Origin of the sequence: Nocardioides sp. PD653-B2 (assembly GCF_002117935.1) — a bacterium.
GTDB lineage: Bacteria > Actinomycetota > Actinomycetes > Propionibacteriales > Nocardioidaceae > Nocardioides.
Map to the genome: position 1 here is coordinate 1 of NZ_BDJE01000046.1, position 42957 is coordinate 42957.

At 71.5% G+C, this 42957-nt stretch carries 43 protein-coding genes, 1 tRNA gene, 1 rRNA gene and 1 other RNA gene; 29 read left to right on the plus strand and 17 right to left on the minus strand.

The features are described 5' to 3' along the window. The first annotated feature begins 130 nt into the window (after positions 1-130). The 5 genes from rrf (at position 131) to PD653B2_RS19150 (ending at position 3841) form a co-directional block, all read left to right on the plus strand. Positions 131-247 (plus strand): 5S ribosomal RNA (gene rrf, locus PD653B2_RS19130). A gap of 93 nt (positions 248-340) precedes the next feature. Next, positions 341-1333 (plus strand): tetratricopeptide repeat protein, encoded by a 993-nt coding sequence (locus PD653B2_RS19135; RefSeq protein WP_085874013.1) that lies wholly within the window; start codon positions 341-343, stop codon positions 1331-1333. A gap of 115 nt (positions 1334-1448) precedes the next feature. After that, entirely contained in the window at positions 1449-2270 is an 822-nt protein-coding gene (locus PD653B2_RS19140; protein WP_085874014.1) for a PP2C family protein-serine/threonine phosphatase, read from the plus strand. Next, on the plus strand, positions 2267-3193 hold the full coding sequence (locus PD653B2_RS19145; protein WP_085874015.1) for an alpha/beta fold hydrolase: 927 nt from the start codon (positions 2267-2269) through the stop codon (positions 3191-3193). Before PD653B2_RS19140 ends, PD653B2_RS19145 begins: the two co-directional genes overlap by 4 nt. Positions 3194-3307: 114 nt before the next feature. Continuing rightward, on the plus strand, positions 3308-3841 hold the full coding sequence (locus tag PD653B2_RS19150; protein ID WP_085874049.1) for a DUF3145 domain-containing protein: 534 nt from the start codon (positions 3308-3310) through the stop codon (positions 3839-3841). A gap of 40 nt (positions 3842-3881) precedes the next feature. Here PD653B2_RS19150 and PD653B2_RS19155 read toward each other — a convergent pair whose 3' ends face one another. The 7 genes from PD653B2_RS19155 to PD653B2_RS19185 all read right to left on the minus strand — a co-directional run bounded on the left by PD653B2_RS19155 (position 3882) and on the right by PD653B2_RS19185 (position 10800). Further along, positions 3882-4292: a hypothetical protein gene (locus tag PD653B2_RS19155; RefSeq protein WP_085874016.1), complete on the minus strand. Its 411-nt coding sequence runs from the start codon at positions 4290-4292 to the stop codon at positions 3882-3884. 41 nt (positions 4293-4333) lie between these two features. Next, positions 4334-5770, minus strand: a complete 1437-nt coding sequence (locus PD653B2_RS19160) for an acyl-CoA carboxylase subunit beta (RefSeq protein WP_085874017.1) — start codon at positions 5768-5770, stop codon at positions 4334-4336. Further along, positions 5770-7035 carry a beta-ketoacyl-[acyl-carrier-protein] synthase family protein gene (locus tag PD653B2_RS19165; protein ID WP_085874018.1) on the minus strand — a complete coding sequence of 422 codons (1266 nt, stop codon included), beginning with the start codon at positions 7033-7035 and terminating at the stop codon, positions 5770-5772. Before PD653B2_RS19165 ends, PD653B2_RS19160 begins: the two co-directional genes overlap by 1 nt. Positions 7036-7058: 23 nt before the next feature. Then, positions 7059-7304, minus strand: a complete 246-nt coding sequence (locus PD653B2_RS19170) for an acyl carrier protein (protein WP_085874019.1) — start codon at positions 7302-7304, stop codon at positions 7059-7061. A gap of 36 nt (positions 7305-7340) precedes the next feature. Further along, a complete protein-coding gene (locus tag PD653B2_RS19175) occupies positions 7341-8342 on the minus strand; it encodes a beta-ketoacyl-ACP synthase III (RefSeq protein ID WP_085874020.1) in 1002 nt (333 codons plus the stop codon). Beyond that, positions 8342-9526, minus strand: coding sequence for an acyltransferase domain-containing protein (locus tag PD653B2_RS19180; protein WP_085874050.1), 1185 nt, complete (start codon positions 9524-9526; stop codon positions 8342-8344). The genes PD653B2_RS19175 and PD653B2_RS19180 overlap by 1 nt, the downstream gene beginning before the upstream one ends. 80 nt (positions 9527-9606) lie before the next feature. Further along, on the minus strand, positions 9607-10800 hold the full coding sequence (locus PD653B2_RS19185) for a PucR family transcriptional regulator (RefSeq protein ID WP_085874021.1): 1194 nt from the start codon (positions 10798-10800) through the stop codon (positions 9607-9609). A 120-nt stretch (positions 10801-10920) separates the two neighbouring features. On the opposite strand from PD653B2_RS19185, the gene PD653B2_RS19190 reads away from it, so the two are divergent. Further along, the gene (locus PD653B2_RS19190) at positions 10921-11868 is read left to right on the plus strand and encodes an alpha/beta fold hydrolase (RefSeq protein WP_085874022.1); all 948 of its coding nucleotides are present in this window, start codon (positions 10921-10923) and stop codon (positions 11866-11868) included. 183 nt (positions 11869-12051) lie between these two features. On the opposite strand, the gene aceE is transcribed toward PD653B2_RS19190, so the two are convergent. Next, positions 12052-14853, minus strand: coding sequence for a pyruvate dehydrogenase (acetyl-transferring), homodimeric type (gene aceE / locus PD653B2_RS19195; RefSeq protein ID WP_085874023.1), 2802 nt, complete (start codon positions 14851-14853; stop codon positions 12052-12054). Between the two features lie 206 nt (positions 14854-15059). Here aceE and PD653B2_RS19200 point away from each other — a divergent pair, with 206 nt between their 5' ends. The 13 genes from PD653B2_RS19200 (at position 15060) to PD653B2_RS19260 (ending at position 27078) form a co-directional block, all read left to right on the plus strand. Next, positions 15060-15503 (plus strand): DUF3052 domain-containing protein, encoded by a 444-nt coding sequence (locus PD653B2_RS19200; protein WP_085874024.1) that lies wholly within the window; start codon positions 15060-15062, stop codon positions 15501-15503. Positions 15504-15513: 10 nt separating this feature from the next. Further along, on the plus strand, positions 15514-17127 hold the full coding sequence (locus tag PD653B2_RS19205) for an AMP-binding protein (protein ID WP_085874025.1): 1614 nt from the start codon (positions 15514-15516) through the stop codon (positions 17125-17127). 34 nt (positions 17128-17161) lie between these two features. Continuing rightward, complete coding sequence (locus PD653B2_RS19210) at positions 17162-17638, plus strand: peroxiredoxin (RefSeq protein WP_085874051.1); 477 nt, start codon at positions 17162-17164, stop codon at positions 17636-17638. 178 nt (positions 17639-17816) lie between these two features. Then, positions 17817-17888: transfer RNA gene (locus PD653B2_RS19215), tRNA-Val, on the plus strand. A 95-nt stretch (positions 17889-17983) separates the two neighbouring features. Beyond that, complete coding sequence (locus PD653B2_RS24630) at positions 17984-18214, plus strand: hypothetical protein (protein WP_133059080.1); 231 nt, start codon at positions 17984-17986, stop codon at positions 18212-18214. A 401-nt stretch (positions 18215-18615) separates the two neighbouring features. Further along, positions 18616-18873, plus strand: coding sequence for a twin-arginine translocation signal domain-containing protein (locus PD653B2_RS19225; RefSeq protein ID WP_123061256.1), 258 nt, complete (start codon positions 18616-18618; stop codon positions 18871-18873). Next, positions 18873-20249: a DUF4331 domain-containing protein gene (locus PD653B2_RS19230; protein ID WP_085874028.1), complete on the plus strand. Its 1377-nt coding sequence runs from the start codon at positions 18873-18875 to the stop codon at positions 20247-20249. The genes PD653B2_RS19225 and PD653B2_RS19230 overlap by 1 nt, the downstream gene beginning before the upstream one ends. Continuing rightward, entirely contained in the window at positions 20246-20671 is a 426-nt protein-coding gene (locus tag PD653B2_RS19235) for a hypothetical protein (RefSeq protein WP_085874029.1), read from the plus strand. Before PD653B2_RS19230 ends, PD653B2_RS19235 begins: the two co-directional genes overlap by 4 nt. A gap of 43 nt (positions 20672-20714) precedes the next feature. After that, complete coding sequence (locus PD653B2_RS19240; RefSeq protein ID WP_085874030.1) at positions 20715-22991, plus strand: HAD-IB family hydrolase; 2277 nt, start codon at positions 20715-20717, stop codon at positions 22989-22991. Further along, the gene (locus PD653B2_RS19245; RefSeq protein ID WP_085874031.1) at positions 22988-24178 is read left to right on the plus strand and encodes a zinc-dependent alcohol dehydrogenase; all 1191 of its coding nucleotides are present in this window, start codon (positions 22988-22990) and stop codon (positions 24176-24178) included. Before PD653B2_RS19240 ends, PD653B2_RS19245 begins: the two co-directional genes overlap by 4 nt. Then, a complete protein-coding gene (locus PD653B2_RS19250) occupies positions 24175-25755 on the plus strand; it encodes a lactate racemase domain-containing protein (protein WP_085874032.1) in 1581 nt (526 codons plus the stop codon). The genes PD653B2_RS19245 and PD653B2_RS19250 overlap by 4 nt, the downstream gene beginning before the upstream one ends. After that, complete coding sequence (locus PD653B2_RS19255; protein ID WP_085874033.1) at positions 25752-26684, plus strand: lysophospholipid acyltransferase family protein; 933 nt, start codon at positions 25752-25754, stop codon at positions 26682-26684. The genes PD653B2_RS19250 and PD653B2_RS19255 overlap by 4 nt, the downstream gene beginning before the upstream one ends. Positions 26685-26787: 103 nt before the next feature. After that, positions 26788-27078, plus strand: a complete 291-nt coding sequence (locus PD653B2_RS19260; protein WP_085874034.1) for a hypothetical protein — start codon at positions 26788-26790, stop codon at positions 27076-27078. A 21-nt stretch (positions 27079-27099) separates the two neighbouring features. Here the strand turns inward: PD653B2_RS19260 and PD653B2_RS19265 are convergent, their stop codons facing one another. The 3 genes from PD653B2_RS19265 to PD653B2_RS19275 are packed head-to-tail and all read right to left on the minus strand — an operon-like array spanning position 27100 to position 29520. Next, positions 27100-27768, minus strand: coding sequence for a response regulator transcription factor (locus tag PD653B2_RS19265; RefSeq protein WP_085874035.1), 669 nt, complete (start codon positions 27766-27768; stop codon positions 27100-27102). Next, entirely contained in the window at positions 27753-29120 is a 1368-nt protein-coding gene (locus PD653B2_RS19270) for a sensor histidine kinase (protein WP_242665350.1), read from the minus strand. The genes PD653B2_RS19265 and PD653B2_RS19270 overlap by 16 nt, the downstream gene beginning before the upstream one ends. Before the next feature lie 55 nt (positions 29121-29175). Next, positions 29176-29520: a hypothetical protein gene (locus PD653B2_RS19275; protein ID WP_085874037.1), complete on the minus strand. Its 345-nt coding sequence runs from the start codon at positions 29518-29520 to the stop codon at positions 29176-29178. A 90-nt stretch (positions 29521-29610) separates the two neighbouring features. On the opposite strand from PD653B2_RS19275, the gene PD653B2_RS19280 reads away from it, so the two are divergent. Continuing rightward, positions 29611-31164 carry an AMP-binding protein gene (locus PD653B2_RS19280; protein ID WP_085874038.1) on the plus strand — a complete coding sequence of 518 codons (1554 nt, stop codon included), beginning with the start codon at positions 29611-29613 and terminating at the stop codon, positions 31162-31164. A 3-nt stretch (positions 31165-31167) separates the two neighbouring features. Here PD653B2_RS19280 and PD653B2_RS19285 read toward each other — a convergent pair whose 3' ends face one another. After that, on the minus strand, positions 31168-31473 hold the full coding sequence (locus tag PD653B2_RS19285) for an antibiotic biosynthesis monooxygenase family protein (RefSeq protein WP_085874039.1): 306 nt from the start codon (positions 31471-31473) through the stop codon (positions 31168-31170). Between the two features lie 9 nt (positions 31474-31482). Further along, entirely contained in the window at positions 31483-31920 is a 438-nt protein-coding gene (locus PD653B2_RS19290) for an MOSC domain-containing protein (RefSeq protein WP_207559491.1), read from the minus strand. A gap of 44 nt (positions 31921-31964) precedes the next feature. Here PD653B2_RS19290 and PD653B2_RS19295 point away from each other — a divergent pair, with 44 nt between their 5' ends. Genes PD653B2_RS19295 through PD653B2_RS19305 form a run of 3 tightly spaced genes read left to right on the plus strand, consistent with a single transcriptional unit; the run spans position 31965 to position 34989 of the window. After that, positions 31965-33083: a Nif3-like dinuclear metal center hexameric protein gene (locus PD653B2_RS19295; RefSeq protein ID WP_085874040.1), complete on the plus strand. Its 1119-nt coding sequence runs from the start codon at positions 31965-31967 to the stop codon at positions 33081-33083. Next, positions 32975-33841 carry a zinc ribbon domain-containing protein gene (locus PD653B2_RS19300; RefSeq protein WP_242665351.1) on the plus strand — a complete coding sequence of 289 codons (867 nt, stop codon included), beginning with the start codon at positions 32975-32977 and terminating at the stop codon, positions 33839-33841. Before PD653B2_RS19295 ends, PD653B2_RS19300 begins: the two co-directional genes overlap by 109 nt. Then, the gene (locus PD653B2_RS19305; RefSeq protein WP_085874041.1) at positions 33838-34989 is read left to right on the plus strand and encodes a bifunctional RNase H/acid phosphatase; all 1152 of its coding nucleotides are present in this window, start codon (positions 33838-33840) and stop codon (positions 34987-34989) included. Before PD653B2_RS19300 ends, PD653B2_RS19305 begins: the two co-directional genes overlap by 4 nt. Here PD653B2_RS19305 and yaaA read toward each other — a convergent pair whose 3' ends face one another. After that, complete coding sequence (yaaA, locus tag PD653B2_RS19310) at positions 34990-35745, minus strand: peroxide stress protein YaaA (protein WP_085874042.1); 756 nt, start codon at positions 35743-35745, stop codon at positions 34990-34992. A 19-nt stretch (positions 35746-35764) separates the two neighbouring features. Between yaaA and PD653B2_RS19315 the strand changes: the two genes are divergently transcribed. Then, the gene (locus PD653B2_RS19315) at positions 35765-37210 is read left to right on the plus strand and encodes an RNB domain-containing ribonuclease (RefSeq protein ID WP_085874043.1); all 1446 of its coding nucleotides are present in this window, start codon (positions 35765-35767) and stop codon (positions 37208-37210) included. On the opposite strand, the gene PD653B2_RS25160 is transcribed toward PD653B2_RS19315, so the two are convergent. Continuing rightward, positions 37207-37353, minus strand: a complete 147-nt coding sequence (locus tag PD653B2_RS25160) for a hypothetical protein (protein ID WP_165763546.1) — start codon at positions 37351-37353, stop codon at positions 37207-37209. The genes PD653B2_RS19315 and PD653B2_RS25160 overlap by 4 nt on opposite strands. 181 nt (positions 37354-37534) lie before the next feature. Between PD653B2_RS25160 and PD653B2_RS19320 the strand changes: the two genes are divergently transcribed. From PD653B2_RS19320 to PD653B2_RS19340, 5 genes are all read left to right on the plus strand, one after another. Beyond that, positions 37535-38263 carry a GAF and ANTAR domain-containing protein gene (locus PD653B2_RS19320; protein WP_085874044.1) on the plus strand — a complete coding sequence of 243 codons (729 nt, stop codon included), beginning with the start codon at positions 37535-37537 and terminating at the stop codon, positions 38261-38263. Between the two features lie 51 nt (positions 38264-38314). Continuing rightward, entirely contained in the window at positions 38315-39013 is a 699-nt protein-coding gene (locus PD653B2_RS19325; RefSeq protein ID WP_242665352.1) for an ANTAR domain-containing response regulator, read from the plus strand. A 95-nt stretch (positions 39014-39108) separates the two neighbouring features. Next, the gene (gene trhA, locus PD653B2_RS19330; RefSeq protein WP_085874045.1) at positions 39109-39804 is read left to right on the plus strand and encodes a PAQR family membrane homeostasis protein TrhA; all 696 of its coding nucleotides are present in this window, start codon (positions 39109-39111) and stop codon (positions 39802-39804) included. A gap of 211 nt (positions 39805-40015) precedes the next feature. Then, entirely contained in the window at positions 40016-40348 is a 333-nt protein-coding gene (locus PD653B2_RS19335; protein WP_165763547.1) for a sigma factor, read from the plus strand. After that, entirely contained in the window at positions 40345-41043 is a 699-nt protein-coding gene (locus PD653B2_RS19340; protein WP_085874047.1) for a helix-turn-helix transcriptional regulator, read from the plus strand. Before PD653B2_RS19335 ends, PD653B2_RS19340 begins: the two co-directional genes overlap by 4 nt. Positions 41044-41065: 22 nt before the next feature. On the opposite strand, the gene rnpB is transcribed toward PD653B2_RS19340, so the two are convergent. After that, positions 41066-41462: RNase P RNA component class A (gene rnpB / locus PD653B2_RS19345), an RNA gene on the minus strand. A gap of 112 nt (positions 41463-41574) precedes the next feature. Then, positions 41575-42792: an HNH endonuclease signature motif containing protein gene (locus PD653B2_RS19350; RefSeq protein WP_085874048.1), complete on the minus strand. Its 1218-nt coding sequence runs from the start codon at positions 42790-42792 to the stop codon at positions 41575-41577. Between the last annotated feature and the right edge of the window lie 165 nt (positions 42793-42957).

Genomic DNA, 42957 nt, shown 5'->3' on the forward strand with positions numbered 1-42957 from the left:
GTTCGCGTCCACGAATCCAGAACACACAGACCACCGTGTCGGCACCCGTGCCGACCAGGTGGAGAATTGAATAGTGGCTTGGACGTGCACCACCCATGACAACCCTGGGTGCGTAGCACTCCGCAAGAGTTACGGCGGCCATAGCGAAAGGGAAACACCCGGTCCCATCCCGAACCCGGAAGTTAAGCCTTTCAGCGCCGATGGTACTGCAACCGAGAGGCTGTGGGAGAGTAGGACGCCGCCGGACATACACTCCGTAGGGGCCACCGACAGGTGGCCCCTACGTTCATTTACGCACGTTCATCGACGCACTTCAGGTGCAGGAGCAGGAGCAGCAGTCGTGGCCGAGCAGCGTCGCAACCAGCGTCCGTCGAGCGGCAAGCCCACGGGTGGGCGCCCGACGAGCGGCAAGCCCACCAGTGGTGGCAAGCCCGCGTCCGGCAAGAAGCCGGACGGCAAGCGTCCCTCCTCCGGCGGCGCCAACAGCGGCGGCAACCGCAGCAGCTCGGCGAAGTCGGACGAGCGCTCACAGCGCTGGACGCCCGGCTCCGATCGCCGCGACGCCCGACCCGCCCGCGGCGGCGACCGACCCGGTCGCAAGAGCGACTGGAAGCGGCCCGCCGACAAGCAGGCCGAGCGGACCGCCGAGCAGGCGATCTACGACGGCCCCGAGCTGCCCGAGGGGATCACCGGAGGTGAGCTCGACCGGGCGATCACCGCCCAGCTCAAGGGCCTGCCCGAGAAGCTGGCCGCCCGCGTTGCCCGGCACCTCGCCGCCGCCGGCATGGTGCTCGAGGACGATCCCGAGACGGCCTACCAGCACACCCTGGCCGCCCGGTCCCGTGCTCCCCGGCTCGCGGTCGTCCGCGAGGCCACCGGCGAGGCGGCCTACGCCGCCGGCCACTACGCCGAGGCGCTGGCGGAGCTGCGCGCCGCCAAGCGGATGAACGGCGCCACGGCCTACCTGCCGATCATGGCGGACTGCCACCGCGCCCTCGGCAAGCCCCAGGAAGCGCTCAAGCTCGCCAAGAGCCCGTCGGTCGCGAACTTCTCCCCGGAGGCCAAGGCGGAGATGACGATCGTCGAGGCCGGTGCCCGCCGCGACCTCGGCCAGATGGACGCGGCGCTGCGCACGCTCGAGCTCGCGCCGCTGCTGTCCAAGAGCCGTTCGCCGTGGGTGGTCCGGCTGCGCTACGCCTATGCCGACACGCTCGAGGCAGCCGGCCGCGACAACGACGCCCTCACCTGGTTCCACCGCACGTACGCGATCGACAGCGACGAGCTGACCGACGCCGACATCCGCGCCGAGGCGCTCGAGAAGCGCCTGGGCTGAGCGGGTTTCCTGTCGGCGGCGGTGGGCAGGATGGCGTCGGCCCCCCGCTGTGGCCGGGGTTGACCCCGGTGCTGTCCGCGGGTTGTACTCGACGACAATCCGCGAGGAGGACAGGATGCTGCGTTTCTCGGGTGCCGGCGTCAGCGACGTCGGTTGCGTGCGTCCGCACAACGAGGACTCGGGCTTCCAGGGCCCTTACGTCGCGCTGGTCGCAGACGGGGTCGGCGGCGCCGCTGCGGGGGAGGTCGCGTCGGCGACGACGGCGTACGTCGTGTCGGCCACCGCGCTGGCGCGGTTCGGCGACGACCCCGCCGAGGTCCTCGGTGCCGCCGTCGCCGCCGCGCGGGTGAGCCTGCGCGCCGGCGTGCACGACGACTCCGAACGCGCGGGGATGGCCACGACCCTGTCCGCGGTGGTGTGCGACGGTCGGCGGGTGGTCCTCGGCCACCTCGGCGACAGCCGGGCCTACCGCTACCGCGGCGGCGAGCTGCGCCGCGTCTCCCACGACCACACCTACGTCCAGCACCTGATCGACACCGACCAGCTGCGCCCCGAGGAGGCGCCTCGGCATCCGTGGCGCAACGTGGTGATGCGCTCCCTCGACGGCGGTCCCGAGACCGGGATGGGCGACCCCGACCTGGTCGACCTCGAGGCGGAGGTGGGCGACCGGATCCTGCTCTGCACCGACGGGTTGACCGACCTGGTCGACGAGGATCGGATCGCGGAGCTGATGCGCCTCGCCGACCCGCACTCCGCGGCCGCCGTGCTGACCCAGTCGGCGCTGGTCGCCGGCGGCAGGGACAACATCACCTGCGTGGTGCTCGACGTGGTCGACGGTCCGGTCGTCGTCGGCGACGGCCAGCTGCTGGGAGCCGTGCGGGACATCGCCAACATCGTCGACCCGGGAGCCGTGCGGCTGCGACACTCCTCGGCATGAGCGACGTCAGGAGGCCGGCCCTCGAGGGGACGGTGGCCGTCCGAGACGACCGGCGGCTGAGCTTCGCCGAGTACGGCTCACGCCGGGGGGCCGCGATCGTCTGGATGCACGGCACGCCCGGTGCCCGGCGCCAGATCCCGATCGAGGCCCGGGAGTACGCCGCACGGCACGGGGTCCGCATCATCGGCATCGACCGGCCCGGGATCGGGTCCTCGACGCCGTACCTCTACCCCGACGTCCTCGACTGGACCCACGACCTCGAGCTGTTCCTGGACACCCTCGCGATCGACACGGTGCGGATGATCGGCCTGTCCGGAGGAGGCCCGTACGCCCTGGCCGCCGGCGTGGCGCTGCCCGACCGCGTGCACGGTGTCGGGGTGCTCGGCGGGGTGGCGCCGACCCGCGGCGTCGACGCGGTCGACGGCGGCATCATCCAGCTCGCCGTCCACCTCGCACCCCTCCTGTCCCTGGCGCGGGTGCCGCTCGGCATCGGCCTCACCCAGGGCATCCGGCTCGTGAAGCCCCTGGCAGGCCCGGCCCTGGACCTGTACGCCTCCCTGCAGCCGCCGGGGGACAAGAACCTGCTCGCGCGGCCCGAGGTCAAGGCGATGTTCCTCGACGACCTGCTCAACGGGAGCCGGTTCCAGACCTCGGCACCGATCAACGACCTGCTGCTCTTCACCCGGCACTGGGGCTTCGACGCCGCCGACGTGCAGGTCCCGGTGCGCTGGTGGCACGGGGACGACGACCACATCGTCCCGTTCCGCCACGGTCAGGCGATGATGGACCGGCTCCCGGACGCCACGATGCGGGTGGTCGACGGCGAGAGCCACCTCGGCGGCCTCGGCATCGCCGAGGAGGTCATCGCCACGCTGATGGAGCTCGGACCCCGGCGGACCGGAACCGCAGCCGTCAAACGCTGAACACTGGCATTCACGCGCCTCATGCGCCACAATGGTGCCCACAACTACATGCTTGTCACTTGGACGACCTCGTCTCCCGTGAAACCGCTGGGGAAGGCGCACTTCGCGCTGGAGATGAAGGAGGTCACGGTGACCGCACGCACTGCCACCCGCACCGCGACGAGGGGCGTTCTCTACGTCCACTCAGCGCCGTCCGCGCTGTGCCCGCACATCGAGTGGGCCGTCGGCGGTGTCCTCGGCGTGCCCGTGAGCCTGGACTGGACGCCGCAGTCGGCCCAGTCCGGCACCTACCGCGCCGAGCTGTCCTGGTCCGGTGCTGCCGGCTCTGCCGCAGCCGTGGCGTCCGCGCTGCGCGGCTGGAACCAGCTCCGCTTCGAGATCACCGAGGAGCCGACGCCGTCCTCGGAGGGCGCCCGCTACTCCTACACCCCCGAGCTGGGCGTCTTCCACGCGGTGACCGGCCTGCACGGCGACATCATGATCCCCGAGGACCGGCTCAAGGCCGCGGTGGTCAAGGCGGCGCTCGGCGACACCACGATGATGATCGAGATCGACAAGCTCCTCGGCAAGCCGTGGGACGACGAGCTCGAGACGTTCCGGCACGCCGGCGACGGCGCTCCGGTGCGCTGGCTGCACCAGGTCGTCTGAGGCGCGACCCGACGAGGTCGAGCGGCGGGTCGAGACCTGACTAGCGCCTGAGGCGGAAGTGCGACGGTGTGAAGAACGCCTTGTGCTCCCCGGAGCCGTTGTACCAGTGCACCTTGGCCCGGATCGTGAACTTCCCGGCGCGGGTGGAGTAGCGGCAGAAACGGAACCCGCTGGTGCCCCGCTCGGGGTCGGAGTCGGAGAGGAAGGCGCCCGACGCGAGGGTGTCGCCGTTCGGGTCGACCAGGAAGGTCTCCAGCGTCCAGTCGTGCGTCGGCGTGGTGACGACGTAGCGGTAGCGGTAGGTGTGGCAGCCGTCGCGCAGCCTGCCGTCGGCGGCGTGCGTGTGCCCGTACGACGACGTGACGCCGTCCGCGGGTGCGCCGACCACGGCACCGAGGGCGACGAGGGTGGCGGTGGCCAGCACGCTGCCGAGGAGTGTGACGGGCGTCATGTGAGGTCCAACGCAGGACCGCGCCGGCCGTTACGGCGAGATCAGAGCGGGATGTTGCCGTGCATGCCGCGGCGCACGCCGCCGTCCTGCACGGCGTCGTCGATCGCCTGGGCGATCGCCGAGCGGGTCCGGGTCGGGTCGACGACCTCGTCGACCACGCCGATCTCGACGGCCTTGTCGACGCCACCGGCGATCCGCTCGTGCTCGGCGGCCAGCTCGGCCTCGACCTGGGGACGGATGTCGGGGCCGACCTCGGCCAGCCTCCGGCGGTGCAGGATCCGGATCGCGGCGACCGCGCCCATCACGGCGACCTCGGCCCCCGGCCAGGCGAAGACCTTGGTGGCGCCGAGCGAGCGCGCGTTCATGGCGATGTAGGCGCCGCCATAGGTCTTGCGGGTCACCAGGGTGACCCGGGGGACCACGCACTCCCCGAAGGCGTGCAGGAGCTTGGCGCCGCGCCGGACGACGCCGTCCCACTCCTGGCCGACGCCCGGGAGGTACCCGGGCACGTCCACGACCACGATGAGCGGGACGCCGAACGCGTCGCACATGCGCACGAAGCGGGACGCCTTCTCCGCGGAGAGCGAGTCGAGGCAGCCGCCGAGGCGCAGCGGGTTGTTGGCGACCACGCCGACGGTGCGGCCGCCGAACCGGCCGAGCGCGGTGACGATGTTGGGGGCCCAACGGGCGTGCAGCTCCTGGGTGGTGCCCTCGTCGAGGATCGACTCGACGAGCGGGTGCACGTCGTAGGCGCGCTTCTTCGACTCGGGCAGCAGGGCCTCGAGGTCGCGGTCCTCCACGTCGGCTAGCACGAGGCTGCCCTGGGAGCCGAGCAGGGACGCCACCGTGCGGGCGCGGCCGAGTGCCTCCTCCTCGGAGTCGGTGAGGATGTGCACGACGCCGGAGCGCCGGCCGTGCGGCTCGGGCCCGCCGAGGCGGAGCATGTCGACGTCCTCACCGGTGACCGAGCGGACGACGTCGGGGCCGGTGACGAAGATCCGGCCCTCGGGGCCGAGGATGACGACGTCGGTGAGCGCGGGGCCGTACGCCGCGCCGCCGGCCGCGGGGCCGAGCACCACGGAGACCTGCGGGATCTTGCCCGAGGCCTGGGTCATCACCTGGAAGATCCGGCCGACGGCGTGGAGGGACAGGACGCCCTCCGCGAGCCGGGCGCCGCCGGAGTGCCAGAGCCCGATGATCGGGACGCCGTCGGTCATCGCGCGGTGGTAGGCGTCGACGACGACGCGGCAGCCCAGGTCGCCCATCGCGCCGCCCATCACGGTGGCGTCGGAGCAGAAGGCGACCACGCGGGTGCCGTCGACCTGGCCGACCGCGGCGAGCATGCCCGAGTCGTCGTCGGGCGTGATCAGCTCGAGGGTGCCGTCGTCGAGCAGCGCCGTGAGGCGGTGGACGGGGTTGCGCGGGTCCTCGTCGCGGGGCAGCTTCGCCGGCTTGGCGGTGACGGGAGCGGCGGTCATCAGGCGCTCCCGAAGGCGACGGCCACGTTGGCGCCGCCGAAGCCGAAGGAGTTGTTGAGGGCCACGATGTCGCCCAGCGGCAGGTCGCGGACCTTGGTGGCGATGTCGAGCTCGACCTGCGGGTCGAGGTTGTCGAGGTTGATCGTCGGCGGGGAGATGCGGTGGTGCAGCGCCAGGATCGTCGCCACGGCCTCGAGGGCGCCGGCGCCGCCGAGGAGGTGGCCGGTCATCGACTTGGTGCTGGTCACGACGACCTCGTTGGCGTGGGAGCCGAGGGTCGCGTGGATCATCAGGCCCTCGGCGATGTCGCCCTGGGGCGTCGACGTCGCGTGCGCGTTGATGTGCGCGATGTCCGACGGGTCGACGTCGCCCTCGGCGAGGGCGCGCAGGATCGCGCGCGCTCCGCCGCGGCCGGCCGGGTCGGGCTGGGCGATGTCGTGGGAGTCGGCGGTGATGCCGGCGCCCATGACGGTGGCGTAGATGCGGGCGCCGCGGGCCAGCGCGTGCTCCTCGGACTCCAGGACGATCACGCCGGCACCCTCGCCGAGCACGAACCCGTCGCGGGCGGTGTCCCACGGGCGGGAGACCGTCGTCGGGTCGCCGCCGTCGGGACCGCTGGCGGTCTTGGAGAGCGCCATCATGTTGGCGAAGGCCGCCATGGGCAGCGGGTGGATCGCGGCCTCGGTGCCGCCGGCCAGCACGATGTCGGCCCGGCCGAGCCGGATCTGGTCGAGAGCCAGGGCGATCGCCTCGTTGCCGGAGGCGCACGCGGAGACCGGCGTGTTGACCGCCGCGCGCGCTCCGACGTACAGGCTGATGTTCGCGGCCGGGGCGTTGGGCATCAGCATCGGCACGGCCAGGGGGGAGACCCGGCGGGGCCCCTTCTCCCTGAGCGTGTCGTAGTTGTCGAGCAGCGTGGTCACACCGCCGATGCCGGAGGCCATCGCGACCCCGACCCGGTCCTGGTCGAGCGAGCCGGCGGCCTGCAGGGCGTCGAGGCCGGAGTCGGCCCACGCCTCCATGGCCGCGACCATCGCGAACTGCGACGAGCGGTCCAGCCGGCGGGCCTTGACCCGCTCGAGGACCTCGCTCGGCTCGACGGCGATGCGGCCGGCGATCTTGACCGGCATCTCCTGGGCCCAGTCATCGGTCAGGTAGCGAACGCCCGAACGGCCGTGGATCAGGCCGTCCCAGGTGCTCGCGACGTCTCCGCCGAGGGGGGAGGTGGTCCCGAGACCGGTGACGACGACACGCTTCGAAGACATGCTGCTCCTAGGGGAGGGGTGGCTCAGGCCTGGGCCCGCTCGATGAAGGCGACGGCGTCGCCGACGGTCTTGAGGTTCTTCACCTCGTCGTCGGGGATGGAGACGCCGAACTTCTCCTCGGCCGCGACGACGACCTCGACCATGGACAGCGAGTCCACGTCCAGGTCGTCGACGAACGACTTGTCGAGCTGGACGTCGTCGGCGTCGATGCCGGCGACCTCGTTGACGATGTCGGCGAGGTCGGCGCGGATCTCTTCAGTGGAGGGCATTGCTTGTCCTTCTCTGTTGGGGTTGGGGTGGTGCGATCAGGGCACGGTGACGACCTGCGCGGCGTACGCGAGGCCGGCACCGAAGGCGATCAGGAGGGCCGTGTCGCCGCTGCGCGCGTCGCCCTCCTCGATCATCCGGTCGAGGGCGAGCGGGATGGACGCGGCGGACGTGTTGCCCTGCTCGGCGATGTCGCGGGCGATCTTCACCCGCTCGGGGAGCTTCATCGAGCGCGCCATGGCGTCGGTGATGCGCATGTTGGCCTGGTGGGGGACGAACACGTCGAGGTCGTCGAGGGAGACCCCGGCGCGGTCGAGCGCCTGCTGACCGATCTTGGCCATGGCGAACGACGCCCAGCGGAACACCGCGTTGCCCTGCATGACCAGGTGCGGCATCTCGGGGTGCTCGGAGGCGACCACGTCGCGCCAGTCCTCGCGCTGCCGGATCAGGTCGAACTGCTCGCCGTCGGAGCCCCAGACGACCGGCCCGATGCCGGGCGTCTCGCTCGGGCCGATCACGGCCGCGCCGGCGCCGTCGGCGAAGATGAACGCCGTGCCGCGGTCGCCGACGTCGGTGATGTCGGAGAGCCGTTCGACGCCGATCACGAGGACGTAGCCGGCGCTGCCGGCGCGGACGAAGTCGGCGCCCATCGCGACGCCGTGGCAGAAGCCGGCGCAGGCGGCCGAGATGTCGAACGCGGCGGCCTGGTCGGTGCCGAGCTCGTGGGCGATCGCGGTCGCGATCGCCGGGGTCTGGTACATGTGGGTGACCGTGGCGACGATGACGCAGTCGATCTGGCGGGCGTCGACGCCGGCCCGCTCGAGCGCCGTCCGCGCGGCGGCCACGGACATGACCTGGACGGTCTCCTCCGGGGTCGCCCAACGGCGCTGCTTGATGCCGGAGCGCTGCTGGATCCACTCGTCGCTGGAGTCGATCGCCTCGACGACCTCGGCGTTGGGGATGATCCGGGAGGGCCGGTAGGCGCCGATGCCCAAGATGGCGGCGTGCCGGGCGCCTTCGGCCTGCTGGATCGCGACCATCAGTAGCCTCCCTCGGGGTGCAGGCGGAGCAGCGGCTGTCCGGGCGACACGAGGTCGCCGTCGTGGACCAGCCACTCGACGATCTCGCCGCCGTGGGCGGCGGTGATGCTGGTGCGGTCGCGCAGGCTCGCGACCTCGCCGATCGCGGCGCCCGCGGCGAGGACGTCGAGCGCCTCGGCCTCGGCGGAGATGTGGAACGTGCCCTTGATGGGGGACACGACCATCCGCCACGTCGGGGTGGTGTTGATGCCGGAGGCCTCGCCGTGCTTGGCGCAGAACTCGCGGGCGGCGTCGAGCTGGTCGGGCGTCTTGAGCGCGAACGTCTCGACGCCCTTGAGGGCGCGCTTGGCGATGCCGGTCAGGGTGCCCGCCGGCGGCATCTCGAGGATGCCGGTGACCCCGAGGTCCTCCATGGTCTCCAGGCAGAGGTCCCAGCGGACCGGGCTGGCGATCTGGCCGACGATCCGGGCGAGGACGTCGCGACCGTCGTGGATGACCTGGCCGTCGCGGTTGGAGATGACGCGGGTGCGCGGGTCGTGGGTCGAGACGGAGCGGGCCAGGGCGGCGAGGTGACCGACGGCCGGCTGCATGTGCTGGGTGTGGAAGGCGCCGGCCACGCTGAGCGGCATCAGCCGGGCCTTGGCCGGCGGGTCGGCGGCGAACGCGTCGAGCTGCTCGCGGGTGCCGGCGGCGACGATCTGGCCGGGCCCGTTGTCGTTGGCGGGGGTGAGGCCGTGCTTCTCGAGGGCCGCGAGGATCTCGTCGCGGTCGCCGCCGAGGATCGCGGTCATGCCGGTGGGCGTCACGGCGGCGGCCTCGGCCATCGCCTTGCCGCGCTCGCGGACCAGCACCATCGCCTGCTCGGCGGTGATGACCCGGGCGCCCGCGGCCGCGGCGATCTCGCCGACACTGTGGCCGGCGACGGCACCGATCTGCTCGAAGGCGTCGCTGGGGTGCGGGAAGAGCTCGAGGGCGGTGACCAGGCCGGTCGCGACCAGCAGCGGCTGGGCGATCTCGGTCTGGCGGATCGTGTCGGCGTCGGCCTCGGTGCCGTAGTGCGCCAGGTCGATGCCGGCGACGGTGGACAGCCAGGAGAACCGGGAGGCGAAGGTCGGGTCCTCGAGCCAGGGCAGCAGGAAGCCGGGCGACTGGGCACCTTGGCCGGGAGCGACGATCACGAGCACGTCACCCACTCTGCCGCGCCCGGGGGTCGGACATCGCCTCCGGCGCCCACGAAATCACCGGGCGATTCTTTGTAGGAAACCTACAAAACACTGCGTCCCGACTGTCGGCCGAGCACGAGCGCGATCTCGAGGGTGAACGCGTCCCGGGCGTCGGTGGCGGAGAAGCCCGTGAGCTCGGCCGCCTGGCGCAGCCGGTAGCGGACCGTGTTCGGGTGCACGAAGAGGGTCCGGGCGGTCGCCTCCAGCGACGAGCCCTGCTCGAAGTAGGCCGAGATCGTCTCGATCAGGGTGCCCCGGGCCTGCAGCAACGGCAGGTAGATCTCGTCGACCAGGTGCCGGCGGGCGTGGCCGTCGCCGGCCAGCGCGCGCTCCGGCAGGAGGTCGCTGCTGCGTACCGGTCGCGGGGCCTGCGGCCAGCCCGCGGCGGCCCGGTGCGCCGAGAGGGCGGCCCGGGCCGAGACGTGGGCCTGGCCGAGGTCACCGATCACCGGGCCGACGACCACAGGGCCGGCACCGAAGAGGTGCGCGACCGCGGCCGCGGCCGCGCGCGGCTCGGTGACGCCGCCGAGCACCACGACCTGCCGGTCGCCCTGGACGGCGCAGAGCGCGTCCATGCCCGCGGCGCGCGCGGCGCGTCGTACCTCCTCGAAGGTGTCGGACTCGCGGCGGTCGGCCGCCACGCTGCCGAGGACCACCGCGACGTCGCCGCGCCCCGCCCAGCCGAGCGCGCTGGCGCGCGACAGGAGGGTCTCGTCGGCGTCCGAGCGGAGCACCGCATCGACGACGAGCGCCTCGAGGCGGGCGTCCCAGGCGCCGCGGACCTCCGCGGCCCGGGCGTAGACCTCGGCGGTCGCGAACGCGACCTCGCGGGCGTAGCGGAGCACGGCGCCCATCACCTCGGCGGCGTCCTCGGGGTCGAGGAGCTCCTCGACGTTGTTCTCCACGACGTCGATCGAGAGGCGGACCAGGTCGACGGTCTGCTGGAGGTTGATGACGCCCGCGAGGGCGCGCGGGGCGGCACCGAAGACCGACGCGGCGAGGGCGGTGCCACCGGGAGCCGGCGCGTCACCGGCCTGCCGGTACCAGTCGACGAAGCTCCGGATGCCGGCCTGGACGATCTGGCCGACCCAGGAGCGGTCCTCCGCGCTGAGCTCCCGGAACCACGGCATGTCCTGCTCCATGCGCGCCATCGCGGCCGTGCTCAGCGCACCGGTCGCCCGCTGCAGGGCGTCGGCGGCCCGCTGGTGGGGGGACGCGCCGCTACGAGGGGGCACCAGCCGAGGCTAGTGCACCGTGCACGCGGGTTAAACCCCGGTAAATCAAGGGGATCCATGATCCGAACCGGAGGAACTAGTGATTGAATCGGCGTCTACGTCCATCATGGGGAGGCACCGGTGTCTGACCGGTACGACGTCCAGTTCGTCACCGTCCACGGCCATCGTCGCGCGTACGTGAAGACCGGGAGCGGCCCCGTCGTCCTCCTGCTCCACGGGCTGGGCTGCGACCACACGACGTGGGAGCCGGTGATCGAGTCGCTGAGCCGGCGCTACACCGTGGTCGCCCCGGACCTGCTCGGCCACGGCCGGTCGGACAAGCCCCGAGCCGACTACACGCTGGGCGGCTACGCCAACGGCATGCGCGACCTGATCACGGTCCTGGGGATCGACAAGGTCACCGTGATCGGGCACAGCTTCGGCGGCGGTGTGGCCATGCAGTTCGCCTACCAGTTCCCCGAGCGGACCGAGCGGATGATGCTGGTCGCCTCCGGCGGCCTCGGGCCGGAGGTGAGCCCGGCCATCCGGGCCATCAGCACGCCCGGCTTCCACCAGGTGATGTCGGTGCTGACGTTGCCGGGCATCCGGCACGTGGGCCTGGCCGGCTTGCGGGCGCTGTCGGCCAGCCCGTGGAAGGTCACCCGTGACTTCGACGAGGTCGCGAACGTCTACGACTCCTTCAAGGACCCCCAGGCCCGGCACGCGATCCGGCACGTCGTGCGCGCGGTCGTCGACTGGCAGGGCCAGATCGTCACCATGGCCGACCGGGCCTACCTCACCGAGGAGATGCCGATGTGGGTCGTGTGGGGCCGCGACGACCGGGTGATCCCGGTGCGGCACGCCAACTACGCCGCGGCGCTCGCGCCGAACGCGCGGGTCGAGGTGATCCCGAACGCCGGGCACTTCCCCCACAAGGACCACCCGCACCGGTTCGCCAAGATCGTGCACGAGTTCATCCGCACGACCGAGCCCGCGGCGTACAGCCGGGCGCGCTTCCGGGCGCTGCTGAAGGCCGGGCCGGCGCCGGACGCGCCGGTGCTGCACGCCGTGGAGGACTCAGCGGGCTAGCGCCCCGGCGGTCGAGGATGTTGCGCAGCAACCGTCTCGAAACCCCGGAGGACGACGAAGGGCGGTGACCGTGGTCACCGCCCTCGTTCGTCTCACCGGGTCTCGACACGCGGGTCGCGACGTCGCAGGCTCAGTCGCGCCGCTCGCTCGACCACCATCAGCCGATCCGCTGCCGCGTCCCGGCTAGGCGTCTCCGCCCTCCTGCTTGACTCCGGAGACGGCCGTGGGGTCGTCGATCCGGTACTTCGCGAAGGCCTCCTCGACCTTGGACCGCTCGATCTGACCGGCGTCGGCGAGGGCCTGCAGCGTCTGCACGACCACCGACTCGGCGTCGATGTGGAAGAAGCGGCGCGCGGCCGGGCGGGTGTCGGCGAAGCCGAAGCCGTCCGCGCCGAGCACCCGGTAGTCCGCCGGCACCCAGCGGGCGATCTGGAGGGGTACGGCGCGCATGAAGTCCGACACCGCGACGACCGGGCCCGGGGCACCGGCCAGCTTGTCGGTGACGTACGCCGTGCGCGGGCTCTCACCCGGGTGGAGCAGGTTCCACTCCTCGGCGGCGACCGCGTCGCGGGCGAGCTCGTTCCACGACGTCACCGACCAGGTGTCGGCCCGGACGCCCCACTCCTCGGCGAGCATCTCCTGCGCCTTCTTGATCCACGGGTAGCCGACACCGGACGCGAGCAGCTGGACGCGCGGCCCGTCACCCCCGCCGGAGACGTCGGGAGCCGACGAGACGTGGTGGATGCCCTTGAGGATCCCCTCGACGTCGACGTCCTCGGGCTCGGCCGGCTGCGCGACCGGCTCGTTGTAGACCGTCATGTAGAAGATGACGTTCTCGGCGTCCTCGCCGTACATCCGCTCGAGACCCGACCGCATCACGTGGCCGACCTCGTAGGCGAACGCGGGGTCGTAGTGCACCACCGCTGGGTTGGTCGCCGCGAGGAGCGGCGAGTGGCCGTCGGCGTGCTGGAGGCCCTCGCCGGTCAGGGTGGTGCGTCCGGCCGTGGCGCCGATCAGGAAGCCGCGGGCCAGCTGGTCGGCCATCGCCCAGATCGAGTCGCCGGTGCGCTGGAAGCCGAACATCGAGTAGAAGATGTAGAACGGGATCATGTGCTCGCCGTGGGTGGAGTACGCCGAGCCCGCGGCCGTCGCGGAGGCCATCGCGCCGGCCTCCGAGATGCCCTCGTGGAGCATCTGGCCCTGCGCCGACTCCTTGTAGGAGAGCAACATATTGCGGTCGACCGAGTCGTACTGCTGGCCGCCCGGGTTGTAGACCTTCGCGCTCGGGAACATCGCGTCCATGCCGAAGGTGCGGTACTCGTCGGGCGCGATCGGCACGATCCGCTTGCCGATCTCCGGGTCCTTCATCCAGTCCCGGAGCAGGCGGACGGCGGCCATCGTGGTGGCGATGGAGTTCTTGCCGGAGCCCTGCTTGAGCACCTTGTACATGTCGTCGCCGGGGAGCGTCAGGTTCTTGGCCCGCACCACGCGCTTCGGCAGCGAGCCGCCCAGCTGCTTGCGGCGGTCGAGCATGTACTCGATCTCCGGGGCGTTGGGGCCCGGGTGGAAGAACGGCGCGCCACCGGTCTCCTCGTAGGAGCGCTCGAGGTCGCGGTCGGAGATCGGCAGGTAGAGGCGGTCCCGGAACTTCTTGAGGTCGTCCTGGGTCAGCTTCTTCATCTGGTGGGTGGCGTTCTTGCCCTCCAGTGCGTCGATCGTCCAGCCCTTGATCGTCTTCGCGAGGATCACGGTCGGCTGCCCGACGTGCTTGGTGGCGGCGTCGAACGCGGCGTACACCTTGCGGTAGTCGTGGCCACCGCGCGGCAGCTTCTCGATCTGCTGGTCGCTCATGTGCTCGACCATCTTGCGCAGCCGCGGGTCGTCGCCGAAGAAGTTCTCGCGCACGTAGGCGCCGTCCTCGACCGAGTAGGTCTGGAACGCGCCGTCGGGGGTGGTGTTCATCTTGTTGACGAGCACGCCGTCGACGTCGCGGGCCAGGAGCGGGTCCCAGCCCTGGCCCCACACGACCTTGATGACGTTCCAGCCGGCACCGCGGAAGTTGGCCTCGAGCTCCTGGATGATCTTGCCGTTGCCGGTGACCGGCCCGTCGAGCTGCTGCAGGTTGCAGTTGATGACCCAGGTGAGGTTGTCGAGCTCCTCACGGGCGGCGATCCGGATCGCACCGAGCGACTCGGGCTCGGCCATCTCGCCGTCGCCCAGAAACGCCCAGACGTGCTGGTCGCTGGTGTCCTTGATGCCGCGGTTGGCCAGGTAGCGGTTGAAGCGGGCCTGGTAGATCGAGTTGATGCCGGTGAGGCCCATGGAGACCGTCGGGAACTCCCAGAACTCCGGCATCAGCCGGGGGTGCGGGTACGATGAGAGCCCGGCGTGCGGGCCGTGCTGGACCTCCTGGCGGAAGCGGTAGAGCTGCTCCTCGGTCAGGCGGCCCTCGAGGAAGGCCCGGGCGTAGATGCCGGGGGAGGCGTGGCCCTGGATGTAGATCTGGTCGCCGCCGCCGGGCGCGTCCTTGCCGCGGAAGAAGTGGTTGAAGCCGACCTCGTAGAGGCTCGCCGAGGACTGGTAGGTCGCGATGTGGCCGCCGACCTCCAGGCCCTTGCGGTTGGCGCTGGACACCATGACCGCGGCGTTCCACCGGATGAACGCGCGGATCCGGCGCTCGGCGTCCTCGTCACCGGGGAACCAGGGTTCGCGCTCGGGCGGGATGGTGTTGATGTAGTCGGTGCTGCGCAGGGCGGGCACGCCGACCTGCATCTCGCGCGCACGTTCGAGCAGGCGGAGCATGACGTAGCGGGCGCGTTCGCGGCCTCGCTCGTCGACAAGGGAGTCGAAGGAGTCGATCCAGTCGTTGGTCTCGTCCGGGTCGATGTCGGGCAGCTGGGTGGGCAGACCTTCGTGGATGACGGTCGGGATGACGCCGCTCCGCTTGTTGTCCGTGCCAGAAGTGGGGGTCGGTTCTTCAGTCACCTGCTCATCGTCGCACGGTCCCGGGAGGCAGGGAATTTACCCACGGGTAGGTCCACCGGGTGGGCGCGCCGGAGCGCTTGCTGGGGACGTTCCTGTGGACGCGGGTTGCGCCCCTGCCGGAACTCCGGTGGACTACTCCCCAACTTGTACGCCGGGGGACCGGCGCGCGACCGTGCGAGATCACAGCCAGACATGGAGGCGGAAACTTGAGCTCGACCGCGGGTGGCGGGTCCACCCAGACAGACGGACCCACTGCGGGCCCGGCCGACCGACTGGGCTTCACGTCCGGGATGGTCGTCCAGGAGATGGGCTGGGACAGCGACACCGACGACGAGCTCCGGGTCGCGATCGAGGACCGCATCGACGCCGACATGGTGGACGGCGACTACGGCAACGTGGTCGACGCCGTCGTGCTGTGGTGGCGCGACGAGGACGGCGACCTGGTCGACGGACTCGTGGACGCGTTGACCGACCTGGTGGGCGGTGGCCAGATCTGGCTCCTCACGCCGAAGGTCGGACGGCCCAACGCGGTCGACCCCGCCGACATCGCCGAGGCCGCACCGATCGCGGGCCTCTCCCAGACGACGACGGCCGCGGTCAGCAAGGACTGGTCGGCGACCCGGCTGGTCGCTCCGAAGACGCCCGCGTAGCGTCTGCGCCGTGCTCTCGGACCTCTTCCAGAAGACTCTGGCCGGCGCCGCGGCGACCGGCACCACCCTCAAGGTGCTCGGCGAGGCAGGTGTCATCCGCCCGCACCACCCGGTCGCGCTGGCCCGCGCCGCGAAGACGCTCAAGGACTGGGGCACCGGCCCCGCGGGCGGTTTCGCGGCGGCCGCGCTGCTCGACCCCCGTCGTACCGCCGTGGTCGACGAGCTCGGGTCGCTCACCTTCGACGAGATGCACCGCCGCTCCAACGCGCTGGCGCGCGGCCTGGCCGACCTGGGTGTGGGCGAGGGCGGCAGCGTGGCGCTGATGTGTCGCAACCACCGCGGGTTCGTCGACGCGAGCATCGCGACCGCCAAGCTCGGCGCCGACATCCTCTACCTCAACACCGCCTTCGCCGGACCCCAGCTGGTCGACGTGCTCGAGCGGGAGAAGCCGACCGTCGTCGTGCACGACGAGGAGTTCACGCAGCTGCTGGCGAAGGCCGACGTCGGTACGTCGGTGCTCGCGTGGACCGACGGCGAGCCCGAGGGGCCGACCCTCGAGTCGCTCATCGCGGACAACCCCGACGACGACGTGGAGCCCGCCGGGACCCACGGGCGGATCGTGATCCTGACGTCGGGGACGACGGGCACGCCCAAGGGCGCACCGCGCAGCGAGGCCGGGATCGACGCGGCCGTCTCGCTGCTCTCCCGGATGCCGCTCCGGTACGGCTGGCGCACCCACATCGCCGCCCCGCTCTTCCACACCTGGGGCTTCGCCCACCTCGCGCTCTCGATGCTGCTCGGGTCCACCATCGTGCTGCGGCGCAAGTTCGACCCCGAGGGCTGCCTGGAGGTCACCCAGCAGGAGAAGTGCGACTCGCTCGTGGTGATCCCGGTGATGCTGCAGCGGATCATGGCGCTGCCCGAGAAGACACTGAAGTCCTACGACCTGAGCAGGGTGAAGGTCGTCGCGTCGTCCGGCTCGGCGCTGCCCGGTGACCTCGCGACCGACTGGATGGACCACTTCGGCGACAACCTCTACAACATCTACGGCTCGACCGAGGTCGCCTACGCGTCGATCGCCAACCCCGTGGATCTCCGCGAGGCGCCGTCGGCGGCGGGCAAGCCGCCGTACGCGACGGTCGTGAAGATCCTCGGCCCGGACGGCAAGGAGCTGCCGCCGGGGGAGACCGGGCGGATCTTCGTCGGCAACGGCCTGCTCTTCGAGGGCTACACCGGCGGCGGCCACAAGGAGATCGTCGACGGGCTGATGTCGACCGGCGACGTCGGCCGCTTCGACGAGAACGGCCGTCTCCACGTCGAGGGCCGCGACGACGAGATGATCGTGTCGGGCGGTGAGAACGTCTTCCCCAAGGAGGTCGAGGACACCCTCATGCGCCACGACGCCGTCGTCGAGGTGGCCGCGGTCGGCGTCGACGACCCCGACTTCGGCAAGCGGCTGCGGGCGTTCGTGGTGGTCAACGGCGACGTCACGGAGGACGAGCTGAAGGCTCACGTCAAGGACAACCTGGCCCGTTACAAGGTGCCGCGCGACATCGTCTTCCTCGACGAGCTGCCCCGCAACGCGACGGGCAAGGTGCTCAAGCGGGACCTCGACACTGAGTGAAGGCCGGTCGGTGCCGGATGCGAAGATGACCGTCATGACCGGACTCGAACTCGGTGGCCCTGCGCCCGACTTCACGCTGCGCGACCAGTTCGGCCAGGACGTCTCGCTCTCGTCCTTCCGGGGGAGCAAGGCGGTGGTGATCTTCTTCTACCCCTACGCGTTCTCCGGAGTGTGCACGGGCGAGATGGCGGGCATCCGCGACCGGCTGGCCGAGTTCCTCACGTTCGACACCGAGGTGCTCGCGATCTCGTGCGACCCGGTCTACTCGCTGCGGGCCTTCGCCGACCAGGACGGGCTCAACTTCCCCCTCCTGTCGGACTTCTGGCCGCACGGCGAGGTGGCCCGCGCCTACGACGCCTTCGACGCCGAGAAGGGCTGTGCGCGACGGTCGTCGTACGTCATCGACAGCGAGGGGATGGTGCGCTGGGCGGTGCACAACGCGATGCCCGAAGGGCGCGATCTCGACGAGCACCTGCGACAGCTCACGGCGGCCGTCGACGCGCCGGTCTAGACCGGCCGGCGCGAAATCCTCCCGAAATTCTCAGATCCTTCGACAGCGCTTGAACGGCCCCTCTAATGTTGGCTTCGTTGAACCGCAGGTGACCCGAGACGCCTGCGGTTCAACTTCATTTTCCGGGCCTTCTCTGCGTAGTGTGTGCCCCGCTTCGCGCGTCTTGGCCGGAGCGAGCGGGCGTATAGCTCAGCGGTAGAGCACCTCCCTTACAAGGAGGTGGTCGGGGGTTCGATCCCCTCTGCGCCCACCGCGAGTGATGCGGTCGAGGTGGGACCAAGCACCGCCAGCTCCGGGCGTGTCGCCGATGCGGTGTCGCAGGCGGCTCTGCGCACAATCCGTGCCATGAACCTGATCGCGTTGGAGACGAGCCAGCTCGTTCCGAGCCCGCTGTTCGTCGTCGCCGCCCTGCTTGGGTTCGCGGTGCTCCTCGCCTGGCCGCTGGTCGACGCGCTGCGCCAACAGAAGTTCCTGTGGGCTGCGGCCATCGTGCTGTTCGCGCCTGCCGGCGGCATCGCCTGGTTCACGTGGCGTCTCGTGAGTAGACCTGCGAACCGGATGACCGCGCACGCCTGACCGGATCTACCCCTCGAGGGCAAACCTGCGCCCACGGACCCGCTGAGGCTCGGCAGGGTGGTGGCCACGCACCGGGATGGGGTTCCCGTCCTGGTGACCACCGCGAGACGCTGGATCGCACCACGGCGTTCCTCGGCCTGGAGCCGTACGCCAAGGAGCCGCGACTGTGCGTGATCCAGTCGACGTGCACTGACCTGGTCGCTCCGCCTCCCACGGCCGCAGTCGTCACCAGGCTCGCCGAGCTGTACGCCGACGACCTGGACCTGTTGACCCGTCTGTCGGGCCTCGACGTGAGCGGGTGGCCACCCGACCCGCCCCCGGCCAATCCGTCCCGGGGAGGGTGACGAACAGCCCAGTGGCGCGGATCACACCCGTCCCCGCGCACGAACTGGAGGACCGTCATGAGCGAGACGAGCAGAAGGAAGTTCCTAGCAGCATCGGGGGTGGGGGTCGCGGCGGTGCCGTTCGCCCTCGCGTCCGGAACGGCGAACGCCGCCGCCCCCGGCCGCCCGAAGCCGGGCAGCGCGCGCGAGCCCGTGCTGGCCGTCGTCACCGACCACACGTCCAGCGAGCTGCGGCTCCTGGTCGGCGAGCGCGAGGTGGTCGTGCACGACCGCGACCTCGTCACGCGGATCCTGAACGCGGCAGGGGGTCGCTGATGTCCTCGCACCGCGAAGCACCCGAGATCTCCAAGGACCCGGTCGCCGACGGCACCGACGTCTACGCGTTCGTCAGCCCGCACCGGCCCAGCACGGTCACGCTGATCGCGAACTTCATCCCGCTGCAGAAGCCGGACGGTGGCCCGAACTTCTACGAGTTCGGCGACGACGTCCTCTACGAGATCCACGTCAGCAACTCGGGCACCGGCAAGCCGGACGTGACCTACCAGTTCAAGTTCACGACGAAGATCCGCAACCCCAAGACCTTCCTCTACAACACCGGTCCGATCTCCGACATCACCGACACGACCTGGAACCGGCCCCAGTACTACACGGTCACCAAGGTCAAGAACGGCCGGTCCACGGTGCTCGGGACGAAGCTGACCACCCCGCCGGTCAACGTCGGCAAGCGCAGCACCCCCGACTACGCGACCCTCGCCGGCCAGGCGCTGCACAAGCTCGGGCGGCGCCGGGTGTTCGCCGGTCAGCGCGCCGACGCGTTCCACGTCGACCTCGGCAGCATCTTCGACCTCGGCGCGCTCCGCCCGTTCAACGAGGCGCACCTGATCTCGATGCCGAACATGGGCGGCAAGAACGCCGTCCAGTCCTACAACGTGCACACCATCGCCCTCCAGGTGCCGATCGACGAGGTCAGCGCCAGCGGTGACCGCCCGACCGACCCGATGAGCGCCGATGCCGTGATCGGCGTGTGGGCGACCGCGAGCCGGCGCAAGGGCCGGGTCTACGACAGCAAGCTGGGCAAGTACGTCGGGAACGGCCCGTGGGTGCAGGTCTCCCGGCTGGGCAACCCGCTCTTCAACGAGGTCATCGTGCCGATGGCCGAGAAGGACGCGTGGAACTCCGCGCATCCTGCGAACGACGCGAAGTACACGAAGTACGTCAACAGGCCGGAGCTGGCCGGGCTGCTGCCCGTGCTCTACCCGGGCGTCTTCCCGAACCTCGCGGCGTACACGAAGCCGCGGGCCGACCTCAACGCGATCCTGATGACCGGCATCCCGGCCGGCGTGGTGCCGGGCTTCCAGAACTACACCGGCCCGGTGCAGTCGGACATGCTCCGGCTCAACGTCGCGATCCCGCCCAGCGAGACCGAGAACAGCCTGGGCCTCGTCGCCGGCGACGCGGCCGGCTTCCCGAACGGGCGCCGGATCGGTGACGACGTCGTGACCATCGAGCTGCGGGCGATTGCGGGCCTGACGATCCCGCTCGTCGACCCGTCGTTCACCCCGGACGGCGCGGCCAGCGCCGTCGAGGACGGGACGACGGACACCAACGCCCCGCTGCTCGAGACGTTCCCGTTCCTCGGTCTGCCCGGCGGGGGCTACCAGACCGAGCCCGGCACCACGTCGGCGTCATGAGCGCCGGTACGGCGGTGGACACCCGCCTCCCGGACTCGCCCGAGAACCCGCACGCCGGGCAGGGCAGCGTCCTGCTCGACATCGGCGGCGACATCGGCGCGCTGGTGGTCACCACCCCCGCGTCGATGGTCGGCGTCGAGGTCGAGATCGGCCCGGAGGGCACGGTGTTCGGCCACCACCATCACGACCACGACGGGAGCCACGACCACGATCACGGGCACGACCACGGCCACCTGGCCCACGTCGCGGTGGTGCGTCGCCCTGTCCAGGGCGGCGAGGTGCCGGCCCTGGTCTTCGGGGAGCTGAGCGCCGGCCGCTACGCGCTCGCCGAGAAGGGCGCCGCCGACGTACGCCTCCTCGTCGAGGTCCGCGGCGGCGAGGTCACGTCCGCGGAGTGGCCCCCCGAGCCGACCGACAGCTGACCCCGTTCGCCCGTCACCCGTCGGACAGGGCACAATCCGACGGGTGACGGAGCGATCGGTAGCCCAACAGCTCGAGGGCCAGCACGTCCTGCTCACCGGAGTCACGGGCTTCGTCGGTGAGGCGCTGCTCCACCTGATGCTGAGCGAGGTGCCCGGTGTCCGGGTCACCGTGCTGGTCCGGCCCAAGGGCTCGACGAGCGCCGCCAGCCGGACCGCGGCGCTGCTGAAGAAGCCGCCGTTCGCCGAGGTGGTCGAGGCCGCCGGCGGCCTCGAGGCGCTGATGGCCGCCCGCGTGGGCGTGCTCGAGGGCGACCTCGCCGACACTCCCGAGCTGCCCACGGACCTCGACGCCGTCGTGCACTGCGCCGGCGACGTCTCCTTCGACCCGCCGGTCGACGAGGGCTTCCGCACCAACGTGCTCGGCGTCCGCGAGCTGCTGGCCCGCGTGCGCGAGGCGGGTCCGCACATCCACTACGTGCACATCTCGACGGCGTACGTCGCGGGCCGCCGGCGCGGCAGCATCCCCGAGGGGCCCGTGCCGCAGGTCGTCGACCTCGAGGCCGAGCTCGCCTGGGGCCTGGGCCAGCGGCAGGCGATCGAGCACCGCTCGCGCGGCACCGAGATCCTCACCACCGAGCGCAAGAAGGCCGAGAAGGACCACAGCCGCGCGGGCCTGCTCACGGCCGCGAACGCGACCGAGGAGGCCCGCAAGCAGTGGGTCAAGGACGAGCTGGTCCGGATCGGCACCGAGCGGGCCCGCAGCCTCGGCTGGACCGACTGCTACACGTTCACCAAGGCCCTCGGCGAGCGCGTCGTCGAGGAGCACGCGCTGACCAACCGGGCCTCGATCGTGCGGCCCAGCATCATCGAGTCCGCGCTCGAGCGGCCCTACCCGGGCTGGATCGAGGGCTTCAAGATGGCCGAGCCGCTGATCCTGGCGTACGGCCGCGGTGAGCTGCCCGAGATGCCGGGAGCGGCCGACTCGATCGTCGACATCGTGCCGGTGGACCACGTGGTGGCCGCCATCGTCGCGGTGCTCGCGCACCCGCCGGAGGTCGGCACCCCGGCGTACTTCCACGTCTCCTCGGGCGACCGCAACCCGCTCACCTTCGGGGAGCTCTACCAGAACGTGCGCGCCTACTTCGACGACCACCCGTTCATCGCCGGCGACCGCGGCGCGACCCGGCTGCCCGAGTGGCGCTTCCCGGGCTCGCAGTCCGTGGAGCGGCTGCTCAGCACCAGCGAGCGGGCCTTCAAGGTGGCCGACTACGTCATCGGCCACGCGCCGCGCAGCGACCGGACGCGTGACCTGGCCCGCAAGCTCGACCAGCAGGGCCGGCGACTCGAGTTCCTGCGCCGCTACCTCGGCCTGTACCAGGAGTACGCCCAGGCCGAGCTGCAGTTCTCCGACGGCCACACGCTCGAGCTCTTCCGGTCCCTGTCGGAGGCCGACCAGGAGAGGTTCGCCTTCGACACCGCGGTCGTCGACTGGAAGGTCTACCTCCAAGACATCCACTGCCCGGCCGTCACCGCGCCGATCCGGCGCCTCGACGAGGTCCGCGCCGCCCGCAAGCGGCCGGTCGCCGGCGCCCAGAAGGCGCTCGCCGAGAAGCCCGGCGTCGCGGCGTTCTTCGACATGGACGGCACGCTCCTGTCGTCGAACGTGATCGAGACCTACCTGTGGCTGCGGCTGCGTGAGCTGTCCGGCACCGAGCGGTTCGCCGAGCTGAGCCGGATCGCGGCCAAGGTGCCGAGCCTGCTCCAGGCCGAGCGGCGCGAGCGGAGCGCCTTCCTGCGCTCGGTCTACCGGGAGTACGCCGGCGCCCGGCTGGCCGACCTCGACGCGATCGCCGACGAGCACCTCACCGACCACGTGCTGGCCCGGCTCTCGCCGTCCGCCGTACGCCGGATCCGCGAGCACCGCGCCGCGGGACACCAGACGATCCTGATCACCGGCGCCGTGCGTCCGCTGACCCGTCCGCTGCTGCCGCTCTTCGACCACATCGAGGCCGCGGAGCTCGCCGTCGACGACCGCGGGATCTGCACCGGCTACCTCGCGTCCTCGCCGCTGGTGGGGGAGTCGCGGGCCGCCTGGATGGAGTCCTACGCGGCGGACAACGGGATCGACCTCAAGCAGTCGTTCGGCTACGCCGACTCGCACTCCGACCTGCCGCTGCTCGCGGCGGTGGGCAACCCGGTCGCCGTCCGCCCGGACGTGCCGCTCTTCCGGCACGCCCGCAAGGCGCGCTGGACCATCGTCGACTGGTCGTCGTCGACGTCCTCCACCCGCTCCCTCAACCCCGCAGGTGGTCTCGCATGATGCTCGCGCTGGAGATGTTCCGGTCGGTGCCGCGCACCGCCGCCGGCCGCGTCGTCGGCGGCCGGATGCCCGGCATCCTGTCCGGGTTCGCGGCCCCGCTGCGGCTGGTGACGATCAGCGAGCCGAAGGTGGACCGGCCCGGCTGGGCCCGGCTCAAGACCCGGCTGTCCGGGATCTGCGGCTCCGACCTGGGCGCGCTGTCCGGCAAGACCAGCCTCTACTTCTCCGCGGTGGTCTCGCTGCCGTTCGTGCCCGGCCACGAGGTCGTCGCCGAGCTGCTCGACGACTGCGAGGACCTGCCGGCCGGCACCCGCGTCGTCGTCGACCCCGTCCTCACCTGCGCGGCCCGCGGCGTCGAGCCGTGTGACGCCTGCGCGACCGGGGCGACCAACCGGTGCTCGCGGATCACCGTCGGCCACCTCTCGCCCGGCCTCCAGACCGGCTTCTGCAAGGACACCGGCGGCGGGTGGGGCCAGCAGCTGACCGCCCACCGCAGCCAGCTGCACCCGGTGCCGGAGGGCTTCTCCGACGAGCAGGCGATCCTGATCGAGCCGCTGGCGTGCGCCGTGCACACCGCACTCCGGGCCGGCGTCACCAGCAACGACCGGGTGCTGGTCAGCGGCGCCGGATCGGTCGGGCTCTTCGCCACGCTCGCCCTGCGCCAGCTCACCGGCGCCGGCGAGATCATCGTGGTCGCCAAGCACGGCCACCAGAAGGAGCTCGCCCGCGAGTTCGGCGCGACCGAGGTGGTCGCGCCCGGCGAGGTGCTCCGGCGGGTACGCCGCTCGACCGGCGCCTTCCAGCTGAAGCCGGAGTTCTCCGCGCCGTACCTCCTCGGTGGTGTCGACGTCGCGATCGACGCGGTCGGCAGCAAGCAGTCGCTCGAGACCGCCCTGCACGCCACCCGCGCCGGTGGGCGCGTCGTCCTCTCCGGGATGCCGGCCGCCGCCGACCTCTCCGCCGCCTGGTTCCGGGAGCTGGAGGTCGTCGGCACCTACGCCTCGTCCCAGCACGAGGAGTCCTTCCGGATCGCGACCGAGCTGGCCGCGACCGACGCCGTCCAGCAGCTCGCCAAGAACGTCGCCAGCTATCCCCTTCACCGCTGGCGTGAAGCGCTCGACCACGCCCACTCCGCCGGCCGTCTCGGCACGGTCAAGGTGGCCTTCGACCCCAGGAGTAGCTCATGAGTCGCCCCGGATTCGTCCTCGAGGTGGACGACCGCACCCCGCCGCTGATCGTCCACGAGGGGCTGGGCTTCCGGCTCGAGAGCTTCCCGCTCGGCACCCGCGTCATCTACCCGCCCGAGTCGCTCCCGGCCGTGCCGGACGTCGACCAGGCGATCCAGGACGCCCTGCTGCACCCGCAGGACATGGACCCGCTCCCGGAGCTGCTGTTCGCCGGGATGAAGCTGACGATCGCCTTCGACGACATCTCGCTGCCGCTGCCGACGATGCGCCCGCCCGACATCCGGGGCCGGATCATCGAGCACGTCCTGACGATGGCCGCCGAGGCGGGCGTGGACGACGTCGAGCTGATCGCGGCGAACGCGCTGCACCGGCGGATGACGGCCGCGGAGCTCAAGCACATCGTGGGGGAGCGGGTCTTCCGCTCGTTCTACCCCCAGGGCAAGCTCTACAACTTCGACGCGGAGGACCGCGACAACCTCTCCCACCTCGGCACCACCGAGAAGGGCGAGGACATCGAGATCAGCAAGCGGGCCGCGGAGTCCGACCTGCTGGTCTACGTCAACGTCAACCTGGTGGCCATGGACGGCGGCCACAAGTCGGTGGGCATCGGGCTGGCGTCGTACAAGTCCCTGCGCCACCACCACAACGCCAAGACGATGGTGCAGTCGCGGTCGTTCATGGACCACAAGCACTCCGCGATGCACCACTCCGCCTGGCGGATCGGCCGGGTCATCAAGGACACCGTCAAGGTCTTCCAGATCGAGACCACGCTCAACAACGACATCTTCCCGAAGCCCTACGACTTCCTGCAGAAGCGCGAGTGGGAGTGGTCGGTCAAGGACCAGGCCACGATGCTCGGCATGCGCCGGGGGCTGTCGGTCGCCCCGGCGAAGCTCAAGCACAAGATGTTCCACGACCTCCGCTCGGTCTACGGCCTGACCGGGGTGAACGCCGGCGAGGTCGAGGCGGTGCACACCAAGACCCTGGAGAAGGTGCACCAGCAGCACCTGGTCGAGGTGCAGGGCCAGTCCGACGTGCTCGTGATGGGCATCCCGTACGTCGGGCCCTACAACGTGAACTCGTCGCTCAACCCGATCCTGGCCACCTGCATGGGCCTGGGCTACTACTTCAACTCCTACCTCGGCCAGCCCGTCGTCCGCAAGGGCGGCGCGGTGATCCTCTACCACCCGCTCAACGAGGGCTTCAACCAGCTGCACCACCCGTCGTACGTCGACTTCTACGAGGAGGTGCTGGCCGAGTCGACCGACCCCGCGGTGGTCGGCGAGAAGTACGAGCAGCAGTTCGCCGAGGACCCGTGGTACCGCCACCTCTACCGCACCTCGCACGCCTACCACGGCGTCCACCCGTTCTACATGTGGTACTGGGCGGCGCACGCGATGGACCACGTCGACGAGGTCATCTGGGTCGGCGCGGACCGCAAGGTCGCGGCCCGGCTCGGCTTCCGCGCGGCGACCACGTTGGCCGACGCGCTGGAGATGGCGTCCGGCACCGTCGGCTCCAGCCCGTCGATCACCTACCTGCACAACCCCCCGCACCTCCTGGCGCACGTGAAATGAACGGCGGTCTGGTCAAGGGCGGCATCGCCGACGTCAAGCAGGTCGCCCGCGGGTGGCGCTGGGGGCGGCGCGGCCAGGTGCCGCGCTCGGCCGAGGAGTGGGTGCCGGCCAACAAGTCGACGGTGTTCCGCTCCGACTGGTCCCGTCGCCGGCCGGCGATCGCGGCCCGCGAGGTCGTGCAGAAGGTCGGCCTCGAGCCGCTCTTCCGCTCCCAGGTGCGCGCGAAGGTCGAGGGGCTCGACAACCTCGAGCGCGTCGAGGGTCCGGTCATCTTCGTGGCCAACCACGCGTCCCACCTGGACACCCCGCTGATCCTGCTGTCGCTGCCCGACGAGTGGCGACGCCGGACGGCGGTGGCGGCCGCGGCCGACTACTTCTTCGACACCTGGTGGCGCGCGGTCGGCTCGGTGCTGCTCTTCAACACGTTCCCCATCGACCGGCGCGGCGGCGTCATGGCAGCCACGCCCGGCGAGGTGCTCGCCGACGGCTGGAGCCTGGTGATCTTCCCGGAGGGCACCCGCTCGACCGACGGCTGGATGGGCAAGTTCCGGATGGGTGCGGCCTACCTGGCCAAGGAGTACGGCGTGCCCGTCGTGCCGGTCGCCCACCGGGGCACGTTCGCGGCGATGCCGCGCGGCCAGAACTGGCCCGCCCGCGGACGGCGCCAGCTCACGATCCGCTTCGGCGAGCCGCTCGTCGCCGGGCCGGACGAGTCGGTGCGCGAGTTCGCCCCCCGCATCAAGGACGCGGTCGCCGCGCTCCTTGACGAGGACAAGTCGACCTGGTGGGACGCGAAGCGGCGGGCCGCCTCCGGCACCACCCCCGACCCCACTGGACCGCAGGTCTCCCAGTGGCGCCGGGTCTGGGAGCAGACCGAGTCGCCCGCAGCCGACGCGCCGTCGCGCAAGCTCACCGCCTGGCGGCGGTAACTCGCGCCGGTGAGGTGAGAGCTCCCTCATCCGCGGCTCACGGTCACCTCACCGCGGGCCGCGAGAGTCGTCTCGTAGTTGAAACCGACACGAGGAGACCGACATGAAGAAGTTCCTGACGACCGGATCGCTCGCCACGGCCGGAATGGCCACCGCCGCTCTGGTCGCCTGGCAGGCGCCGGCGGCGTTCGCCGACCACGGCTCCGACGACAGCACGCAGTCGAGCAGCGTGGTGCACCGCCACGGCAACGACGACGGTCCGAACCACGATGCCAACGACGACCACGGTCGCCACGGCCACCACGGCCACGGGAACGACGACGGTCCGAACCACGATGCCAACGACGACCACGGTCGCCACGGCCACCACGGCCACCACGGCAGCGACGACTGACCCCGGCTCAGCGGGGTGGGGTCACCGGTTGAACCGGTACCCCATCCCGCGCACGGTCGCGATCGTGTCGGCGCCGAACTTCTTGCGCAGGTAGCCGACGTAGACGTCGACCACGTTGGACCCCGGGTCGAAGTCCATGCCCCAGACATGGTCGAGCAGCTGCTCGCGGGAGAGGACCTGACCCGGGTTGACCATGAAGGTCTCGGCGAGCGCGAACTCCCGCGCGGAGAGGTCGACCTCCTTCTCACCGACGACCGCGCGCCGGGTGCGGACGTCGAGCCGCACCCCGCCCGACTGCAGCACGTCCTCGCGCTGCGCCGCCGACTCGTGGCCCTGCCGCAGGCGGAGCCGGACCCGCGCCAGCAGCTCGGCGAAGCGGAAGGGCTTGGGCATGTAGTCGTCGGCGCCACCCTCGAGCGCCGACACCGTGTCGCCGACCGAGTCGCGTGCGGTCAGCACGATCACCGGCACCGTGGAGCCCTGCGCGCGGAGCCGGTCGAGCACCTCGAAGCCGTCGATGCCGGGCAGCCCGATGTCGAGGACGACCAGGTCGAAGGCGCCGCTGAGCGCTCGGTCGAGGCCGTCGTACCCGTCGGCGACGGCGGTCGTGAGGTGGCCGTCGGCGCGCAGGCCCTTGGCCACGAACGACGCGATCCGCTGCTCGTCCTCGACGATCAGGATGCGGGCCACGGGTCCTCCTGGGGTCTGCTCGGCAACGTGATGACGAAGCGGGCACCCGGCGGATCGGCGTCCTCGACCGTCACGGTGCCGCCGTGCGCTCGCGCGATGGCACCGACGATCGAGAGGCCGAGTCCGAAACCCTCGTCACCAGGAGGTACGGCGGCGCGGCCGAAACGTTCAAAGACGTGCGCACGATCTTCGGGCGGCACGCCCGGGCCGGTGTCGCGGACCCACATCCGCAAGGCGCTCCCGTCGTACGCCGACCCGATCGCGACCGCGTCACCGTCGCGGGTGTGCTTGACCGCGTTGTCGACCAGCTGGAGCACCGCCTGGGTGAGGCGCTGCTCGTCGGCGAGGACCTTGGCGTCGGCCGAGCCGTCGAGGGTCCACTCCCGGTCGCCGAGCCCGCGGGCCTTGGCGACCAGGTCGGCCGTGAGCTGCTGGAGGTCGACCGGCCGGAGCCGGAGGAAGTCGGGCCGGTCGCTCTTCGCGAGCAGGAGCAGGTCGCCGACCAGCCGGGACATCCGGTCCGTCTCGTCGAGCAGCAGCTCGCGGGTCTCGGCGATCTCTTCGGGGTTGCCGGTGTCGAGCAGCTCCAGGTGCCCGCGCAGGACGGTGAGCGGTGTCTTCAGCTCGTGGCCGGCGTCGTCGAGGAACTGCCGCTGGCCGACGAAGGCGCCCTCCAGGCGGTCGAGCATCCCGTTGAACGTGCGGGTCAGGGCGGTGAGGTCGTCGTTGCCCGTGACCGGGAGCCGCTGGGACAGGTCGGTCTCGCCGATCTCGTCGGCGGTCTCGCGCAGGGTGCGCACCGGGGAGAGCAGGCGGCCGGACACCCAGGCCGCCATCGCGGTCACCAGCAGCAGGACCAGGCCGGCGACGATCGCGTAGGTGCGCATCGTCTCGTGGAGGCCCTCGCGGGCGCGGTCGAGGAAGGTCACGACGACGAGCGCACCGGTGGTGTCGCCCTGCTGGACGGCCTGCACGGCGATCTCGAGCTCGCCGAACTCCGAGTCGAGACGGGTGGTGCCGTTCGACGCGAGCAGCGGGCGAATGGCGTCGGGCAGCCAGGTGCTGCGCGAGATCGCGTTCCACTCGGGGAACTGGGCGCGCACGTCGTCGTCCCACCAGCCGATGAGCAGCTCGTCGTCGTCGGGGACGTTGCTCGCCATGAACGCCCGCACCATCGCCTCGGGGCCGGCGAACTGGCGCCCGCCCTGGAGCCGGCGCAGCTCGGAGAACTCCTGGTCCGCCTGGTCCGCCACCTGCTGGTCGAGGCGGTGCGACTCGATCGTGGAGACGACGACCCCCGCCACGGCCAGCCCGACGAAGACCAGCAGGGCGACGCTCGCGGTGATCCGCACGCGGACGGAGACGCCCGACCGGTGCGGTCGGGCCCTCGGCAGTGGGGCGGGTGACTCAGCCGTCGTCGTCGCCACCGCCGTGGCCGCTGTTGTCGTCGCCGCCGTGGCCGCTGTTGTCGCCGCCGCCGCCGTGGTCGCCGCCGTGGTCGCCGCCGTGGTCGTCGTCGAGGTCGTCGTAGTCGGGCGTGATCACCTCGACGTCGTCGTCCTCCGGGGTCGTGCTGACCGGGGCGCTGGGTGTCGTGCTCGGCGTCGTCGGCGTCTGGCTGGGCTCGTCGATCTGGATGGTGTGCCGCGGCGCGGGGTCGTCGGACGCGGACGCGGCGAGCGAACCCGCGACGTACGCCCCGAGGGGGACGACGAGCACGAGCCCGAGCAGGACCTTCCAGATGGTCTTCATGGCACCGACGATCCTCCCTGATCGTGGGCCGGGGGTGAGAGGCGGATGAGAGGACTCTCATGGCGGGTCGGGCGTGGCTACAGTGGCCGCATGATCGTCCCGTTCAGCGTCTCCGACTTCATCGACCGCGCAGTCCAGGTCTACGGCGACCGGATCGGCGTCGTCGACGAGCCCGACCAGCCCGCCCCGTCCCTCGGCGAGATGACGTACGCCGAGATCGGCGCGCGGGCCCGGCGGCAGGCCGCCAAGCTCGACGCCCTCGGCCTGGAGGTCGGTGACCGGGTCGCGATCGTCAGCCACAACAGCGCTCGGCTGCTCACGTCGTTCTTCGGCGTCAGCGGCTACGGCCGGGTGCTCGTGCCAGTGAACTTCCGGCTCCGCCCCGACGAGATCCAGTACATCGTCCAGCACTCCGGTGCCCGGGTGCTGCTCATCGACCCCGAGCTCGAGGAGTCCCTCCAGGGCGTCGAGGCCGAGTTCAAGTACGTCCTCGGCGACGAGGGCAGCCTCGACGTGGACGCGGAGCCGCGGCCGTGGGAGCCGGACGAGAACGCGACGGCGTGCATCAACTACACGTCCGGCACGACCGCTCGGCCCAAGGGCGTGCAGATCACGCATCGCAACATCTGGGTGAACGCGGTCACCTTCGCGATGCACACCACGGTCAGCGACCGCGACGTGTACCTCCACACGCTGCCGATGTTCCACGCCAACGGCTGGGGGATGCCGTTCGCGATGACCGGCCTCGGCGTGAAGCAGGTGGTGATCCGCAAGATCGACGGCGCCGAGATCCTGCGCCGGGTGCGCGACCACGGGGTGACCGTGATGTGCGCGGCGCCCGCGGTCGCGGCCGCCGTGCTCGAGGCCGCCCAGTCGTGGGAGGGCGAGATCCCTGGCCGCGACAAGGTCCGCATCATCATGGCCGGCGCCCCGCCGCCGACGAAGACGGTCGCCCGGGTCGAGGAGGAGCTCGGCTGGGAGTTCATCCAGATCTACGGCCTCACCGAGACGTCGCCACTGCTGACCATCAACCGGGCCCGCCAGGAGTGGGACGACCTCTCGACCGAGGAGCGGGCCGGCCTCCTGACCCGCGCCGGCGCGCCGGCGCTCGGCGTACGCCTGGCGATCTCCGAGGACGAGGCTGGGCCCGATTCGGGGGCGGCCGGCGAGGTGCTGGCCCGCTCCAACGTGGTGCTCGAGGGCTACTGGGAGCAGCCCGAGGAGTCGGCGCGGGCGCTCGCGGGCGGTTGGTTCCACACCGGCGACGGCGGCACCATCGGCGACGACGGCTACCTCACGATCTCGGACCGCAAGAAGGACGTGATCATCACCGGCGGCGAGAACGTCAGCTCGATCGAGGTCGAGGACGTGCTCTTCTCGCACCCCGCCGTGGCGGAGGTCGCGGTGATCGGGGTCCCGAGCGAGAAGTGGGGCGAGACGATCAAGGCGCTGGTCGTGCTCGCCGACGGCGAGTCGGCGACCGAGGAGGAGCTGATCGCCTGGTGCAAGCAGAAGGCGGCCGGCTACAAGGCACCGACGTCGATCGAGTTCCGCGACGAGCTGGCCCGTACGGCGACCGGCAAGCTGCAGAAGTTCAAGCTGCGCGCGCCCTACTGGGAGGGCCGCGACCGGCAGGTCAACTAGTCCCTAGGCCTTCTTCACGTCCAGCACGACCTCGAACTCCAGCAGGTCGGCGCCGGACGAGACCGGTTGGGCGCGCTCGCCCGAGTGGGCGGCGATGGCGGGGCCGTCGCGCCAGGCGGCGAACGACTCCTCGTCCTCCCACTGGGTGACGACGAAGTAGCGGTCCTCGCCCTTGACCGGGCGGAGCAGCTGGAAGCCGAGGAAGCCGGGCGTGCCGTCGACGCTGTGCGCGCGGTTGGCGAAGCGCTTCTCGAGCTCCTCGTGGGCGTGCGGGGGGACGGAGATGGCGTTGATCTTCACGACGGACATGCGTCGAGCCTAGAACGGCAGCGCCGGCTCGTCGGTGACGACCGGGTCGCCCACCCGGATCACGCCGGTCGTCAGGGCGCGGAACACCGAGCCACCACGGCGGCGCAGCGCCTCCTGGGCGCCCGGGCCGACGGCGCTCTCCATGATCCGGCAGGGGGCGGCCACCCGGACCACCTCGAGCAGCACCTCGCCGATCTCCAGGCGCACACCCGGATCGCGGGGCACGGGACCCGTGATCGTGATGTTGCGGCGCGTCGCTGCCGCCGCGATCGTGGCGCCGACACGCTCGGACGCCTCCTCCAGGTCGTCGGCGGACTGCACGGTCACGTGCCGGTGCCGGCTGCCGTGGAAGCGGTCGCCCACGATCCCGTGCCGCGCCTCGACCTCGATCTCCTGGCGCGGCTGCATGGCCGCGTGCCGATAGGGCGCGACGTTCAGCGCTGTCACGACCACACCCTCCACGGACCCATCCTCCCCGATAGCCTCCAGCCATGCCGGCACTCAAGGACGTCATGGACCTGCTGCACGGGTGGTACCCGCCCGCGACCGCGGAGTCGTGGGACGCCGTCGGCCTGGTCTACGGCTATCCGGGGGCGCGCGTCGAGAAGGTGATGTTCGCGGTCGACCCCACGCCCACGGTGGCTCGAGAAGCGGTCGACTGGGGTGCCGACCTGCTCGTCGTCCACCACCCGCTCTTCCTCGCGCCCGTGCACGGCTTCGCGGCCACCACACCCAAGGGGCGCACCCTCGCCACCCTCGCGGGGGCCGAGTGCGCGCTGCTCACCGCCCACACCAACGCCGACCAGGCGGCCGGCGGGGTCTCGGAGGCCCTGGCGCTCGCGCTCGGGCTCACCGACCTCGCACCGATCGTGCCCGCGCCGGGTCCGGACCTCGACAAGCTCACCGTCTACGTCCCGGTCGGTGACGCCGACCGGCTCCGCGCCGCGCTCGCCGAGGCCGGCGCCGGGCGGATCGGGGACTACGACCACGCGTCGTTCTCGACGCCCGGCGAGGGCCGGTTCCGGCCCCTCGAGGGCGCGAACCCGACGATCGGGGCGACCGGACGGCTCGAGGTCGTCGACGAGGCCCGGATCGAGGTCGTGCTGCCGCGCTCGCGCCGTACGGCGGTGGTGACGGCGATGCTGGCCGCCCATCCCTACGAGGAGCCAGCGTACGACGTGGTCGAGCTGGCCGATCCCGGCACGACCCCCACCGGCACCGGACGCATCGGCTCGGTCGCCGAGACGACGCTCGCCGACTTCGCCGCCGCGGTGGCGGCCGCGCTGCCCGAGACGGCCCAGGGCGTGCGAGTGGCGGGCGATCCGCGTCGGCCGGTGCGCCGCGTCGCCGTCTGCGGTGGCGCGGGCGACTTCCTGCTCGACACGGTGCTCGGCACCGACGCCGACGTGTACGTGACGAGCGACCTCCGGCACCATCCGGCGGCCGAGTTCGTGGAGAAGGACGGCCCCGCGCTGGTCGACGTGGCGCACTGGTCGGCCGAGTGGACCTGGCTCCCGGTGGTGGAGGCGAAGGTGCGCGCGGCCCTGGGCGATACGGTGGTGACCCGGGTGAGCACCACCCGGACCGACCCCTGGCAGTTCCGCACCTGATCGAGGAGCACCCCCTGAAAGCCGATCCCTCCGCCCAGCTCAAGCTCCTCGAGATCCAGGAGCTCGACGCCCGGGCCGACCTGCTGAGGCACCAGCTCGCGAGCCTGCCGGAGCTGGACGAGATCGCCGCCCTGGAGGCGAGCCGTCTCGAGCTCGACAACCAGGCGCGCGACGCCCGCATCTCCGTCGACGACCTCACCGTCGAGCAGAAGAAGATCGACGCCGACGTCGAGCAGGTCAAGACCCGGCGCACCCGCGACCAGAACCGCATCGACCAGGGCCTGATCAGCAACCCCAAGGACATCGAGCGGATGCAGCACGAGATGGTCTCGTTGCAGCGCCGGATCGTCTCCTTGGAGGACGAGGAGCTGGAGGTGATGGCGACCCTCGAGGACGCCCAGCGCACCCTCGACTCCCTGGTCGCCCAGATCGCCGCCGCCGACGAGCGGCTGGTCGTGCTGCGCGCCACCCGCGACGAGCGCGGCAGCGAGATCGAGGCCGAGCTGGCCGAGCTCCTGGCCGGGCGCGCCCCGCTGGTCGAGGGCTTCCCGGAGGACCTGCTCGCGCTCTACGAGAAGCTGCGCACCAACCGGCGGGGCGTGGGCGCGGCCGAGCTGCGCCAGCGCCGCTGCGCCGGCTGCAACATCACCATCGACGCGGCCGAGATCGAGGTCATCCGCAAGGCGCCGGAGGACCTGGTGATCCGCTGCGAGGAGTGCTCCCGGATCCTCGTCCGCACGCCCGAGTCAGGCCTGTGACCGCTCGGCACGTCATCATCGAGGCCGACGGCGGGTCACGCGGCAACCCCGGGCCGGCGGCGTACGGCGCGGTCCTCAAGGACGCCGACACCGGCGAGGTGATCGCCGAGGACGGCACCACGATCGGGGTCGCGACCAACAACGTCGCGGAGTACTCCGGCCTGATCGCCGGGCTGCGGATGGCCGAGGAGCTGGCTCCCGAGGCCGACATCGAGGTCCGGATGGACTCCAAGCTCGTCGTCGAGCAGATGTCCGGCCGCTGGAAGATCAAGCACCCGGACATGCGGCCGCTGGCGAGCGAGGCCAACCGGCTGGCGCCGTTCGGCACGACGTACACCTGGGTCCCGCGGGAGCAGAACAAGCACGCCGACCGGCTCGCCAACGAGGCCCTCGACGGCATCCGCAGCGGCGTCACCGTCGCGGGGGAGTCCCTGATCGAGGAGATCGAGCAGGAGCAGCCGCCGACCGTCCAGAAGGAGAGCCGCGGCTGGGGGGTCCGGGGCACCTCGACGACCGTGGTGCTGGTGCGGCACGGGGTGACGCCGCACACCGTGGAGAAGCGCTTCTCCGGCGGGCTGGCAAGCGCCAACCCCGGCCTGAGCGACGAGGGCCGGGCGCAGATCCGGGCGGTCGCCGACTGGCTGGGGCCGCTGGCCGACCGGGTCGACGCCGTCATCTCCTCCCCGGTGCGCCGCACCCTCGAGTCGGCCGAGATCCTCGCCGAGTCCCTGGGCCGGACCGTGGAGGTCGAGCCCGGCTTCGCCGAGATGGAGTTCGGGGTCTGGGACGGGATGACCTTCGCCGAGGTGGGGGAGAAGTACCCCGAGGAGCTGAAGGCATGGCTCGGCTCGCTCGACGTGGCGCCCGAGGGCGGCGAGTCGTTCCGGGTCGTGCAGCGGCGGGTGCTCGACGGGCTGGCCCGGCTCCAGGAGGCGCACGCCGGCAAGACCGTCGTCGTGGTCAGCCACGTGACGCCGATCAAGACGCTGGTGGCGCACGCCGTCGACGCGCCGCTCGAGGCGGTCTACCGGATGGAGCTCACGCCGGCGTCGGTGACGGTGCTCAGCTACTTCGACGACCGTGCCTCGATGCGGATGTACAACGCGCTGCCGCCCGGGAACGACGCGTTCACCGGCGGCTCGTGGTGACTAGACCTCGCTGACCACGACGTCGAGGCGGCCGTCGTCGACCCCGACGACCCAGCCGAGGTCGCGCAGGGCGTCCGCGAGCTGCGCCGGCGTGCGCGGCGCGGCGCCCGACTCGAGCAGCGCCCGCACGATCCGGCCCTTGGTCGCCTTGTTGAAGTGGCTGACCACCTTCCGCTGGCCCTGGTGCTCGTGCAGCACGCGGACCGTCGCCACCCGCACGTCGACCGGGCGCCAGAACGCGGCGTACATGCCGCTGCGCAGGTCGACCAGCAGCCCGCCGCCGATCGCGTCCGCCATCGCGGGGCCGAGGCTGTCGCGCCACACCCCGGCGACCGAGCCGAGCCCGGGGAGGGTGGCGTCGCCGGAGAGCCGGTACGCCGGGATCCGGTCGGTGGGCCGGACCATCCCGAAGAGGCTCGACGTCACCGCCAGCCGGGCCGTCGCCCGGCGCTTCGCGGCGGGCGGGAGCGTCGCGACGTCGAGGGCGTCGTACAGCACGCCCGAGTAGACCTGGTCCGCGCGGGCGGTCGGCGCCGTACGCAGCCGGCGGTTCAGGTCGACGAGGTCACCCTGGGTGCCGCCGATGCCCAGGGTCTTCGCGGCGACCTCCGGATCGCCGTCGCAGAGCTCGACCAGAGCGGCCAGCACGCGCTCGCGGGCCGGGGTCAGCACGGGGAAGTCGAGCGTCGACAGATCGAGGGGTTTGCCGCGACGCGGCGCCGACTTGCCCTCACTGGGCGGCAACAGGACCAACACGGTGCCCTATCGTGCCGGTATGCCGAGCAACCGCGTCGTCCGGGTCCGTACCGTCGATGACGACGTGGCGGCCGCCGCGTTGCGCAGCGGGATCACCGCCATCCAGGCGGAGCTGGGGGTCACGCCCGACTTCCCGGCCGAGGTCGAGGAGGTCGCCGCGGCTGCGGCCAGGTCGCCCCGCCTGCCCGACCTCGACCGCACCGACGTCCCGTTCGTGACGATCGACCCGCCGGAGTCGCGCGACCTCGACCAGGCCCTCCACCTGGAGCGCGACGGCGACGGGTTCGTGGTGCGCTACGCGATCGCCGACGTCGCCGCGTTCGTGACGCCCGGCGACGCCGTCGACGTGGAGGCCCACCAGCGCGGCGAGACGCTGTACGGCGCGGACTCCAAGGTGCCCCTGCACCCGAAGGTCCTCAGCGAGGACGCCGCGTCGCTGCTGCCCGGTCAGGTCCGCCCGGCTCTCCTCTGGACGATCCGGATCACCGCCGAGGGCGAACGGACCGACGTCCACGTCGAGCGGGCGCGGGTGCGCTCGACCGCCAAGCTGTCCTACGACGAGGTCCAGCAGTCGCTCGACGACGGGTCGGCCTCGGAGTCGCTGCTCCTCCTGCGCGAGGTCGGCGAGCTGCGGCTGGCGCGGGAGGCGGCGCGCGGCGGCGTCTCGCTGCCGCTGCCGGAGCAGGAGGTCGACATCGCGGGGGAGCGGTGGCACCTGGAGTTCCGCGAGCAGCTGCCCGTCGAGCGCTGGAACGCGCAGATCTCGCTGCTCACCGGCTTCGCCGCTGCCTCGTTGATGGTCTACGCCCGGGTCGGGCTGCTGCGCACGCTGCCGCCGCCGGACCCGCGCGACGTGCAGCGCCTGCACCGCACCGCCCACGCGCTGCGGATCGACTGGCCCGCCGAGCAGCTCTACCCCGACTTCATCCGCTCGCTCGACCCCGCCCTACCCAGCCACGCGGCCATGGTCAACGCCTGCGCCCGGCTGCTGCGCGGCAGCGGGTACGTCGCCTTCGACGGCGAGATCCCCGCCGACCCGCAGCACGCCGCGCTCGCGTCCGAGTACGCCCACGTCACCGCGCCGCTGCGCCGGCTCGGTGACCGGTACGCCGGCGAGGTCTGCCTGGCGCTCTGCGCCGGCACCGAGGTGCCCGCGTGGGTGCTCGCTGCGCTGCCCGGCATCCCGAAGACGCTGCAGGCCTCGAGCCAGCGGTCCCACGCCTACGAGCGAGCGGTGCTGGACCTGGTCGAGGCCGGGGTGCTGCACGAGCGCGTCGGCGAGGAGTTCGACGGCGTCATCGTCGACGTCGACGACAAGGACGAACGCCGCGGCGTCGTCGTCCTCCACGACCCCGACGTGGAGGCGCGGGTCGTCAGCTCTGCACGGCTCCCGCTCGGGACCGACGTACGGGTCACGCTCACGTCGGCCGACCTGGCGGCGCGCAAGGTCGAGTTCACGCTCTAGACCGACTCGACGAACGCCCGCAGCCCCGAGTCGCCGGCGCCCCACGCCGTGCGGAACGCCGGGTGCAGCGGCAGCTCGTCGACCTCCGCCACCGGCACCCACGCGTGCGCCTGGCTCTCGGAGCGGTCCACCGTGCCCAGCACCGTCCACGTCTACCCGCCGCGCTCCCTGGCCCCGCCCGGCACCGACCACGTCCCGCCCGGGAGGGCAGTCCTCCGGCAGCGGTACGCCAGTGACTCCTGCCGCTAGGCTGCCGACGAACCCACGTCGTCCGGCGACCGCGCCGCGCGGTCCCACGTCACCGCCGTCCGGAAGTCAGGTCCCGTGACAGACCTCCAGTCGATGCGGCACCGCATCGATGAGCTCCTCCGTCATGAGCGGCGCGCCGACGAGCGCGGCGTCGTGGAGGCACTCGGGCGCCTGTGTCGGACGGTGTGCGCGGATCTCGACCTCCTCGGGTCGACGGTGACGCTGATGCCCGGTGTCGGGGCGCACGCGGTCTCGGCCGTCTCGTCCGAGACCGCTCGGCGGATCGAGGAGGCCCAGTTCGGCCTGGGGGAGGGCCCGACCCGCGACGCGTTCACGTCCCGGCGTCCGGTGCTGGTGGGAGACATCGAGCGGTCCGGCCTGCAGCGGTGGCCGGGATGGGTGCCGGCCGTGTCGGAGACGGGCGTCGGCGCCGTGTACGCCTTTCCCCTGCACGTCGGCGCCACCATCTTCGGCGTCCTCACCCTCTACGTCGGAACAGGCCACCGTCTCGACGCGGAGGGCCTGCAGAGAGCGTTGATCTTCTCGGAGGTCGCCACGGAGTACCTGCTGGACGGATCCATGCCTGGCGACGGTCACGCACTGGACCCCGGCCTCGATGCCACGCTCGACACCAATGCCTACGTCTACCAGGCCCAAGGCATGGTCATGGTGGATCTCGGGATCAGCCTGCCTGAGGCGCTGGCCCGGATGCGGGCGCATGCCTGGGCCACCGGACGGGACCTGACGACCCTGGCGCGCGAGATCGTCGAGGGACGGGCCATGCCACCGCGTGACGGTCGATGAAACGATGCAACAGTTCAGACCGACGATATGGGAGGCCCCACCGTGATCTCCGTGACCGACCTCGCCGACTTCTTCGTGGAGGTTGCCGACACCCTGGTCGACGAGTTCGACGTCGTCGACTTCCTCGACAACCTGACGGCGAAGGCAGCCGCAGTCAGCGGCGCCGCTGCCGTCGGCCTGGTGCTCTCCGACCACCGCGGACGCGTCCGGTTCATGGCCGCGAGCAACGAGTCCGGCAAGATGCTCGAGCTCCTCCAGCTCCAGAATGACGAAGGACCGTGCCTGGAGTGCCTGACCAGCGGCGTACCCGTCATCAACGCGGACCTCGCGCATGCAGCCGACCGGTGGCCGAACTTCGCCCCCCGTGCCCTCGAGGCCGGCTTCCAGTCCGTGCACGCGTTCCCGATGAGACTCCGGAACCAGGTCATCGGAGCGCTGAACCTCTTCGGGTCGGAGGACTCGCGGTTCGAGGACGACGAGAGCCGCGTCGTCCAGGCGCTGGCGGACGTCGCCACGATCGCGATCCTGCAGGAGCGCCACATCATCCAGGCCGAGACGCTCACCGAGCAGCTGCAAGGAGCGTTGAACAGCAGGATCGTGATCGAGCAGGCCAAGGGCGCGCTCGCGCAGGCCGACGGAATCTCCACCTCGGACGCCTTCGACCTGCTGCGGTCGCGCGCCCGGTCCACACGCCAGCGCCTGGTCGATGTCGCCCAGGACGTGCTGGCCGGGCTCGAGACACGCCCGTAGTACCGTCGGAGGAACCACCAGACCTGCTGATCGTGAGATCAGCCCTCACCTGAAGCCACGCCCTGGACCCGCGCGTCGCCGTTGGAGTCCGTGCCATGCGAACAACGCGCGTCGAACAGCTGTTGGAGTCCATCGCAGACGTCAAGCCTCACCTGCGTGGGTGGCTGCACCTCGGGATCCTCCCGCTGACGCTGGCCGGCGGCGCGGTGCTGGTCGCGCTCTCGCCGGACGCCGTCACCCGGGCGGGCTCGACGATCTTCGTGCTGTCAGCCATCCTGCTGTTCGGAGTCTCGGCGGCCTACCACCGCGGCACGTGGTCGCCCACGACTTGGCGGGTGCTGCGCCGGCTCGACCACTGCAACATCTTCGTGCTGATCGCCGGCTCGTGCACGGCGTACGCGCTGTTGCTGCTCGACGGGCGGGACCGGACGACGATGCTGATCATCGTCTGGGCGAGCGCCGTGCTCGGGGTGGGGGCGAGGTTCGTCTGGCCCGATGCGCCGCGATGGCTCTCCCCACCCATCTACGTCGCCTGTGGGTGGGGAGCCGTCCTCTTCCTCCCCGGCCTGCTGGACGGAGCCTCGCGCCTCGGTGGCGCGGGTGTGCCGACCCTCGTGCTCCTCGGCGCCGGAGGCGCGCTCTACGTCGCCGGTGGCGCGGTCTACGGGCTCCAGCGGCCCAACCCCTGGCCGCGATGGTTCGGCTTCCACGAGGTCTTCCACTCCCTCACGGTCGTCGCCTTCGCCAGTCACTACATCGGCATCTCCCTGGCGACCTACGCGCTGCGCTGAACGCGTACGGCCGGACCGGAGGGGTACATTGACGGAGCACAACCGTCACGCTGCTGCCCCGGTCCCCGGTAGCGCGTATCCACGCACCACGCCCGAAGTGGATTCCCGCCCGATGACCACCACCCGTCCTGTCCGCGCGTGTTCCCTGGCAGCCCCCGCCAGATGTGGGACCGCTGCGGATCCGGTCTCGTCGACGTGCGACGACCTGACCGTGCTGGTGCAGCGGTCAGCGGCCGGGGACGAGGCGGCGTTCGCCGCCATCTATGACGCCACGGCGCCGCTGGTCCTCGGCCTGGCGCTGGGCGTGCTCCGCAACCCCGTGCAGGCAGAGGAGGTCGCCGAGGAGGCGTACCTCCAGGTCTGGACGCGCTGCGCCCGTTTCGACCCTGCTCAGGGCAGCGTGATCACGTGGATCCTCACGATCGTCCACCACCGGGCCGTGAGTCGGAGGCGTTCATCGGAGGGATGTCTCGAGCGCGACGTCCACTCCCGGGGTCACCGCAGCGGCCTGCGCACGCTCCATGCCCCGCGGAGCGCGCGGTGAGTGCGTACGCGGCCTCATCTGGGCCGATCCAGCTGGCGATCCTCGACGAGGACGACCTCGTCGTAGCAGGGGTGTCGGCCATGCTGGTGGACCACTCACGCCTGGTGAGCGTCGTTGATCGGAGGAGCCAGGACGCGGCAGTGCATTCTGATCTCGTCCTCTACGACCCGTCCGGACCGGCGCGCGGTGGCGAGGCCGGCCTGTCGGACGTGGTGAGGACGGCCAGTGCTCGGGTGGTGGTGTTCTCCTGGGTGGCCGAGAGCGACGCAGTCGATCGCGCGCTGGCGCTCGGCGCCGCGGGCTACCTGTTCAAGGGGCTGTCCGCCGCGGATCTGTTGGCCTCGGTGCTCGCGATCCACGGCGGGGACGTCGTGGCCTGTCGCGGGCACACCGGCGTCGGTACGCCCGTGCCCGGGACCGGAGAGTTCGCGTCTCGGACAGGGCTGACTGCGCGCGAGTCGGAGGTCTTGCTCCTCATCGTCGACGGCCTGACCAATGCCGAGATCGCCGCATGCCGCTCCCTGAGCATCAACACCGTGAAGACCTACATCCGCAACGCCTACTCGAAGATCGGCGTCTCCAGCCGTTCTCAGGCAGTCAGATGGGGTCTGGAGCAGGGTTGCTCGTCGAGCGACGGGCCTGCCCGCGAGGGACCGAGGCCGCACCCCTTCACGGTGACGGCTCACGGTCCGTGAGTCGAGGTCTGCGCGGCGGAAGCGGAAGGGCTGGCCTGTAGGCCGGGTTCTGTCCCCGGCGAGCCGGGGGGCGACCATCCATCTACGAGTGCCGTTGCCGACACCCTCCAGCGATCTACCCGCGTACTCGGGCGGGCCGCCCTCGAACGCACGCGCGTCCCGTGCAAGCACGGGACTTCTTGATCTTGCTCCAGGTGGGGTTTGCCGAGCCGGCCGGGTCACCCCGGTCGCTGGTGGTCTCTTACTCCACCGTTTCACCCTTACCTGCGCCTCGCCGAAGCTCGGTGCAGGCGGTCTGTTCTCTGTGGCACTGTCCCGCGGGTTGCCCCGGGTGGGTGTTACCCACCACCTTGCCCTGTGGAGCCCGGACCTTCCTCGGTGCCGTCCGAAGACGACAACGCGGTCGCCCGGCCAGCCCTTCCGCGGGATCAGCCTAGAGCAATCCGCGGGTGCGTGTGTGCGGGCCGAGCGAGCTGTGTCCGACGCATCCGAGACCTGCAGTGCTCCCGGACGCGACGGGGCCGCCTCGCCTCACCCGAGCTGGTAGGTGCCGAGTGGGGTGACGGCGTAGCGGCGGTGGTGGGGGCTGGTCCAGGTGTAGGTGCCGTCCTCGTTGCGGGTGTAGGTCCAGATGTCTCGGGTCTTGTTGCGGTGGTGTCGTCGGCACAGGGGGGCGAGGTTGCCGGGGTGGGTCTGGCCGGGTGGTCCGCCCTTGTCCATGGGCAGGTAGGGGATGACGTGGTCGAGGTCGCAGGATCGGGCGTCGGTGTGGCACCAGGGGAAGACGCAGTGCTGGTCGCGGAGGATGACGAGCTCGCGCATCCAGGCGGGTGGGTCGTGGCGGTCGACGGCGTCGGTGCGGTCCATCCGCAGCACGGGGAGGACGGTGACGTGGGAGTGGCCGGCCCAGTCCTTGATCCGGGCCGTGCTCAGGGGGCCGAGGCGCTCTACGGAGCCGGTGCCGATGGTGTCGTCGGCGAGGTCGGTGAGGTCGGCGTGGAGGTACAGCCTCGTCCGGGCCGGTTTCCCGTTGCCGAATCCGGTGGCGAGGTCGTGGATGGCGGCGCCGAGGTCGTCTGACCTGACCAGTTGGTCGTGGATGCGGGTGAGGTCGAGGGTGTCGCCGGTGATCTCGAGGATCGAGGTGCCGGCCCAGCGGCCGGGGCCGGTGGGGGGCCTGTGGAAGATCCGGACCTCCCAGCTGTCCTTCGACACGGTCTCGTCGCTGTGTTGGGCCTCGGGGTCGGCCTGGGCGGTGGCGGTCGCGATGGCGCGGTCGATGAGGACGGCCCCGCAGGTGGCGGCGCGGGGGGCGAGCTCGCGGTCGACGGTCGCGGCGACTTCCTGGGACAGGTGGGCGGTGGCCTGGGCGATGCGGCGGGCCCGCCAGGCGGGGACGTCGAGGGACTCGACCCGGGCCCAGATGTGGGGGAGGCGGTGGGTGAGGTTCCAGGCGTCGGCCATGAGCTGCCGGGCGGCATACGTGCTCGATTGGAGGGCGGCGCCGAGGGGTTCGGCGGCGAACACCGCCACCGGGGGTGTGCCGGGTCCGCCGATGGGGGCGTCCTCCTCGTCGTCGGGGGCGTCGGCCGGGTGCAGGCGGCACCAGTGGGCGGCGTACCTGAGCTTGCGGCGCTCGGCGATGCGGGACTGGGTCTCTGAATCTTCGATCAGGGACAGCAACCGGTCGGCGTCCAGGTCGTCGACCTGGATCGCGGGCCCGGCGGTGTCTGTCTCGAGGATGCTCACGGGTCCAGCACAGCAGGCGGGGACGTGGTCTGCACCTGGTCGGCCGGTGAGTGTGGACAAGGCTGCGAGAAGCCCGCCCTGTGGAAGGTGAGTGAGCCGTGGTTGCTGCCCCGGTTGGGCTGCGGGGGTTTCGAGACAGGCGCTGCGCGCCTTCCTCAACCACCG

What these genes read in the sequence shown, in the direction of transcription:
- PD653B2_RS19140 (WP_085874014.1), top strand. Translation starts at nt 1,449, where the DNA reads ATGCTGCGTTTCTCGGGTGCCGGCGTCAGCGACGTCGGTTGCGTGCGT.
- PD653B2_RS19145 (WP_085874015.1), top strand. Translation starts at nt 2,267, where the DNA reads ATGAGCGACGTCAGGAGGCCGGCCCTCGAGGGGACGGTGGCCGTCCGA.
- PD653B2_RS19150 (WP_085874049.1), top strand. Translation starts at nt 3,308, where the DNA reads ATGAAGGAGGTCACGGTGACCGCACGCACTGCCACCCGCACCGCGACG.
- PD653B2_RS19155 (WP_085874016.1), bottom strand. Translation starts at nt 4,292, where the DNA reads ATGACGCCCGTCACACTCCTCGGCAGCGTGCTGGCCACCGCCACCCTC.
- PD653B2_RS19160 (WP_085874017.1), bottom strand. Translation starts at nt 5,770, where the DNA reads ATGACCGCCGCTCCCGTCACCGCCAAGCCGGCGAAGCTGCCCCGCGAC.
- PD653B2_RS19165 (WP_085874018.1), bottom strand. Translation starts at nt 7,035, where the DNA reads ATGTCTTCGAAGCGTGTCGTCGTCACCGGTCTCGGGACCACCTCCCCC.
- PD653B2_RS19170 (WP_085874019.1), bottom strand. Translation starts at nt 7,304, where the DNA reads ATGCCCTCCACTGAAGAGATCCGCGCCGACCTCGCCGACATCGTCAAC.
- PD653B2_RS19175 (WP_085874020.1), bottom strand. Translation starts at nt 8,342, where the DNA reads ATGGTCGCGATCCAGCAGGCCGAAGGCGCCCGGCACGCCGCCATCTTG.
- PD653B2_RS19210 (WP_085874051.1), top strand. Translation starts at nt 17,162, where the DNA reads ATGACCGGACTCGAACTCGGTGGCCCTGCGCCCGACTTCACGCTGCGC.
- PD653B2_RS24630 (WP_133059080.1), top strand. Translation starts at nt 17,984, where the DNA reads ATGAACCTGATCGCGTTGGAGACGAGCCAGCTCGTTCCGAGCCCGCTG.
- PD653B2_RS19225 (WP_123061256.1), top strand. Translation starts at nt 18,616, where the DNA reads ATGAGCGAGACGAGCAGAAGGAAGTTCCTAGCAGCATCGGGGGTGGGG.
- PD653B2_RS19230 (WP_085874028.1), top strand. Translation starts at nt 18,873, where the DNA reads ATGTCCTCGCACCGCGAAGCACCCGAGATCTCCAAGGACCCGGTCGCC.
- PD653B2_RS19235 (WP_085874029.1), top strand. Translation starts at nt 20,246, where the DNA reads ATGAGCGCCGGTACGGCGGTGGACACCCGCCTCCCGGACTCGCCCGAG.
- PD653B2_RS19245 (WP_085874031.1), top strand. Translation starts at nt 22,988, where the DNA reads ATGATGCTCGCGCTGGAGATGTTCCGGTCGGTGCCGCGCACCGCCGCC.
- PD653B2_RS19250 (WP_085874032.1), top strand. Translation starts at nt 24,175, where the DNA reads ATGAGTCGCCCCGGATTCGTCCTCGAGGTGGACGACCGCACCCCGCCG.
- PD653B2_RS19255 (WP_085874033.1), top strand. Translation starts at nt 25,752, where the DNA reads ATGAACGGCGGTCTGGTCAAGGGCGGCATCGCCGACGTCAAGCAGGTC.
- PD653B2_RS19260 (WP_085874034.1), top strand. Translation starts at nt 26,788, where the DNA reads ATGAAGAAGTTCCTGACGACCGGATCGCTCGCCACGGCCGGAATGGCC.
- PD653B2_RS19275 (WP_085874037.1), bottom strand. Translation starts at nt 29,520, where the DNA reads ATGAAGACCATCTGGAAGGTCCTGCTCGGGCTCGTGCTCGTCGTCCCC.
- PD653B2_RS19280 (WP_085874038.1), top strand. Translation starts at nt 29,611, where the DNA reads ATGATCGTCCCGTTCAGCGTCTCCGACTTCATCGACCGCGCAGTCCAG.
- PD653B2_RS19285 (WP_085874039.1), bottom strand. Translation starts at nt 31,473, where the DNA reads ATGTCCGTCGTGAAGATCAACGCCATCTCCGTCCCCCCGCACGCCCAC.
- PD653B2_RS19295 (WP_085874040.1), top strand. Translation starts at nt 31,965, where the DNA reads ATGCCGGCACTCAAGGACGTCATGGACCTGCTGCACGGGTGGTACCCG.
- PD653B2_RS19315 (WP_085874043.1), top strand. Translation starts at nt 35,765, where the DNA reads ATGCCGAGCAACCGCGTCGTCCGGGTCCGTACCGTCGATGACGACGTG.
- trhA (WP_085874045.1), top strand. Translation starts at nt 39,109, where the DNA reads ATGCGAACAACGCGCGTCGAACAGCTGTTGGAGTCCATCGCAGACGTC.